Below are 40,877 nucleotides of genomic sequence, written 5' to 3'. Positions count from 1 at the left end.
CAAGGACGGCAATGTGCGTGCAGGCGGCGCCGACGCGCTGGCCCGGTACGCCGGGTCATCACCGGCCCGTCGATACCGGCTCGCCGCTGCCGCGGTCGGTGTGCCAGGCGTGCGGTTCTGCGCCCACCGGGTCTACGCGCTGGTGGCGCGACACAGGCACCGTATTCGCATGGGGACTGCGACGTGCTCCGTAAGGCGCCCCTGACGCACCCCGACGGGCTGCCTCCACCGGGTGCGGGCCCCGGCCAGGAGGGCTCGACCGACGAGCGGATGTGGCAACCTGCGAGCTTGCTGGTCTGACTCCCTGCCCCTTGTTCTCCTCCCACTGCCGAGCCACTCCTGTCGGACGTTCCTCCCCCAGGGGCGGATCCGGCCGTGTGAGGCGCCGGGCTATCAGGGTTCGGGCCATGCGGCGGCACGCATCCGGGCGACATTCGCGCGCCTGTCGGCCTCACCCGGGCCGCTGGTGGGCGTGGCGGCCGATGGCAGGAAATCGGAGCGGAACTCCCCTGCTACGACATTGCCGTCCCCACCGGCCGCGAGCAAAGCACTCGCGGTCCCGGTGCTGGCCGGGTCAGCCGCTTCGGACATCAGGCGAGCGCCGTCGACGGCGTCCGTCGACGGTGGAACGACCAGCAGCTCCAGCTGGAGAGGAGCGTAGGAGAACACCATGATCACGTGCTGGTCCTGCTCCGTGGTGAACCAGCCGACATGGACGGTGTGCCCCGCAACCGGAACCCGCCGGGGGATGGCCGGCCACTGCGCCGGATTCACGGTGATCCGGGTGACCCGGCCCCACCGCTTGTCCAATTCCGCTACCAGGGAGGGAAGTTCGAGGAGGAGATCACGCGACCGGGGCCACCAGGCACCGTCCAGCCGGCCGGCACGTATGCCGCCGGGCGCAAGCGACAGCCGTACAGCGGATTCCGGAGCCCGAGGCGTCGTCGCACGATCGAGGGTGACAGTCATGATCAAGGACCTGTCTCCGGGCCAGACAAGAGAGAGGTCCGGGATAGCCGTTCGCCGGAGGCGACGCCAGTGTCCGGTGCCGGCTACGAGGTGCCTTCGGTAAGATCCAGACTACTCCGGGTTGGCGCCGAACCCGAGTGCTCTGGAGAGCGGAAATCCTCCCGAGGGCGACTGTGCGCCACCGCTCGTGGGCGAACCGGCAGTGGACCAAGAGCTGGTAGCGGAAGTTGAGTAGGAGCCAGTCGCGGTGTGCACCGCACCGTGCGCAGGCGATCACGATGCCGCCGGGACCTTCGGGGATGTCGTCTGCGCTGGCCTCCCCCAGGACGCGATGCGCGGTACCGGATGAGTAACTGGATTGCAGCTGTGGGAAGTTGGGCACGTCGGGCTGTTTTCCCGTTGTGCTGCACGTGGAACGGGACGGTCGTGACGACGGTTTTCGGCAGGGGTCGGAGTGCTCGCCGCAGCCGGGCTGCGAGTCGGCTGCGCAGGAGGCGGTGCCGCCGGTGACGGACGACGATCTCCGGGAGGACGGCGGGCACGGTGAGGTTCGGGTGCTGGTGGTGCTGCGACTCGATCAGCTGACCAGTGGTGCGACGATCGCGAGGTACGGGGAGAGCGCGATCGTCAGTGGTAGGTGATCGCCGCAATACGGTCTGCCGTTGAGCACAGATGCTCGTTGAAGGCCTCGGTGGGAGTCCTCCATCCCAGGATCTTTCGGGGGCGGGTGTTGAGGGCGGCGGCGACAGCGTCGAGATCGCTTCGGCTGTGCCTGGTCAAGTCGGTTCCCTTGGAGAAGTACTGGCGAAGGAGGCCGTTCGAGTTCTCGTTCGTGCCGCGCTGCCAGAGGCTGTGCGGGTCGGCGAAGCAGACACCTGCACAGTTGCCCGGTCAGGGTGGTGATCGTGGTGGCGATGGCGTCGCGTATGGCTTCGGAGCCATGCCCGGCAAGCGCCGGGCCGTTCTTGGCCCGTGGGCCGCCGTGGCCATCCGACGGGGGCAGGTGCAGCAGCATCGTGTTGTGGCTGGTGCGCTCGACCAGCGTGCCGATCGCTGAGCCCGAATCCACCGGCCAATAGCCGGTCCAGGGTCCGGACATGAAAGCGGAGATGCCCTCAGACCAGGGAAGATATGACTTGTCTAGGGTTACATCCACCGGGTCTGGAGGGGCATCTCCGGGATGCAGTCTCTCATGCTGCCGCGAGCGGTTTTTGCCGCGTTCGACGAGCCGAACCTGATCGCGGACGCCGGGCTGGTCCCGCTGGTCCGCCTGGCCGAACGGGTTGGCCTGCCCGGTCTCGTCGCAGAGCGGCTGCGCATCGGCGGCACCGGCAACAGCGGCGGCGCCCACCCGGGCGCGAAAGCGATGATGCTGATCGCGGCGATGTGCGCCGGGGCCGACTCCATCGGCGACACCGACCGGCTGCGGCACGGCGCGACGGGCCTGCTGTTCGGCGGAGTGCGGGCGCCGTCCACCCTGGGTACCTTCCTGCGCGCCTTCACGCACGGGCACAACCGCCAACTCCACTCGGTGCACCGGGACTTCCTCGCCCGCCTGGCCCGGACCACCCCACTGCTGCCCGGTGTCGACCAGGTGGCCTTCGCGGACATCGACCCCACCCACCGCCGCGTCTACGGACGCGCCAAGCAGGGCGCCGAGGTCGGCCGATTCCAGGGCATACGCACCCTGCACCCGATCCTGGCCACCCTCAGCACGCCCCTGGCCCGGCCCGTGATCGCGGCCGTCAGGTTGCGGCGGGGCAAGGCCGCCGACGCCCGCGGCGCCGGACCCTTCACCGCCGAAGCCCGGCCCGCCGCCGGCCAGGCCGGAGCCATTGGGACCGTCATCGTCCGCGCGGACAGCCAGTTCTACAACGCCGACGTCGTGGCCGCCTGCCGCCGCGCGAACGCGCACTTCTCGCTGACTGTGCGGATGAACCCCCACATCGCCGCCGCGATCAGCGCGATCGCCGAGGACGCCTGGACGCCGATCCGGTACCCCGAGGCGTTCGTGGACCCGGACACCGGCGAGCTGGTCTCCGACGCCGAGGTCGCCGAGACCAGCTACACCGCGTTCACCGGCCGCAAGAAGGCCGAGCAGGTCACCGCACGTCTCATCGTCCGCCGGGTCCGCCGTCTGAACGCCGAAGCCGCCGCCGGACAAGGCGAGTTGTTCACCACCTGGCGCTACCACGCCCTCTTCACCGACAGCCCGTTCGCCATGCCGCAGGCCGAGCTGCAGCACCGGCAGCACGCCGTCATCGAGCAGGTCATCGCGGACGGCAAGTCCGGACCACTCGCCCACCTGCCCTCCGGGAACTTCCAGGCCAACAACGCGTGGCCGACCCTGTGGGCGATCGCGTTCAACCTGCTGCGGGCCGCCGGCTGCCTCGCCGGCACGTTCCAATCAAGGGCAACGACGGCTACCCTGCGTGCCCACCTGGTCAACATCCCCGCCCGCATCGCCCGCTCTGGCCGCCGCCTGACGCTCCGTCTGCCCGACCGCTGGCCCTGGCAGCACGCCTTCACCGACCTGTTCGACGCCGCCCACGCACCACCAGCGTGATCACCACCCGACCACCCGACCACCCGGCCCACCAGGGCCCGACCGGAGCACACGTGGAAGAGCTGGGCAGACCAGCGGACACCCCACGCCTTCCGGCCGAGCACCCCAACAAACCCGCTGAAACGATCAGGTCGGAATCAGCCCGGTGGATTCGGGCTGAGCTGTCCAGGCTGGCGGCATCTCGTGGGTGCGGTCCAGCCGCCGCCCCAGCAGTCGCTCGCCGAATCCTTCCGACCTGTCCACCACAGCCTTGTGGTTCTTCCGCGCGGTTTCCGCCATGGGTAATCCGCAGCAGCTTTTTCCTCGGCCGACTTCCCCGCCTTGCTTCGATGCAGATCCGTACACGCCTCGCCGGCGATTTCTCGGTCTCAGCATCGCACCGGCTCTCACCCCCGCGACATCCGAGCCTGGATCGATCTTGTAGGTGCGGGGCGTGGCCCCTGGAGCGGCTCGTGGCCGAAAGTGGGCAAGGTGTTCGGATGGCCCCTGCCGCCGACCAGCGGAACTGCGCAACCCGGAGCAACGGCCCACATCAGGAGCCGCAGGCCCTGTGCCTGTCCCGGGCGGCCCGAACGGGGCGCGAAGCCGCAAGAGCGAGCCCAAGCGGTGGTATTTGTGAACCTGGATGCCCCGCATACGTGTTTTGGGGAGTAGCCTGGAATGTGCCGGAAGAAGTTACCGGAAGTCGATCTCGAGGAGGCGAATATGCAGCTCGGTAAAACAGGAGCCCTGATTCTGCGACTCGTGATCGCGAAATTTCGCCCGGCCTTTCGACTGGGAGATAACGGGGGCACGTAGGGGCGGGGGCGCAGGTGCAAATGCTGTTGTTCAGACTGGTGTTTACGCAGGGCGTAGGCCGTCTCCGCAGAGATGCGGGGGCGGCCTGTCTAGCAGCCGCAGTGAGGTCCCATCCTGCGGCCACCGGTATTCGGGTCGTTTCTCGCCTTCGTTCTCCGGCGGGTGATGCGCCGTCTCCGAGGCAGGGCGCGCCCATGGCCTACGTCTGCCGCTACCGAGGCGTGGTCAAGGCCCGTGGTCGATTCCGGTCGGCCGGGCGAAACTGCTTCCGAAAAAACGACCAGCCAGCCGGTTGAGCCGGGCTCGGTCCCGCTGGGGACGGAGAGGACGGAACTGTCGATGGTGCGTGGTGACCACGGCCGCGCGACTGCGGCGGGCGGCTGCCGGGCCTGGTCACGGGCCGTGTACCTGTACGCATCGCGCGTGTCGGCCTGGGCGCGGGCGCCTGTGCATCGGGGTTTCCAGGGCGTCGATCACCGATGTTCCACCGGTGGGGCTTTGGAGGGGCCAAGCGGTCTGCACTTGACCCTGCCCCCTGCCCGACCGCCGGGACAAGGGGCTCGACGGGGGCTCCGGCCGGGGTGCGCCGGGATAGGGTCGGCGGCATGCGCCTGAGCACAGTGATCCTTCCCACCCGCCGATGGAGCGAAGGGCAGAAGATCTGGCAGCGGGCCGAGGACCTCGGCTTCCACACCGCGTACACCTACGACCACCTGTCCTGGCGGTCCTTCCGGGATGACACCTGGTTCGGCGCGATCCCCGTCCTGACCGCCGCCGCGACGGTGACCGAGCGGATCCGCCTCGGCACTCTGGTCGCGTCGCCGAACTTCCGTCACCCCGTCACCCTGGCCAAGGAGTTGCTGACCCTCGACGACATCTCGGGCGCTCGCCTGACGGCCGGCATAGGCGCTGGCGGGCCGGGCTTCGACACGACGGTGCTGGGCCAGAAGGCGTGGTCCGCGAAGGAACGGGCCGACCGCTTCGCCGAGTTCGTCCCCCTTCTCGACAAGCTCCTCACCCGGGACGCGACGACGGAGCAGGGGCACCGCTACGCGGCCGTCGAGGCCCGCAACATCCCCGGCTGCGTCCAACGCCCGCGCATCCCCTTCTACCTCGCCGCGACCGGCCCCCGGGGGGCTGCGAGTGGCGGCCCGCCACGCCCAGGGCTGGGTCACCTGCGGTGATCCGGCCGACCCGGACGTCCCCGCCGAGCGCGCGCCCGCCGTGATCGCCGCGCAGCTGGCGAAACTCCACACGGCCTGCGAGTCCGAGGGCCGCACCCCCGACTCACTCGCCAAGGTCCTCCTCCAGGGCTTCACCGCCGAACGCCCTCTCAGCTCCCTCGACGCCTTCGTCCACTGGGCCGGCACCTATCGCGAACTGGGCATCACCGACCTCGTCCTGCACTGGCCGGTTCCCGACTCCGTCTTCGCCAACGACCTCACCGTCTTCGAACGCATCGCCACCGAGGGCCTGGCACAGCTGGGTTGAGGAGACCGCCGGAAACCACCGGCGCTTGCCTCGGATCCTTCGCCCACCGGGGGCGCCTGTGGCGGGAAGAGCCGTTCGGGCAAGACGCTCTCAAGGCAAGGCTGCCGGCGGCCTGACCCGGCCAGGCGCCCGATCGGCGGGTGCTCGGGACCGGTGACGCGCTCGCCTGCCAGACCTTGTCGACGACGCTGACCGGCAGGTCGTCGGTGCTGATGCCGGGGGTTTCCACGATGCGTGCCTGCGGGCGAGGCGGACTGCATGCGGGGCGAAGGGCGGCTGGGGCAGTGCTGTTCGGCTCAGCCGATCAGTTGGTGGGCGGCGCCGTGGACGGCCCGGAGGTGGGTCGCAACCTGATGGAGCCTGTAACTCTTCGCGGAGGACGGCGACCTGATGGGGGAGAGGTCGCAGTTCCACGGGATCGTGCCGGGCACGGTGAGGGCTCGCCGCAGTGCACTGGGGACCATCTGGGTCACGGTGGCGGCGAGGTCGGTCGCTGCGCTGGGAGCTGGTGGTGTCGGTGGGCCGGCGGCCACGCCGGCGTGGTGGATATTCGCTGGTCCGGGCGGGTTGGGCGCGGCTACGGTGGGCGGCCGACCAGGCAGAAGAGGGGGTAGTGGTGATGAGCGGGGCGGATACGGGGACGACGACGCCGTGGCGTCCGGCCGGTCCGGTGTTCCTCACCACGGCGCAGGAGACCAGCACTGGTCTACTCCTCGCGGAAGCCGCGCGGCGGCGCGGTCTGGACCACGTCGGGCTGGACCGCCAGGATGTCGTCGACGCCCTGGCCGGGCGCGCCGTGCACTGGTACGGCGGGCCGCTCGCGGCGGACCGGATCGCCGCTCGGCTGGGCCTGGGGCTGCTGGAGCCGGCCGACGACTGGCTCACCGAGCTGCCCGAGGAGTTCACCGGCCGACGGATCACGCTCACCACGCTCTCGCAGGCCTGGACCGCCAACCGCCCACTGTTCGTCAAACCACCGAGCGACAAGCAGTTCCCCGCTGCGGTCTATGCCGACGGCACCAGGCTGCCGCGTGACGGCGAGCGGATCGGCCCCGACACCCCGGTCCTCGTCTCCGACGTGGTGACCTTCGCCTTCGAGTACCGGCTGTTCGTCCTGGACGGACGGATAGCCACGGGCAGCCGGTACGCCCGTTTCGGGCGACTCGATGTCGCGGCGCTGGACGGCGACTCGCACGAGCGGGAGGTCCGTGCGTTCACCGACGCCCTCCTGCGTACCCACCGGGGCTCGCTTCCCAGTGCTGTAGTCGTCGACGTCGGCCTCAGCCAGGACCCCGACACGGGGGGTGAACGGTGGGCGGTGGTCGAGGCGAACATGCCCTGGTTCGCCCACAGTTACGCGGCCGATCCTGACCAGGTCCTGGAGGTCGTGCTCCGGGCTGCCGGACCACGAGAACTGGTCGCCCCCAGGGATGCCGGGTACCTGCGTGCAGGTACCGCCCAGCTCGGGGAGCCGTCGGTGGTCCTGCACCACAGCACGCCGCGGCCAGGGCGGTGATTGCGGCCTGGGGCCCGCGTTGTGCGTGTCCTGGCGCTCTCCTCCCTAACGGCGGCGGTACCGCTGGCACTGACTCCCCTCCCCCCGTACGGTCGGGCATCACCTCTACCGCGCGTTCCCCAAACTCGGCGTCAGCTCCCGCACCGAACTCGCCGCGTTGCCGGCCTCATGAGGCCGGAGCCTGCGTCGCCCCTGGGGCCTCCGGCACCGCGTAGATCATCCGGGTCTGCGCGGTCCGGTAACCGGCCCGGGCGAAGGCGGCGGCCATCGGGGCGTTGTCGGTGTCCGTGGTGGCCGTGATCAGCTCGGCACCCGCCTCCACCTGCACCCGGGTGATCTCGGCGAGCACGTCGTCGACGTACCCCCGCCCGCGCAGTTCGGGGACCACGCCCAGGTAGCCGACGTTGCGGCTGTACGGGGTCGCCGACGGGAGGGCCAGGCCGGCGACCTGCCCGTTCGGCGTGCGGGCCAGGCGCCACCAGGAGCGCTCGCCCGGGCAGCTGAGGTAGAAGTCCACCTCCTCACGGGCGGTGGCCTCGGCGCCGATGGCCGCCAGGTTGCGGCGCGTCTCGCCGTCCAGGCTGTCGACCGCGATCCGCCGGAAGACGTCGAGGAACTCCTCGTCCGACCCCTCGGTGAAGGTGAGGCGCCCGCTGGAGGCCGGGAGCCCGGCGTCGGGGGTCCACTCCAGGCGCAGCCGTTCCACCTCGGCGGTGAGCCCGGCCGCCAGCGCGGCGTCGCGCCGCCAGGCCAGGGCGGCGACCACGGCCGGATCCTGGCGCCAGCCGTTCGGCAGCGTCAGGTTGTACAGCGGGGGTTTGGGCGCGCCCTGCTCGGCGAAGGCCCGCAGGCCCGCGGTGATCAGCCCGGCCGCGACCGCCACGCGGTCGGCGACCGACGGGTCGACGTGCAGGCAGTCCAGTGCGACCGGGTGCTCGCTGGAGGCCTGCCCCCACCACAGGGCACGGGCCACGACCCGGCCGCCGTCCTCGGCGATCCAGGTCCACTCCGGCCGGTACATGCCCTCCTCCAGTTCTTCGAGGTAGCGGTCGGCGGGGATCCACCCGACGGGTTCGTCGACCGTCACGGCGGTGACGCGGTCGAGGTCGGTCTCGGTCGTGGAACGGAACAGCATGTGGGTGCTCACTTCTGGTGCGTTGCGTAGGTGGTCGCGCCCGCCCGGTCCTGCCGCTCGGGGTCGCGGACGAACGCCACCGGGTCTCCGGAGACGGTCTCCACACCGGGGTCGAGCCGGGCGAGGGCGCGGGAGAGGACGTACTGGCAAAGGTGCGGGTAGGGGCTGGTGACGCCGACGGGGTGACGTTCATCGACGGTAGGCCGACCGCCCTCTGACCGGTATCGGTCATCCCGACGTAATGTGACCGGTCACGGCACCGTGCCCGGTCCGATGCCCGCGCATGTGGCGCCCCGGCGAGCAGGCGTCGCACGTCCGCCCGGGACACCCGTTCGCTCACCCAGCAGCAGGCCGTGCTCGACGCTCTCGGTCCGCTGGGCGTCGCGATCATCGCCGACGGGACTGATGAAGATCTCGGTTTTGGCCCCACTGCGTGCACGTCGGGCCGAAACCGAGATCTTCATCGCCCTTCTGCTAGGAGGCCACCGGGGCGTCTGCGAGGCAGGCTGAACGTATGGTGTCGTTCTTCCACCCGCCTTCTCGACCAGGAGCGGGCGGTCAAAGCAGGGGCCTGCTCGCACTGGCGCAGTGCGTGCCGTTTGTCATCGCGCTGGCCGTGCTGATCATCGAGCTCACCCCTGCCCACTTCATCTACACCGGCCCCTTTCTCACTGCGGTGCCGGCGCTGGCGGCGGTAACGATGGACCCCAAGCGCACCGCCCTGGCGGTGGCTCTCGCACTGGCGGTGAGCGTGGCCACGGCCACCTACAACCAGGCATGGGGAACCCTTCAGGTCTATACCAACTTCCTCGCTCTGGCTCTGGTCTCCGTAGCCGGTTTCATCACGAGTAGCGTCGTGCGTGCCTACAGGAGGAGCGAGTTCGACCAAATCCGCCGGATCGCCGTGTGCGCGCAGGAGGTCATTCTGCGACCGGTCCCCGAGCGCCTGGGCCCGGTGCGGGCGGCCAGCCTGTGTCTCGCGGCCGGGACCGGGGCGCAGGTCGGCGGTGATCTGTACGAGGCCGTGCAGACTCGGTACGGCGTGCGGATGATCGTGGGGGACGTCCGCGGCAAGGGGCTCAGTGCCATGCGCGCGGTCGCGGTGGCGCTGGGCGCGTTCCGGGTGGTCGTGCACTATGAGGACGACCTCGTGGGGGTCATGAATCACTGCGCGGCCGCGTTGCGCCGGGAGGCCGCCGTGCCGGGCGCCTTCCCCGAGGAAACTCTGATGGAGGGATTCACCACCGCACTCATCGCCCAGGTGCCGAACGGCGAACCCGTAGTGCAGTTGGTCAACCGCGGCCATCCGCCCCCGCTGGTACTCCACGAGGGCCGAACTCAGGCTTTGATGCCCACCTCGCCGCGTCCGCCACTGGGCTTGGAGGACCTGGTCACCGGTCCTCCCGAGACGCCGGAGGGCTATCCGTTCGTACCGGGCGACCGTCTGCTTCTCTACACCGACGGCGTGATCGAAGCCCGCGACCCTGGCAACGGTTTCTTCCCTCTGCCGGAGGCCATGGAGTCGATCAGCTTCAACACCACCCCTCAGGAGTTCCTTGAGCAACTGCACCAGGCATTGATCCGCCACACCGAAGGTGACTTGGCGGACGACGTGGCGATGATCCTTGTCGACCGTCTCGGCAGCCGGTCCTCTGGCGGCCAAGGCCTTCCTGGAGCCGGCTGACCTGCAGGACGCCCGGCTCATCGGGCTCCCGGAGAACTCGACCTCCCGCCTGCAACCGGGCGCCTGGCTCGCGGAATCCGGGATCCGGCCGGTGTTCGGCGCCAGCGTCGCCGACTGGGACACCGCGATCCTGCTGGCCGAGCTGGGACTCGGCCACGCCGTCGTCCCGGCCCTGCCCGCCTGGACCGGTCCCGGACGCCCGGACCTGAGGTCGATCCCCGTCCCCGCGCTTCCCGCCCTCACCGCAGGCTGGGCGGCGCGTCGCTGGGCCGCCCTCTCCCCGCCGGCCCGCGCCTTCGCCGAGACCGTCGCGCACCACTGCGGCAGGCAGACCGTCCCCGGATGAGGACGGGCTGGGGGACGGGGCCGGTTCCCGCGTGGTGATCAGCTGCCCCGTTGCACGCACCGCCGACCGCAGCACCGACCGCGTGTGTCGGTCCAGGCTGGTGCGCAGGTCGGCGACGAGTTCGGCGGCGCCGCGTCCGGCGCCCTCGCGCAGCGCGTGGTCCAGCGCGGCGGCGTCGGCCCGTGGGCCGGGCTCGGTGCCGGCCCGGGCGAGGGCCAGCAGCCAGCGGTAGACGTCGGCGCTGCGGGCGAGGTGGGTGACGACGTGGCCGCGGCTCCAGCCGGGCAGCGCCGACGGCTCACGGGACCGGAGGTCGGTCAGCGCGTCGAGGGAGGTGACGAGGCGTGCGGCGGAACTGCGGACGCCGGTGAGGGCGAGTTCGGCCTCGGTCGGGGAGATGGCGATGGTGTCGGACACGGGCCCGTACTCTACGACCCGTCTGTGCGCAGGTCACCGACGGCTGCGATGCCGTCGGCGATGGCGCAACTCGCCCACGTTGCCGAAGCCGGGGGCGAGTTGCGCGGGCTCTGCGGCACGCGGGGCGCGGCACGCGCTCGTGCCGTTCGGGCCGGTCCGCTGAAGGCGCCAGTGTTGCTGCCTTCGAATCGCACGGCCGTGCGGCCTCAGGGCACGGCGTCGTAGGTGTAGGCCGCGGACATGTCCAGGACGGACCTCGGCGTCGCGGGAGTGCCCGCCGTGCCGGTGCTGAGCGGGGAGACGATCGGGTCGTCGATGCGCTCGCCCAGGTAGGTGGTGGCGGGGGCGCTCATGTCGGGGGCGTAGAGGCGGCCGTAGCGGTTCATCCAGCCCTGCCAGATCCGGTCCACGTTGCAGTGGTGCAGGAAGAACACCGGATCGTTGGGTGAGGTGGCGGGCGCCATGTCCCCGCCGATCCACACGTGGACCTGGTTGTGCATGTGCACCGGCCGGCTCGGATCCTTCGGCAGCCAGCCTTCGAGCCGGTCGCGGAAACCCTCCGAGGAGGAGTTGAAGGCGGGGACGTCGTAGCGGTCCACCGGGTTGCCGCCGGCCGGTGTGAAGGCGAGGGTGTCCTTGACCTCGGCGCCGGTCGGCAGCGTCCGCCATCCGAACGGCGGCGGCTGCGCGAAGGACCGGCGCAGGCCCCGGTGGGTCTGGAGGAGCTTCATGCCGCTCTGGTCGCTCTGGATCCGGACCGTGAAGGTGGCCGGATCGGCCGGGCTGAAGGCGAACGGCCCGGTCGTGACCGGATCGCCGTCGCCGCCGAGGTAGGAGGGAGTGAAGATCTGGGCGTTCGTCGGCGAGCCGAGGTCGCCGTCGGCCGACCAGTCCCAGTACGGCAGGGCGAAACCGGGCTTCTGCAGCACCCGTTGGATGTTCGCCTCCAGGAGACCGAGCATGGGCAGGTGTGGCTCCGGCGGCGCCGGAGTTCGGCCGTCCCCTGCCTCCTACCATCCCGCCGGAACCCGGATCCCGCAGCTCGGTGGTGGACCGGTGGAGGCGGGAGGGCGCTCGCGGCAGCGGGTGCGGGGTGCGCTGCACCGTGGTCACCGGGTCCGTGAGGTCGGGGCAGAGGTCCGGGGCGGGGTCAGCGCCGGCGGGTGGTGAGCGAGCTGGGGGCGGCGGGGGAACTCCGGTAGCCGTGCGCCGAGAGGGGGACCGCGGCGAGGGCGGGCGCGGCCGGTCCGGCGGGCGGCGGGGGGAACTGGACGCAGGCGGTCTGTGGTTGGCCGGTGCTCTGGCCGAACCGGCAGGCGACAGCGCTGAGTCTGATGGTGATGAAGTCGGCGATCTGCGCGCCGTACTGGATGGGCGTGCCGTTGATGGTGATGTCCCCCACCGTGAAGTTCCTGTCCGCGGGGACTTCGTAGACGGCTCGCACCGGGTGGGTGGCGTCGCCGCGCCGGTAGGTCCAGTAGCTCTTCGGGTCGGAGCCGTCCGGGGCGGCCCAGCCATCGGTCTTGAGGTCGTCGAAGTAGAGCCCGACGGGGTTGGTGAGGGCGATGTCGGCCTTCTGCCGGGCGATCGCGTTCACGGCTCCGCCGATGTGCGGGTCGCTGTTGCGTTCCGGCTCACCGTATTTGCCGCACTGGATGAGTTCCTGGTCGGTGGTGAGTTCCTGGCCGTTGACGACCCGCACGATGCTCGCTGCGGCGGCGAGTTCGATCTCGGCGCCGAGGGTGTTGGCCGCCTGGATGAGGTGCATGGCACCGTGGGTCGTGGAGTCGTTCCAGCGGTTGCGTCGCTGGTAGCTGCCGTCGATCCCGAAGAGGTCGTTCTGCTGGACGTTCGGGCTGATGTGGGTCCGGTAGAGCTGGAGGACGGTGGCCGGGCTCGACTGCGCGAGGAGGTCCCAGTACTCCGGCCCCTCGCAGGTGAACATGACCTGTGTGATCTTCCCTGAGGAGGGGTCGCGGGTGACGCTCCACTCGCAGTACTCATCCTGTACGTCGCGGCTGGCGTCCGCGCGCTGCCAGCGCTGGTTGTCGCCGATCGAGTGGACCTTGATACGGCGGGGGAAGGCTGTCCAGGTGACGGGGGCCTCGGTGGCGTCCGCCGCGGTGTCGGTTCTGGTGAGGTCGTAGAACTGGCTGCGCGGGCTGTCGTTGAGGGCCTGGCCGGCGTCGGGTCCCTTGATGGCCTGGTCGATGCTGTTGGTGATGAAGACGTTCCAGGCTTTCAGCCCGGTCTCGTCCAGGTCGGTGAGACGGCCGGGAGGGTCGTAGGCGTTGATCGTGCTCACGCTGTGCTCCTTTGGGTGTGCTCAGGGGGTGACGGTGGCGTCCTCGAGCATCGTCAGCCGAGGGGCGTCGGCGGGGATGTCGGTGACCGGCAGGGTGAGCTCGAATTCGTTCAGTCTCATCGCTCTGAACTCGCGGCGGCGGGACTCGGCCAGCCTGACGTAGTCGTCGAAACCGGACGGTGTGCGGATCCGGGCGGTGACGTGCCCGAGGTAGGTGTCGATGCGTTGGGCGAAGGTCGTGGCCCAGCTGTTGTCGGTCAGGTTCCAGGCGGCCGCGAAGCGGGCCTCCGGACTGGTGGCGGGCAGTTTCGCGGCGGCGGCGAGGATCGCCTGGACGATCCGGTCGCTCAGCGCCGCCACGGCGGTCGGGGCGGTGGGGACGTAGGCCATCAGCCGGGCGCGGTCCGTGCTGAACACCGGATTGGTGAAGTCGACCATCAGGGCGCACGCGGCGAACTTCGCAGGGATGATCGCCTGTTGCACCATCTGGCGTACGACGTCGTTGTCCTCGTACGCGGCCTCGGGCGTCACGAAGGCGAAGAAGCTGTCGCCGGTCCGGGAGAAGCCGCCGGCCTTCTCCTCCAGGCGGAAGCCGAAGGTGGTCAGGCTGTCGACGTACCGGGACGCGGGTGCGAGGGGAAGCGACGCGGTCGCGGGCAGCGCCAGGTCGTCGAGCAGGGCGTCGTTGTTCAGCCAGAGTCCTGCGGGCAGTGGGAGGTCGTCGCCGGTCGGTGTGATGGTCGCGCTCTGGGTCGCGCTGCTGGTCAGGTTGACCGAGGTGGTGGTGAACAGGTGGCGCAGCAGGTGGTCGGGGTGCTCGATGGTGCCGTCCGCCGTGACGGCGGCCAGGCGGGCCGCCGTCCAGCGGCTGACCAGCGAGCGGACGGTCAGCTCCAGGTTCTGGGCGCCGGAGACCTGCTGGTAGAGCGGGTCGCCACGCAGCGGGTCGTCCGGGGCGAGCTGGATGGTGGCCGCCTGGGACTGCCAGTTGAGCCAGGGCTGTCTCAGTTCCTTCATGACGACGCTGCCGTTGATGTGGCTGTCGAAGCAGCCGTTCCCTCGGGAGCCGGGCGCGAGCGCGGACCACGAGTTCCCCGCCCACACCCAGGTCGGGGTGATCCGCATGTAGTAGTTGAAGACCTTCGCGATCGGGTCCCACGCGGCGACCTGCAGGAACGTGGTGGCCGGGTCCGCGTTGGCGCCGGTGCTGACCAGCAGGTCGACGTCCCGGCCCTGAACGCAGCGGGTGATCGCGAACCGGATGTCGCGATGCAGCCCGGGCGCGGTGTCCGGCGGGATCTGCCCTGCCTCGCTGATCAGGTACACGGCCTGCTGGGAGGGAGTGGTGGGCTGCGGCAGAGCGGCCAGCAGCTCTTGCACGGTCATGGGAAAGATGTTCCGGCGGAAGAGGACCGTGGCCATCGGGTCGCCGAGTTCCGCAAGCTCCTGCGGGGTCATCAAACGAGCCTCGTGGTCGATGCCGGTCACATGGCGGTACAGCCGTCCGGTCTCCAGCGCATCGATCCGCAGGCGGTCACCGGCCGAGATGCGGAATTCGGTGGCGTCGGCCGCGCCTGCGGTGTCGCGGGGCGAATCGGCGACCGCTCCGAGGGACTTCCGCGCCCAGGCCGTCGCCCTTCGGTGTTCGTGGAACTCCTGCACTGCTCATGCCCTTCCGCTGGACCCGGGCCTTCTCGGACCGGGGGATGTCCCGCGCGCTGTGACGTGATGATGTGCGTGGACGATCCATTGGCTCACGCGCGGCGCCGGGGCGCGCGCCCGATCAGGCCGAAGGGAGGATCCCGTCACGCCTCACTTGTCGCTCGTCACCGGACAGCAGGTCGGTGCCTGTGCCGGTGTGCACCTCTCCGGGCGCGCTGTCGCCGTCGCGGGCGAGGCTGGGGCCGAGCGCGGCGGCTTGCGCGTACACCGCGCCGAGCCGTTCGTCGCGCTGCCGGATCGACAGTTTCCCGCAGTCTGTGAACAGTCCACAGCAGTCGCCAGAAACCGAGCGGCACGACCGGCCCGAACCGCCCGATCCCACGCGATCAGGTGACCCGGAAGCCGTCGTGCCGGCTCGGAATGTCCTCTCAGGTCAGGACAGGATGCTCCAACTCTGGCCGTTAGCAGCAGGGTTGGCCGGGTTGGTCAGTGCGGTGGAGCCGGTGGTGGTGCCGGCGATGTCCAGAGTCAGGCCGTTGCCGACGTTGGTGATGGTGAGTGCGCCGGCGCTGTTCTGGGTGACCTTCCACTTCTGCCAGGGGTTGTCGGGCGTGGCGTTGATCAGGTAGGCGCTGCCGGTCCCGTTGCCGCCCGCCAGCACGGTGTGCACCTGGGTTCCGGTGTTGCAGTTGTCGCTGATCTGCACGGTGCCGTCGGCGTTGGGCGTGAACAGCCACTGCTCGGAGGTGTGGTCGCTCCAGTAGGTGTTGATGTCGGCGTTGGCGCCTGCGCTGGCGCTGCAGGTGCCCTGGACTTCGAGCGCCAGACCGCCGGTGCCGCCGGCTGCGACGGCGTGGTACCTGCCGTCGCCGACGATGCTCGCGTGGGTGCTGCCGGTGCCGCCGGTGCCGCTGCTGATCCGGTAGAGCGCGACGCCGTGCGCGGGGATCCAGTTGCCGCCGATGGTGCCGGTGGTGGTGCCGGTCGCGCCGCTCCAGATCTCCTTGTAGCCGTAGCTGGAGCCGGTCAGGCCGAGCGCGCCGAGCGTGGTGCTGGGCATGGCCCAGTTGCCGGGGTCCTGGTTGACCAGCGCGACGGCGATGTCGCCGCCCGCCAGCCGGCGCTTCAGGATCACCGGCGCGGTCGGGGAGTTGGGGGCGCTGCCGACCAGGGTGGCGGGCTTGGCCAGGGGGTCCTGGTCGATGGCGATCAGGTCGGCGTTCTTGTAGATCGCCAGGCTGGAGGAGTTGATGCCGGTGGAGAAGGTGGTGCCGTTGACCGTGGTCTGCGAGTCGGTGGCGGTGCGGAAGTCGGCGCCGGAGATCAGCGGGGCGGCCATCATGGACAGGACCGACAGCTCGGTGCGCGACTCGTCGTCGGTGAACGACTTGGCGCAGGTGCAGTTGGTGGTGCCCCCGTAGACGCCCCAGGGGTAGTTCCACCCCGTGAACGTCATGTCCATGTCGTTCCAGCTGCCCGGGCGGACGTTGCCCGGGTACTGGAGCGCGGTTCCCAGCTGCTGCCCGTAGAGCACGCCGTTCAGGTCGCTGCCGCGGTCGCCGCCGATCCGGCAGAGGTTGGCGACCTGGCCGCACCAGACGCCGGTGGGGGCGTAGCCGGGGGACTGGTACTGCGGGGTGCCGGCGGCCCGGATGACCGGGTCGGTGCGGGCCGGGTCGTTGGCGTCGAGCAGGTAGGGGACGCCGGTGTGCACGGGCTGGGCGGAGACGCTGAGGGTGACCTTCGGCCTGCCCTGGGCGGCGGAGGCGGCGTCGAGGGCCTTCTGGAAGGTCTGCACGCGGGCGTACATGGACCGGGTGAGTTCCCTGCCCTCGCCCTGGGTGTAGTAGTTGTGCCCGTCGGGTCCGACGATCTGCGGACCGTAGGGGCAGTCGTCGTACTTGACGTAGTCCACGCCCCAGGAGACGAAGTCGGTGGCGTCCGCGGTCTCGTGGCCCAGGCTTCCCGGGTGCCCCTGGCAGGTGGTATAGGTGTCCGTGCTGTAGATGCCGAACTTCATGTTCTTGCTGTGGGCGTACCAGGTCAGGTACTGGATGCCGTTGACGGTCCGTCCGTTGACGCTCTGCGGGGGGAAGTCGGAGTTCGGCACCAGGTGTCCCGAGGTCGGGTCGTTGCCGGTCCCGTCGGTGCCCTGGACCGGGTACCCGTTGTCGTCGTACAGCTGCATCGCGCCGTAGGAGTTCTTGACCAGGTCGGTGGACTGGTCACTGCGGTGCGAGAGGGACCAGCCGTCGTCGATGGTGACGGTGTTGTAGCCGGCCTGGACCAGGCCGTTGGCGGCCATGAAGTCGATGGTCTGCTTGACCTGCTGCTCGGTCACCCCGGTGCCGAGCGAATTCCAGGAGTTCCACCCCATCGGCGGGGTCAGGGCGACCCCGTTGTCGAGGGCGGCGGCCGGGGAGGCGGCGCCGACGGTCAGGGCGCCGAGGCTGGCGGCGGCCATGGCCAGGGTGGCCACGGCGCAGGCGAGGCGCTTCGGTGAAACGCGCATGTGGGGGCTCCAGAGTGGAGGTTGGGGGATGGCCGGGCACGCCGAAGGGCACGCCCGGTGGGGGTGATGGTGTGCCGGCCCTCGCGCACCGGGGCGAAGGCGTCGCGAACGGGCTTGCGGGTGGAGGGTGTTGACTCCAGGGCGGCCTGCGGGCGGTGCGCCGCCGATGGTTGGGCTGCTGAATCCGCCGACTCGGGCTGGTGCACCGGCGGACGGAGGGTGGAGCGCCGCCGGGCCCGGCGGTAGTGCCATACGATATTGCACCGCACGGGGTGCGACAAGACTCAACGCAATCGATCACAACTTACGGGTGATTCTGTTTGTTTATGGGTGTTCTGGTCTGTGGCGGGCTGGTGGCTGAGGAGGCCGCAGCGAGCATGTCGCACACGTGGCAGCTACGGGGGCTGGACTGGTCAGGGCCGCCGCAGTGCCCAGGGCAGGACGAACCACAGGCCCGCGAACACCAGCGTGGTGGCCGTGGTGATGGCGATGGCTGCGGTGCGGCCGAGTACGACGTCCATGAGGAGCAGCACGGCGCCGTTGAGGGCCAGGGCGAGGAAGACGAGTCCGGTCTGGGTGAGCCGGGTGGACAGGGCCACGATCCGGCGCTTGGCGCCGCGGTGGAACAGGCCGCGGTGCAGGGCCACGGGGGTGGCGAGGACGGCCGAGGAGATGATCGTGAGCAGCAGGGTCGCGACGTAGATGTCCTGCTGGGTGTCGTCGAGCTGGGTGAAGCGGGGTGTGAAGGCCACGCCGAGGAGGAAGGCGAAGACGATCTGCACGCCGGTCTGCAGGACTCGCAGCTCCTGGAGGAGCTCGACCAGGTTCCGGTCGGCTCGCTCGTCGGGTGTTTCGTGGCGCTCCGGCTGTGGGGTGCGTTCGGGCTGTACGGCCATGGATCTCACTGTCACCCGGCGGCCGACGGTACGCGAGCCGCGTCGGCGGACTCCCGCGCTGCGCGGAGCGGCGGTGCTCAGGTCGGCGGCTGTGCCGGTGGGGCGGTGGGGTGGGGCTGGACGCGGGCGATGAGGAGGGCGACGTCGTCGTGGTCGCCCGGTTGACGGAGGGAGCCGAGGAGGCGGTCGCAGGTGTCGTCCAGGGAACCCCGGGGGCCTTAGAGGAGGTGCAGGAGCGTGTCGAGGCGGGGCGCCGATGGGCTGGTCGCGGGTTTCGACGAGACCGTCGGTGTAGAGGACGAGCAGGTCACCGATGCCGAGGTCGACGTCTCTGGCCTGGAACGGGACGCCGCCGACGCCGAGCGGTGCCCCGGTCGGCAGGTCGATCAGACGGGGGCTGCCGAGACGGGGTACGAGGACCGGAGGAAGGTGGCCGACGGTGGCCAGGCGGCAGCGGGTGCGGGTCGTGGACCGCGTAGATGCAGGTGGCCATGGCTTCGTCCAGACCGGTGGTGATGTGGTCGAGGTGCTGCATCACCTGGGCCGGGTCGAGGTCGAGTTCGGCCAGGGTGCGGGTGGCGGTGCGCAGTTGGCCCATGGTGGCGGCGGCATTGATGCCGCTGCCCATGACGTCACCAGATCCCCGGCGCCACGGCAGCGGCCCACACGGCCGGGACCAGCATGCTGACGACCGCTACCACGCATGCCCGCATGAACCCCACGCAGGCACCAGTCACCCACGACGCCACCTGCCGCATGAGCCTTCCTTCTGTCTCACAACTCCGACCGTGGCGACCGCGGTTACCGCGATGCGCCGGTCCGGCCGGTACGGCTTGGTGCTCTCACTGTGCACCGTGCGGAGCCCGATACCCCCATGATCGGCTCCGGAGCGGGTCTGGCCCCACCACCCCGTACGTCCAAGCCCATGCCGCACCACCCATGCGCTCCCTGACGTCGACACCACGCCGGACAACGCGAGGAAGAGAGAGACATGGAAACCACCAGTCACACCACGGCCGAAGTCGCCCACCTCCACCATCCGCTCACCCGACGGGCTTTCGGCAAGGTGGAGGTCCTCATCGCGGCCTGCGGAGCGCTCAGCGCCGTAGTTCTCGGCACGGTCGTCGTCCTCGCGAGCACCGGACACGAGGTGACGTCGTTCATGTGGGGCCGGGCATCCGGAGTGCTCGCGAGCGCTGTGGTGACGTACTGGCTGACCGTCCTCGCCGCACGGGGAGCACGACGGGCCTAGCTACGCGTGCGCATCATCTCGATCATCATGCCGATCGCGATCGTCGCCATCGACATGATCCCCGGTGTCCTCCCGCCGTGGTTCGTCGCGATGCAGGCCACCTGCGCTCTCGCCATCGCCGCAGCCGCTTTCATCATCAACGGATCCGGACTGCGCGCGGCCTTCCCCAAGTCACGCTGACCCCTTGGTTCCTGTGGGGTGGCTTGGCCGGCCGGCCGGTGCGTACTCGCTCCTGGCGGAGCTCCTCGCCGCTACCAACACGGCCACCCGTGCCCCTTGTTCGGGGCGCGGGCGACCGTTCGTTCGCTCGGATCAGCTCGGATCAGCTCGGGAGGGGCGAGGAGGTCACGGCTGCTGCCGTGCGGCGGCCGGCCAGTCGGCCGGAGAGGCGGTAGCCACCGGCCATGAGGACGACCACGGCGACCGTCTCGGCCGTGCCCCAGACCCAGGTGTCCGTGCCGACCTGCTTCGCTGCGAGCTTCGGCAGCTTCTTCGCCGGGACGGCGGTGGCGGACTGCTCGGCCACCTGCGCCTGGTAGGCCTGGTTGCGGGCGGAGCCGTGCAGGAAGGGAGCCACGAACAGAAGCGTCATGCCGAGCAGGACCTCGACGGCCACCACGAGCGGGAACCTGCGGAGCAGCACGGTGACCAGCGGGCGCTGATCGCCTTCGTCGCGCGCCGCGTCGATCCGGGGGTGCAGCCAGAACTGGTTGAACATGCCGAGCAGCAGCAGGCCGCCGAAGATGAGGATCTTCACGCCGAGCACGCGCCCGTACATGGTGGTGACCAGCTGGGACAGTCCGTCCACGTGCTCCCAGTACAGGAACAGGCCGGACAGGGTGATGGCCGCGACGCAGCTCGTGGCGCTGACGGAGAAGCGCCGGATGGCCATCGACCAGAAAGCGCGCCGTTCGACCGCGGGTATCGCGCCGGGGGCGGCGAGCAGCAGCAGACCTGCCAGGCCGCCGAGCCAGATGCCGCCGCCCAGCAGGTGCAGCATCCAGATCAGGGTCTCGAAGCTGGTGCGGCCCCAGTCGGCGGGCGTCTTGGTGGGGAACTTGGTGGTACCGAGCGCGACGGAGCTCGCCACCAGGCCGGCGCCCAGCAGCCAGCTGCGGGCTCGGCCGGCCGCGACCGAGCGGACCGCGAGCGGAGCCACCAGAGCGGCGGCGACCAGGGAGAGCGTGACCTCGAGCCCGGACAGCCGGCCGGCGTTGCTGCCGTCGTAGAGGGAGTCCCACGCCGCCGAGTAGTCGTAACCGCCGCCGTGCGAAGCACCGTGGGCCAGGTCGGTGAGCACGGCCGGGACGGCGAGGACGCCGACGACGGCGGCGGCCCGGGCGAGCCGGGCGGTGACTGCGGCAAGCGCGCTCGGTGCCGTGCGAGCGGCGGCCGGGCCTGCGGACAGCACCGCGAGGGCGATCAGGCCGACCAGGCCCATCAGGGTGACCCAGGTGGTCCAGGCCACGGCACTGTCGACGAAGGGACCGAGGGGGGTCGAGGGTGCGGCCGCCGCCAACGACGTCAGGGCAGGGGGCATCAAAGGCGAGGGCACGGTGGCCTTCCTCACTCATGGGGGAGACAAGGAAACTTAGGTTAGCCATGCCTAATTGACGGCGCAACCGTGCGGGGGAGTGCGCTCGGCGCCTGCCGTGGCGGTCGTGGGCGGACTCGGCCGCGGCGTCGGAGGTGTGCCCAGTGCAGAAGGTGCTCGTTCGTGCCCGTCCGCGTTGGCAGCGTGGGCCAGCACGGCGAGGGGTGGTCGCTGACCGAGGCTTCCCCGGGGCATGGACGGTACGTCGAATCCACCCAGGGGGGGCGGTCAGTTGAGCGGCAGCCACTCCGGGCGGCCGGAGCCGCGGGGGACGAGGATGTGCCGGTAGGAGCCGGGGGTGTCCGACATCCTGACCTGGTCGGTGATGCCCTGGTAGTGGCCGAGGGGGGTCTCGGCGGTGAAGAGCTCGGGGTCGGGGTCAGGGTAGGCGTGCAGTTCGCCGGTGCCGGCGGTCTCGGTGGCGTAGAGACCTTCGCCGCCGTGCTGGCCGCTGATCGGCCGGGCCCTGTACGCCGACACGCTGACCCTCCCGCAGGCCCTGGCCGCCGTTGGCCCCGCGCCCGGTAGCGAGAGGCCGGGCTCGCCCCCGGTGCGGCAGCGTCAGGTGCCGGCCCGGGGTGCGCCGGCCGGTGTCCATGGGCCTGGACGCGATGCGGACTCGGCGGGGGAGCGCCCGGCAGGCGGACCGCAAGCCGCCGTGCCGGCGCGTCCTGCATCGCGTCACAACAGGCTGTGGAGCAGCCCGGTGGAGGGCAGCGCCGGATGCAGGTAGACGTGCTCGCGGCGCTGGTCGACGGCTGCGAGCAGCGTGCGCAGGGTGGCCCTCGCCTCCTCCGGGCGCCCGGCGTGGTGCTGGGCCTGGGCGAGCAGGCCCAGGTGGAGCGGGTGGCGCAGGCGGGCCCGGGAGCCGCGCAGTTCGGCGAAGGAGGCGTGCATCAGGGCGAGGCCGTCGTCCTTCTGTCCGGAGTGCGTCAGACCCCACCCTTCGAGCAGGCCGAGCATCGCCTTCCAGTAGCGCAGTCCGTGTTCGCCGGCCAGCCGGACGCCCTCGGCGCCGGAGGAGCGCGCGGTGCTGACGTCACCCTCCCAGGCCGCCACGACCGCGTCCACGTAGAGGGCGAACGACCGGTCGGAGGGCCTGCTTTCGTACTCGGTCAGGCGTAGCAGCTCGCGGCGCCGCGTCCTGGCGGTCCGCTCGTCGCCGAGCAGCCAGTGGGTGAAGGTGTCGTAGGAGCGGCAGGAGACGCGCGGATCGTGCTGGAAGGTGCGGGCCAGCGAGTGGCCCTCGCGGGCGAAGCGGTCCGCCAGCTCGACGCCGCGCTCCAACTCGGCGAGCGCCTGCGGCAGTAGACCGCGCACGTGCAGCACGATCCCCTCGCCGTAGGTCGCGCCGAGCACCGCCACCGGCTCGCCGTTGTGGTCCGCGATGTCCCGCAGCAGGCCGGAGAACTGCCGGGAGGCGTCGTAGCGGCCGGTGACCAGGTACGCCGCGCACAGCGCCCAGAGCACCGAGGGGTCCTCGGGAGTGTGGGTGGCCGCGCTGAGCGCCCGGCCGTGCGCGAGTGCCGTCTCGGCCTCCAGATGACCGTAGCCGTGGGTGGTTGCCAGCACCTGGCCCAGCTGGATGTGCAGTTGCTGTTCCAGGCGCGCGGTGGCCGGGGCGTCGGGCGGCAGGAAGCCGACCAGGTGCACCGCGCGGCGCAGCCAGGTCTCCACCTGCTCGTACGCCAGCTGCTGTTCGGCGTGTTCGGCGGCGTGCAGCAGCCGGGGGAGTGCCTCCTCGGCGGGCAGCGCCCGCTCGGCGTGCCAGGTGTGGTGGGCCACCCGCTCGATCTCCTGGTCCCCCACCTGTCCGCGCCTGCGCGCGCAGAGCGCTTCGGCGACCCTGGCGTGCAGCCGGTGCCGCTCCGTGTACGCGAGCTCGCCGATGAGCGTCTCCTGCACCAGGGCGTGGGCGAAGTGGAGCCGTCCGGGGTGGTGCGGGTCCTCGCCGAGCAGCCCGGCGTGGATCGCCGACTCCAGTGCCGCGGTGACCGGTTCGTCCTCGGTGGCGGTCCGGTGCAGCAGGTCGGTGTCGACCTCGGTGCCGATGACGGCGCACAGCCGCAGCACCCGCAGGACCGGCTCGGGCAGGGTGGCGAACCGCTGGTTCAGCGCCTCGCGCACACCGGTGGGGACGCGGGCCAGGAGCATCTCCACCGCGTCCGGGCGGTGCAGGCTGCGAGCGTCTTCGAGGAGGGACAGCAGCTGCATGACGAAGTAGGGGTTGCCTTCGCTGCGCCGGTGCAGGACCTCGACGACCTTCGGGTCCACGCCAGCACCGGCCTGTGCCCGGACCAGCGCTGCGACCGCCTGCCGGGAGAGTCCGCCGAGTCGCAGGTGCTCGGTCCGGGGCCCGCGCAGGATCTCGGAGAGCATCCGGCGCAGCGTGGCGTCGGACTCGACCTCGAACTCGCGGGCGGTCAGCACGATGCCGAACGGCTGGCCCTGGCGGCGGGTGCTCAGCAGCCTGAGCAGGTCCAGCGAGGGGGTGTCGGCCCAGTGCAGGTCTTCCAGGAACAGCACGAACGGCCGCTGCGCGGCCAGCGTGAGCAGGGTTTCGCAGACCGCGTCGTGGGTGAGGAACCGGGCCTGGGCCCAGTCGGATTCGGAGCCGGGGCCACTGCCGGGCCCGGCCGCCCGCTCGGGCATCAGCGGGGCGAGCAGCGCGCCGAAGGGTTCCGTCGCGCTGCGGAAGGCCTCCGGGCGAGTGGCGGACAGCCGCCGCAGGACCTGGGTCCACAGCCAGTACGGCGGGACGCCCTCGCCGGGGAAGCAGTGGCTCCAGACCACCTCCGGGCCGGAGTTGTCCGGGCCCGGGCCGGCGGCCTCCAGCCGTGGGGCGAGTTCGAGGAGCAGGCGGGTCTTGCCGACGCCGGCCGGGCCGAGGACGCCGGCCAGGTGTCCGTGGCCGACGAGCGCGCCGGTGGCCGCGGCCGTCAGACGGTTGAGCTCCTGGTCGCGGCCGGCGAACGGGGCGGCGGCGGCCGGTCGGGCCGCCTCCAAGGTCGCCTCCAGGGCCGCCTCCCGGGGCGCGTCGGTGCGGGCGGGCGCCTCGGCGGGCTCGTCGGCCGCCGGCTCCTGACGCAGGATCGCGGTCCTGATCCGGCGGAGTTCGACGGCGGTGTCCACGCCGAACTCCTCGATCAGGTGGCTGCGCGTGCGTTCGTACGCATCCAGCGCTTCGGCCTGCCGCCCGAGCCGGGACAGAGCGGTCATCAGGTGGCCGACGAGGCGTTCCCGGGTGGGATGGCTGCGTGCCTCCCGGTCCAGTTCCGCCGCCACCTCCTCGGCTGCGCCGAGCGCCAACCGGGCCTCCGCACGGGCTTCCACGGCGGCGAGCCGGACCTGTTTCAGCCGTGCGGTCTCGTCGCCGAGCGGCGGGTGGGCGTCGAACTCCGCATAGGGCGAGCCGTGCCACCGGCCCAGGGCCTCGGTGAGCAGGTCGCGCGCGGCGAGCGGATCGCCTCGCTCCAGCAGCCGCCGCCCGTCGCCGACCAGGCGCTCGAAGCGGCAGGCGTCGACCTGGTCCGGATCGAGTTCCAGCACGTAGCCGGGTGCCCGGTGGCGCAGTACCGAGGAGCCGTCCGGCCCGGTGGCCGGCGCCAGGGCGCGGCGCAGATGGGAGATGTGGCTCTGGAGCGTTGCGACGGCCTGCCGGGGCGGGTCGCCGCCCCACAGTTCCGCGACGAGGGTTTCCGTGGGCACCACGCGGCCGATGCGTATCAGCAGCAGGGCGAGCAGCGCCCGCCGCCGTGGCGGCCCGAGCGGGAGCTCGCGTCCGTCGTGGCGGGCCGACATCGGTCCCAGGACGCTCAGCAGGGGTTCGGTCGGGTCGTTCGCCGTCCGGGTTGCGGACATGTCGATCCCAATCTCGCACACGCACACCTGTACTGACGGTCGGCCGGCGCTGTGCGGTCCGCGCCGTCCGAACCGTGATGGTGGCACAGCAACCGGCATAATCCAAGATCACCTTTCGGCCACCGGCAGGCCGACGGCAGGCCATCGGCAAGGAGTCCGCAGGGAGTTCGGCAAGGGCGGCGGACCCGAGCGGTCCTGATGGTCCGGGGACGGACGGATACGTCTTCGAAGATCGGCTGAGTCCCGGCGTCGGATCGACTGCGCGGCTAGGGTGATGCTCAGGTTCGTACACGAGCACGGATGCCGGTCGGCAGCGCGTGCGAGGAGGGGGGATGAGGGCCTTGGCAACCATACGTCCGGTGGTCTCGCGGGTCCTGGGGGTGAGGGAACTGGACCCGGCGGTGTGGCGGCGGCTGACGGCGAGCGGCTCGGACTTCTACGCGAGCCTGCCGTGGCTGGCCGCGCAGGAGGACTTCAGCGGGCAGTCCCAGCAACTGCTCGTCGCCACGCTGGGCGACGAGGTGTCGGCCGTGCTCCCGTACGCGGTTCCGGAGCGGGAGTTCAACCAGTTCTACGAACCCCGGGCGCTGTGGGGCGAGTCGGCCCCGGAGGCGAACAGCCTGCTGCACCTCGGCGTCGGCCGGGGCTACTACAACCCCGTCCTGCTGACGGCCGCCCGGGGCGCGGAGCGCGCCGCCCTGACGGCCGCCCTGGCCGGTGAGGTCGCCCGGCTGACGGCGGAGACGGGCCGGCCGGCCGTGGCGCAGTACGTCCGCGCCCAGCAGGCGGACGAGGTCGCCGCGCTGCTCGGCGGTGGCCGAACGACAGTACTGCCGGTCGCGTTGAACGCGGCGATCCGCCTGACCGGCGCCGACTTCGATGACTACCTGCGCGGTTTCGCGGGCCCCCGCAAGCCGCGGCGCGTGAAGATCAGGCACGAGCGGCGCAGCTTCGACGCGGCCGGCTACCAGCTCGGTTGCGAGGAACTCCGCGACTGCCGGGACGAGTTGGCGCCGCTGCTGGTGCAGCTGCAGCACAAGCACGGGCAGAGCGCCACGACGGAGTCCACCGAGCGGGTGATCCGCACCCAGGCGGAGCATCTGGACGGCACCGTGTTCACCTGCCGGCTGGAGGGCGAGCTGGTCGCCTTCGCACTGGTCTACCGCTGGCACGACGCCCTGTACGTGCGGATGGCCGGGTTCGACTACGAGCGGCTGGTGGATGCGTTCGAGTACTTCAACCTCACCGCCTACCTGCCGATCGACCACGCCTACCGGCACGGGGTGCGCGAGGTGCATCTCGGCATGGAGAGCTACCGGGCCAAGCTGTTGCGCGGTGCCGAACTGGAACCGCTGCTGACCGTGCTCGGGCCGGGCGCCGTCGCCGACCCCGACGGGCTGCGCGCCGGGGCCTGGGAGCGGGTCGCCGGCTGGGCAGACGAAGTACCCGATCCGGTGCGGCTGTTCCGCACCCAAGGAGGCTGAACCATGTCCGAACGGCCGAAGTTGCTGGTGCTGGGGGCAGGCAACCAGCGTGAGCGGGCCTTCCACCGCTGGGCCGCCGACGGGCTGGAGGTCACGCTGGTGGACGGGTTCTCCTACGCGCGCTACGACCACCTGGTGGAGCGGTCGTTCCCCGGGGACGTCCGTGACGGCGCGGCGCCCGACCTGGCGGCGCTGGCCGCGCTGGCCGCCGGGCACCAGGGGGTGACCACGCTCTCCGACGAGTGCCAGATCACCACCGCCCTGCTCGCCGAGCGGCTGGGGCTGCCCTCCGCCGGGGTGGGTGCCGCGCGGCTGGCCCGCGACAAGCGGCGCCAGCGCGAGGTGGCGGCCGCGCACGGCCTGCCGACCGTGGCGCACCACGCGGGCGAGGATCCGCACGCGGTGGCCGAGTTCGTCGCCGGGCGGCCGGGCCCGTGTGTGGTCAAGCCCGTGGGTGCGGGCGGATCCGCCTCGGTGACCCTGGTGACGGGCGCCGACGAGGCGCTGGCGGCGTGCGAGGCGATGCGGGAGCGCGGCCACCGGAGCTTCCTGGCCGAGGAGTTCCTCACCGGGCCGGAGATCAGCTACGAGGCCGTGGTGCGCGGCGGGCGGGTGGTCCTGGCCTCGGTCACCGAGAAGGAGGTGGTCGGGGACGGCTGCTTCCTGGAGCGCCGGCACCTGGTCACCGCGCCGGGGCAGGCCGCGCCGGGGTCGGTGGACGAGCGGGCGGCGCGCGACGGCGTCCCCGCGCTGGCGGATGGTCTGGTCCGGGCCTTCGGGGTGGCGGACGCGATCGTCCACCTGGAGGTCAAGCTCACCGACCGGGGCCCGGTGCCGGTGGAGATGGCGGTGCGGCCGGCCGGGGACTGCATCCCCGAGCTCGTCGAGCGGACCCACGGCCGCGACCTCTACCGCCACTCGGCGGCGCTGGCCATGGGCCGGGAGGCGCCGGCGGACGAGCGGACCGGGGACGGTGCGACGGTGGCCGGGGTGCGGTTCTCGCTGGGGACCGGCCGGGTCACCGGGTACGCGCGGCCCGCCGATGTCCTCCAGGGGCTGGCGACGGTCCGCGCCGCCGTACAGATCGGCCAGGTGGGGCGGACCTACGGCGAGCCCGTGGGCAACTGGGACCGGGCCGGCTACGTGCTCGGCTGGGGCGCGGACCGTGCCGTCCTGGAGCGGGAGTTGGCGATCGGCTGCGATCGTCAGCTCTCCCTCGCGGGCCTCAAGGGCAGGTGACGAAGGGGGCGGGCCACCTGGGCCCGCCCCCTTCTGTTCCCACCGGTCGTACCGGCCCGGCTAGGCCGGCCGGCGCAGCACCATGCAGGTGCTGACGTGCACCAGCTCGACCTCCGTGCGGGCACCGCCGAGCGCCTCGGTCAGCACCCGGACCGCCTCGTGCGCCTCGGGCCGGTCCGCCGACCAGGGGCCGCCGCTGGCCACCCACCAGGTCGCGTACGCGGGGGCGGGCAGGGTGCGGCGGCGCTCGACGACGAAGACGTCGTCCACGGCCAGGCCGGCGGCGTCCGCCAGGTCGACCACGTCCGCCGCCGTCAGGCGGCGCCGGTTGAAGGAGGAGCCGTCGCCGTTCGGCAGGACGCCACGGGTGGCCTCCTCGATCCGGTGGTCGAACGCGTCGGCCGCGGCCGTCCGCCCGGCCGCGGCGGCGCAGAGCAGGCCGCCGGGGGCGAGCAGGCGGCGGATCCGCGCGAAGCCCTCGGTGTAGTGCGGATGCAGCCAGTGCAGGGCGGCGTTGCTGAACACGGCGTCGTAGCCGCCGTCCTCGGCCGCGCTGACGTTCCGGCCGTCGGTGGTGTGGTCGTCCTCCAGGAACGACCCGAGCCGGAACTCGACCCGGTCCGGCGCCAGTCCCCGGTTCCGCGCCAGCCGCAGCATGTCGTCCGACACGTCCAGTGCGGTGATCCGGGCCTTCGGCAGGACGTGCGCCAGCTCCTCGGTCAGCGCGCCGGTACCGCAGCCCACCTCGTAGGCGCGCCGCACCGAGTCCGGGTCGGGGTGGAGCCGTGCGACCAGGGCGGCGTTGCGCTGCTGGAGCCGTCCGGTGGCCTCGTCGTACTCCTCCGGGGTGTGCCAGCGGTGGTCGGTGACGGTCTCGGTCCGAACGTTCTCGCTCACGTGCGGTCCACCGGCTTCAGACCGATGATCTGGCGGGCCTCTTCGGGCGTGGCCGGCTCGCGGCCCAGCTCCCGGCCGATCCGCACGGCGCGCTCCACCAGGCGGGCGTTGGTGGCGTCGGTCCGGTCGCGCCAGTCGTAGTACGGGTTGTCCTCCAGGCCCACCCGGACGTGGCCGCCCAGCGTGGTGGCGAGGGTGTTGGCCCGGGACTGGAAGCGTCCGATTCCGGCCAGCGCCCAGGTGGTTCCGTTCGGCAGGCCGGCCAGCACCGCGGCCACGTTGGCCGCGTTCAGGTCGGCGGTGCCGCGGGAGCCGAGCAGGATGTTGGCGTAGAACGGGCCCTGCAGCACGCCCTTCTCGGCGAGCGAGCGGGCGTAGTTGGCCATGCCGACGTCGAACACCTCCAGCTCGGGGACGATGTCCCGCTCCTGCATCGCCCGGGCCAGGCCCTCGATGGTCTGCGGCGAGTTGACGGAGGGTCCGGTGGGGAAGTTCATCGAGCCGAGGGTGAGCGAGGCCATCTCGGGCTTGGAGACGCCGGTGACGGTCAGTGAGGCGGACCGTTTCTCCAGCTCCGACCAGTCCCGGCCGCTCGTGGTGACCACCAGCACCATGTCCGGGGTCTCGGCGGCCACCGCCTCGCAGATCTCCTGGTACCGCTCCGGACGCCAGGTGGGCTCCTCGTCCTCCCCTCGGGCGTGCAGGTGCACCATGGATGCCCCCGCGTCGCGGCACCGGCGGACGTCGGCGGCGATCTCCTCGGGGGTGACGGGCACGGACGGCACCTTGGCGCGCCGCGGGATCATGCCGGTCGGGCAGAGGTTGACGATGAGTTTGTCGGCCAGGCTCACAGCAGACACCTGCTTTCTGACGTGCGGGTCTTCGGACGGAGCCCGAGGCGGGCTGGTGGTGCGCACCGGGTGGTCGGTGGTACGGCGCGGCCGGGCGTCACAGGGCGGTCCACCGGTCGGCCGCCCCGTCGAGGCCGTCCGTGCCGGTGGTCACCGCCCAGCGGTAACGCCGTTCGCCGCCCTGTTCGGTGAGGAGACGGCCGGGACCTCCGCCCGCCGACAGGACGACGGTGTCGCCCCGTTCGCAGGCGTGGCTCGGCGGCGGGCCGTCCCAGGTGTAGGCGCCGATGTCGGGTGGGTGCGCCCACAGTTCGGGGGCGCTGTCGGTGAAGCTGCGCAGCGGCGGCGTGGGGTCGGCGAACAGCTGCTCGCGCCAGGACCAGTCGCGCCACAGCCAGTACGCGCAGAACCGCTGCGGTGTGTCGCGGCTGCGCAGAACCCGGTAGTCCAGCAGTCCGGGCGGCGCCTCGGCGGCGCAGAACCGGTCGGCCAGCAGGCGGTTGAGCCCGGCCAGCCGGTCGGCGGCCGCCTGGTCGCGGGCCGTCTGGAACCCCAGGACCGCGACGGTCGCGCTCAACGGCTCTGGTGGGCGGCGTCGGTGAGCGGCCCGAGGCTCCCGAGGTGCCCGAGGATCTCGTCCTTGGTCCTGAGGTAGTCGACGTTGCTCGCGCTGACGAAGCCGCCGTGCGGCACCCGCTCCACCGTGAACCCCGCCTCTTCCAACGCGGCTATCTTCAACGGGTTGTTGGTGGCCAGACGGAGTCGGGAGACGCCGAGCGCGCGCAGCGCCTCGGCCGCGGCGGTGTAGTCGCGGCTGTCGACCGGAAGCCCGAGGACCACGTTCGCCTGGACGGTGTCGAGGCCCTGTTCCTGGAGGGCGTACGCGCGAATCTTGTTGGCCAGTCCGATACCCCGGCCCTCGTGGCCGAGCAGATAGAGCAGGATTCCGTGGCTACTGGTCAACACGGCGTCGAGCGCGGCCGACAACTGCGGTCCGCAGTCGCAGCGGAGTGATCCGAGAATGTCGCCGGTCGCGCACGCGCTATGTAGACGTACCAACGGATCAACGGTTTCGGCATCTTCGGTGCGGTGCACGGCTGCCATGACCAGTTCCGGTCCTGACTCGCCCTCACCGAACACGTACAGCCCCATGTCACCACCTGCGACGGGCAGGGTGCAATGGGCCTGGAGCGTGATCTGCGGCACGGGTCCCCCCTCTGTGCAAATTCTGTGCAAAAAAATCAAGGTCGACCTGGTCTGTTCGCTCACGTCCACTTGCGGTCGTTCGGACCCGACCGGAGCCTTCGTCCACAAGCTACAGAACGGCGACGGACAAAAGAACGGGCACCGGGAGCATGACCTGAATGCGCCGACGGTGAATAGGTAACTATCCGAACAGATCCGGCAAAATGCAGGCGGATTCGGGACGTTCGGACCATGCCGGAGGAGTAGCTTCGGCCATTCCTCGCGGGGTTCGGGCGGAGAAGTTTGGCCGTCGTGCGGCGGGCGTCCCCGGAGTCGTGGCAAGGTCGTGCCCAGCGAAATCCCTTACGAGGAGGCTGTGGTGACCGAGGTACTCCTGCTGCGCAGCGGCAATCCGCGCCGGCTGACCGAGCCCGCGTGGCGCGGCACCGTCGACCTGTGTGCCGAGGCGGGCGTGCCGATCCTCAGCACTCCGCCCAGCCCGTCCGGCGGCCCCGAGGACGCCCTGCCGCCCGGCCAGTTCACCCTGGTGCCGGAGGAGGCGAGTGCCGAGGAGGTCGCCGCGCTGCTCGCGGAGCACGACCCCGCCCGCATCGTGCACTGCGCCGACCCGGACGCGCTGGTCCGCCGGGACGCCGCCGCCGCCCGCAGCTACCGGCAGGCGCGCGGGCGCGTCGAGGAGGCGGAGCGGGCCGCCGCCGCGTTCGACACCCTGCTGCACAAGGGCCTCACCCGGGACCTCTGTGCGGGCCTGGGCATCGGCACCGCCGAGGGCGTCTGGGGCCCGGCGTCCGACCGGGCGCTGCGGCACCGCGCGGCCGAACTGCTAACGGAGCACGGCCGGGTGGTCGTCAAGGACCCGGAGGGCTGGGCGGGCCGCGGCCAGCACACCGCCGTCCGTCCGGACGAGCTGACCGCCGCCCTGGACGCCGCGGGCGACCTCCCGGTCGTGGTCGAGGCGTTCGTCCGCGGCGAGGAGGTCAGCGTGGAGGTGCTGCTGCACAACGGCCAGGGCCTGGTGCTGGGTTGGGCGGTCAAGGGTGGCACGGACGAGGGTGGACACCCGCTGCACCGGCTGCGCCTGACGCCGGCCGGGCCGGTGCCCGCCGTACTGGCCGACCACGCGCTGCGGCTGTGCCTGGCGGCCGGTCACGAGGGCATCGGCGAACTGGACTTCGTGGTCGGCGAGGACGGGCGGGCCCGGGTGCTGGAGTGCAATCCCCGGGTGAGCGCCACCTCGCGGGCGATCGCCGCGGCCAACGGCCAGTCCTCCACTGAGCTGGCGGTTCGCGCCGCACTCGGCGGGCTCGCGGCCCTGCCCGACCTGGCCCGCCTGGAGAGCGCGGACCGGGTGCTGCCGGCCGACCTGTCCCCGGAGACCTTCGCCGCGCTCGCCGCCGCTCCCGGGATCGCCTGGGTGCACCCGGTCACCGACGGCTTCCAGCCGCGCGCCCTGCTGGGCGGCCTGGCCGGTGAGGGCCGGGTGGACGAGGCCGTGCAGCAGATCGCCAAGCTCGCCGGTGTCGATCTGGCGGAGCCGCTGGAGGAGCGGCGGGCCACCGCCCGGCGGATCGCCGCCGTGCTCGACGCTCCCCAGGAGACCCTTGCGACCTCAAAGGGCCTCGCATACGCTCCTGGTGATCATGGGTCGGCAGGGCGGATCGGCATGGGGGCACTGTGAGCGACCACTCGACCTCTCGAACGCCGCTGGTGAAGGACGGCCCGCTGTGCGCGTGATTCTGAGAGACCGTCAGCAGTGGGGCCACCGGGCGCTGGCCTCCACCGGATCCTCGCTCGCCACCGTCGCCGCGCTCACCGTCCTGGAGGAGGGCGGCAACGCCTTCGACGCGGCAATCACCGCCTCGGCGCTGCTGACGGTGTGCATGCCGATGGCCTCGGGTCCCGGGGGCGACGCCGCCGCTGTCCTGCACGTGCACGGCGAGGCCGAGCCGCTGGCCTTGACCAGTCTGGGCCGGGCGCCCGGCGCAGCCGACCCGGCCGCGTTCCGCGACCGCGGACTCGGCACCGTGCCGCAGACCGGGATCCTCTCGACCACCACGCCGGCCCTGATGGACGCTTGGTACGCGCTCCACGAGCGTTTCGGCAGCAGGCCGTTGGCGGAGCTGCTGCGTCCCGCGGTGCGCACCGCCGCGGACGGCGCCCCGGTCACCAGCCAGTTCCAGCGCTGGACGCGGGAGAACCTCCAGGTACTGGAGCAGCCCGGGTTCCGGGAGGTCTACGCGGCCGCGGCCCGGCCCGAGGCGGTCGGGACGCGCCTGCGCCAGAGCGGCCTGGAGCGGCTCTACACGATGGCCGGACAGCTCGACGCCAGCGGCCTGCGCCAGGAACTGGCCGACCGGGTGGGCCGGTTGAGCACCGAACTGGACGGGCTGCTCGCCCCCGAGGACCTGCTCGCCTCCCACGCCCGGCTCGGCCCGGCGACCACGCTGGAGCTCGCCGGGCACCGGATCGCGGTACCGCCCGCGCCCACCCAGGGCCCGCTGATGCTGCAGAACCTCGCGCTCTACGCCTCGTTCGCCCCCGAGGAGGGCAGCGGATCCGCGGCGGGCATGCACGTACTCTCCGAGATCTTCAACCAGACCTTCAACTGGCGGCTGGAGCACCTGCGCGACCCGGAGGCCGTGGACACGCCGATGCCCGACCCGCTCGACCCGGGCGTGCTCGCCGAGTTGGGCCGCGGCGTCGACGTGGACCGGCGCAGCGCGTGCCGCTACGCCGGCCACTACTCGCACGGCGACACCACCCATTTCGTCGTCGCCGACCGCTTCGGCAACGCCGTCACCTGGGTGCAGAGCCTGGGCCTCGGGTTCGGCGCGGGCGTCGGCGTCCCCGAGCTGGGGCTGCTGCTGTGCAACCGCCTCGGCCGCAGCAGCACGCTCTCGCCGAACCACGCCAACCGGGTGCGCCCCGGTGCCCGCCCGGTCAACACGATCTTCCCGTGGACGATCACCGACCAGCAGGGTGGCCACCGGCTCGGCGGGACACCGGGCGGGGACGGGCAGTGCCAGTGGAACACCCAGGTCACCGCCGCCCTGCTGGTCGACGGTGCCACACCGTTGCGTGCCCTGACCCTGCCGCGCTGGACCTACTTCCCCGGCAGCGACAAGACCGAGGCCGACCGGCCCGAGCAGCTCCAGGTCGACGAGACGCTGGACCAGGCGGTGTTCGAGGGCCTGGCGCACCGGGGGCACGAGCTGGTCCGCAAGGCGAGCGTCGGCGGCGTCAGCCGGCTGCTGGAGACGGGCTCCGGCGGTCTGTACGGCCTGGACGACGGACGGCAGGAGGGCCTGACGGCCGCCTGCTGACCCGGTCCTGACACGGCATCAACGAAAGCGCGGGATCGCTGTCGGCTCAGGCACGGCACCGCCAGAGGGGGGAAACGCCGGATGGCGGACGAATCGTCTTCCGATCCTTCAGTTCGACACACCGAGGTACCGGAGCAGTCCGACGCACCCGCGGCCGCGCCGGGGCTGCCCCAGCCGGATCCGGCCGAGCCGGCTCCGGAGCCCGGCCCGACCGGCACGGTCGGATATCCGGCCCTGCTCGTCTCCTTCGCGATCTCCAGTTTCGGCAGCGGCATGGTGCTGCCGCTCACCGCGGTCTACATCGCGTCGCAGCTGGGGCTGGGGGCCGGGGTCGCCGGACGGTACTTCGTACTGATCGCCGTCACCAGCTTCCTCGGCACGCTGGTGGGCGGCAGGCTGGCGGACCGGCGGCGGCCGGGAGCCGTGGCCGCGGTCGGGCTGGTCCTGCTGGGCGCGGGGTACGCGCTGCTGGCACTGGCCGGATCCGCGCTCTCGGTGATGCTCTGCGCGGTGGTCGTGGGGGCGGGGAACTCCCTGCTCTTCCCGGCGCTGGCACCGGCGCTGGGCGCCGTGGTGCCCGAGGCGCAGCGGCGGCGCGCGTTCTCGCAGCGCTACACGGCGATGAACGTCGGCATCGGCCTGGGCGCCGCGGCCGGCAGCGCGATCGTCGGCCGGCTGCACGGCGACACCGGGTACCACCTGCTCTACCTGGCGGACGCCGCCACCTTCCTCCCGCTCGCCGTCACCCTGCTGCGGGTGGGCCCGGTGGGCCGGGACGCCGAGCCGGCCGAGCTGCGCGACGAGCCGCCGCAGGAGCGGAAGCGGCGCACCGGCGCCGGCTACCTCACCCTGCTGCGCTCCAGGCCGATCCTGCTGCTGGCCCTGGTCCAGTGCTTCAGTCTGCTGTTCGGGTACGCGCAGTTCGAGACTGCGGCTCCGCTGCTGATCCACCGTGCGCTGGCCGGGGACGTGTGGCTGCTGGGGACGGTGGTGGCGGTCAACACCGCGGTCGTCGTGCTGCTCCAGGCCCCGCTGCGCCGCTGGTTCAGCCGCCGTACGGAGAGTTCGGCGCTGATCGTCGGTGCGCTGTTCTGGGCCGGCGCCTACGGGTGCGGTGCGCTGGCCGCCGGTCTGCGGTCACCGGTCGGCCCCTCGGCGATGATGGCGTTCGCGGTGCTGTTCGCCGTCGGAGAGAGCGCGTATGCCTGCTCCTTCTACCCGTTGATGATGCGGCTCGCCCCGGACGGGCTGCTCGGCCGGGTGAGCGCCCTGACCTCGCTCGGGTCCAACGTGGGCTCGACCGTGGGGCCCGCGCTCGGGGTGGCGGTGGCCGCCTCGCTGGACGTGCGGGTCGGCTGGGCGCTGCTGGCGGTCGGCGCGTTCGTGCTCGTCGGGACCTGTGTGCTGCTGCACCGCACCGTGGGATCCACCACTGCTGTCGCAAAGGAAGAGCATGTCTGACGAACTGCTGTTGATCGGTGCCGGTTTCCTGGGCGTCCCCTACATCGAGGCCGCCCGCCGGCTCGGTGTCCGGGTCAGGCTGATCGAGACCGCCCAGCACGCGAAGCTGCTGGGCGACCGGGTGGACGAGGTGGTGGTGACACCCGGCGGACCTGACGAGGTGTGGGCGCAGGCCGCGTGCGCCGCGGCCGAGGACCGGCGCCCGGACGGTGTGCTGGGTTTCTCCGAACCCCAGGTGCTGGCCGCCGCCCTGGTGCAGGAGCGGTTCGGACTTCCGGGACCGTCCATGTACGCGGCCTCCCTCTCGCGCAACAAGGCGCTGCAACGGGCCGCCTTCGGTGCCCTCGGCCTGCCGCAGCCGCTCCATGTGGTCACCGACGACCTCGCCTCGGCCGAGGAGTGGGCGTCCGCCCAGCTGCCCGTGGTGGTCAAGCCGCTCACCGGGGCGGGCAGCGCGGGGGTGGAGCTGGTGGCGGACCGGGCCGCCTTCGCGGACGCCGTCCGGCGCCGGGCGGGCAGCGGCCGGCTGCTGGTCGAATCCCTCGCCACCGGCCCCGAGTACAGCTGGGAGGGGCTGCTGCGGGACGGCGAGGTGCTGTTCGGCAACCTCACCGCGAAGGAGACCACCGGCGCGCCGCAGTTCGTGGAACGCGCGCACCGCCCGGCACAGCAGCTGACCGGCCCAGCGGGAGAGGCCGTGGACCGGCTGATCCCCCGGGTGGTGAGCGCCCTGGGCATGCGGACCGGCATCGTGCACCTGGAGTTCAGGCTGACCGAGAGCGGTCCCTGCATCATGGAGGTCGCGGTCCGCACGCCCGGCGACTACATCCTGGACGTCATCTCGGCGGCGCACGGCTTCGACCTCTACGAGGCGGTGCTCAGGCTCGCCATGGGGCGCCCCCTGCAGGACGTTCCCACCGCCGGAGCGGGCCGCCGGGCCGCCAGCTGGTTCCCGATCGCCGAGGCCGGCACCGTGCTCGCGGTCGAGGGCTTGGCCGAGGTCCAGGCGCACCCCGCGGTCCGGCGGGCCTCGGTCTGGCTGAAGCCCGGGGACGTGGTCAGGCCGCTGTCCTCCTCCGCCGACCGGGTCGGCTGCGTCCTGCTCGACGGCGAGGGCGAGCGGGAGTTGGAAGAGGCGTTCCGGTTCGTCCGGGACCGCCTGCACATCGTCACTCAGCAGAAGTGAGTCAGCCATGGTCGACGGGAGCGCGATGACAGGGCAACAACCGGCCGGACGCGAGCAGGGCCGGCTGCTCGCGCAGCCGGACCAGGACCGGATGACGCAGGAGAGCGAGGTGCTGCTCGCCCAGCTGAGGCGCAGGCGCCGCAGCGACTGGCTGGAGGGCACCGTCCTGGTCGACAGCTCGGTGCGCCGCAACGGCCGGTACGCGGACGGCCGGCTCGCGGAGACCACGCTGGTGGTCGACGCGGGCATGGCCGTGCGCCTGCTCACCCCCGACGGGTTCCGCTACCGGGCGGCCTCCGCGCCGGCCGACTCGCTGGTGGACGAGCTGCTCGGCGGCAAGTCCCCGGCGAGCGGCCGCCGCTGGGACGGTGCGGCCGGGCAGCGGGCCTCGTGGGACGCCGCCGGCGCGGCCCGGGAGGCGGACACCGCGGAGCTGATGGCGCTGCTCGACGGGATCGACGCCGCGGCGCGGGCCCAGGACCCCCGGATCGTCCAGGTGCTGATCTTCTTCGACGTGGTCCGGCGCGGTGTGCGGATCGGCTCGCTGGACCAGGGCGTGGTGGAGGACCGCCGGGACCTCGTCTACCTCACCGTCAGGACCGTGGCGAAGACCGGTGACCGGATCGCGGCCGGCTTCTACACACCCGGGATCGCCGGCGCGCCGGGTCTGCTGGACGCGGCCGCCATCGGCCGGGAGTCGGCCGTCCGCGCGGTCCACTCGCTGGAGGGCCGCCCGGCTCCGGTCGGCGAGTTCCCGGTGGTGGTAGCCGGCGGGCGCGGCATCGTGCTGCTCCACGAGGCGTGCTGCCACCCCCTGGAGGGGGACGAGGTGTTGAAGGGATCGATCTACAGCGGGCGGGTCGGGGAGCGGATCGCCGCACCCGGCGTCACCATCGTCGACGACGCCGCGCTGCCCGACGCGGTCGGCTCCCACCGGTACGACGACGAGCGGGTGCCGGCTTCGGCCACCACCCTCGTCGAGGACGGCGTGCTCCGCTCGTTCCTCACCGACCGGGAGAGCGCCCTGCGGCTGGGCACCTCGCTCACCAGTAACGGCCGGTGCCACTCCTACCAGCAGCCGCCGATCCCCCGGATGACCAACACCTGCCTGGGCGCCGGCGCGCTGACGCCCGAGGAGATCATCGCCGACACTCCGCGCGGCATCTACGCCGAGCACGTGGCGGGCGGCGAAGTGGTCGAGGCCACCGGGGAGTTCGTCTTCCGGGTCACCAACGGCTACTACATCGAGAACGGCCGGCTGACCGACCCGATCGCGGAGACCACCATCGCCGGCAACGGCGCCAAGGTGCTCACCGACATCGACGCCATCGGCAACGACGTCCAGCTCGGCGCCGCCAAGTGCGGGAAGTTCGGCCAACTGATCCCGGTGGGAGTCAGCGGACCGACGCTCAGGGTCGCTTCGATGCTGGTGGGAGGAACGAGCTGATGTCCGAGGACACCTATCTGACGCAGGTACTGGAGTGCGCCGAGCACCGGGGTGCGGTCGCCGAGGCCAGCCTGTCGATCGCGCACAGCAGCGAACTCGTCGCGGTCAACGGCCGGGTGGACCGGTCCGGTGGCGGCCACAGTGCCACGGTCGCGCTGTGGACCTGGCGGGACGGCCACGAGGGATACCTGGTGTGCACCCCGGACACCCCGCCGAGCCTCGCCGTCGACCAGGCGCTGGAACTGGGCGAACGCCTCGCCCCCCGGGGGCCGTTGCCCGCCACGCCGGTGACCGCAGGCAACCTCGCCGCTGCTCCGGGCCTGGACCCGACCCCGGCCGAGGAGATGGCCGAGGCACTGCGGAAGCTGTCCGCCGAGCCGCACGAGCGCAGCGGCCTGCGGGCCGAGCTGCGGGTGCAGACACAGCACCGCGAGGTCCACCTGCGGCACAGCCGGGGCTTCGCCGGTTCCTACCAGGACAGCACCGCGGCGCTCCAGGTCCGGGTCGGAGTCCAGGGCAGCGGCGTCGGCTTCGGAGTGGACGAGCGCTTCGGCCGGTCCGTGCCCCGCCTGCTGGACGGACCGGCCGCCGAGGCGATGCGGGAGGCCGAGGAGGAGGCGCTGGCCCACTCCGGCGCCGGCCTGCTGGACGGCGCGCCGGCCACCGTCGTGCTGCACGGCCGGGTGGCGGCGGCGCTGCTGGGCCTGCTGGCCCCGACGCTGATGCTGGACTCCGTGCGCCAGCAGCGCTCCCGCTGGGCCGGGCGCACCGGTGAGCGGGTGGCCGCGCGCGGGCTCTCGATCACCGAGGACGTCACACTCGACGACGCCCCGCTCTGGGCGCCGTTCGACGACGAGGGCACCTCGACCCGCACGGTGCGGCTGGTCGAGGACGGCGTCCTGGAAGGGTTCCTGAGCGACCGGCGCACGGCGATGGAGGTGGGCACCGCCAGCACAGGGTCCGGCTGGCGCGGGCCGCGCGGGGAGATGCCCTCGGTCCGCGCGGGGTGCCTCGTCCTCTCCGGCGGGGATGCGCTGGCCACCCAGGTCGACCGGGGCGAGGACACCGACGCGCTGTGGGTGACCCAGGCGCAGGGCATGCATATGGCGAACGAGGTGACCGGTGACTTCTCCTTCGGGGCCAGCGGCCTGCTGGTGGGGTCGGCCGCCCGGAGCCGCCCGGTCCGCGGGTTCACCGTGGCGGGCAACGTGCACCAGCTGATGGACCAGGTCGAGGCCACCGGCCGGCTGCTGCGGTTCAGCCGCGGCTGGGGCGGCTTCCTGGCCGCGCCCGACCTGCGGGTCCGGGGCCTGAGCCTCGGTGCCTGACCGCCTGACCGCCTGACGGCTTGACTTGACGGAGGCCGGGCCCTGGCGTTGGACCGCCGGGGCCCGGCCTCCGCGCGTCCCGTGGCGGTTGCCGCCCAGGCTGGTTCAGCTGTCCTTCAACGGGGGCGGAAGACCCCGATTCAGTTCCGGCGAGCGGGAGATGAGTCCGTGTCGCAGCGGAGGAGCGGGCCCCGGAACGAGGCCCGCCTCCGCTGCCGCCCGGTTCGACCGGGCGGTGGTGTCCGGGTCAGCGGGCGCTGCCGAGGTTCCGGTCCGACTCGGTGCCGTCGAGCATCAGGGTGGTCTCCTCGATGCGGCTGAAGCGTCCGTCGGGCGCGAACTCGCCGAAGAGGTAGACCTCCATGCGCACGGCGGAGCCGTCGGTCTTGGTGACGTTGACGGTGTGCCGGTCGGCGTACCGGTCGCCGACGCTGAGCTCGTCGTGGACCTCGATCGAACCGTCGGCCACGACCGTGCGCAGGTGGGCGATGTGGGTCAGGAACTCCTGGCGGTCGTCCCAGCGGCCGTCCGTGCGCTGGCGGTAGTCGGGGGCGAAGTGCCGGTCGGCGGCCTCGTGCAGGTCCAGCCCCGGGGTGAAGAGGAGGTCGTTGAGAGCGGTGGCGACGTCGGTGCGGGCCATGGCGGGTCCCTTTCGTCAGGACGTCTTCGACAGAACGTCCGGAAAATGCGTGCGCTGCGCACGTATTACGAACGGTACCGCAATCGCGTGCGCAATGCACGCTAATCTGGAGCCATGCAGAACGACGTGGGACAAGAGATCGCCGACGCACTGGGGTTCCTGCTCAAGCGCAGCACGCGCGCGCATCTCTACCAGGGCCTGACCGACGGACTCGGCGAGGCGGTGGACGACCTGACCTACCCGGTGCTGAGCGGCCTGGCCAGGACCGGGCCGTGCAGTGCGGCCGAGTTGGCGCCCGAGGTCGGGCTGGACCGGTCCGGTGTGACTCGGCGGGCGTCCCGGCTGGAAGCGGCCGGGCTGGTCCGGCGGGAACCCGACCCGGCCGACCGGCGAGCGGCCCTGCTGATCCTCACGGCCGACGGCGAGCGGGTGGTGGAGGCGAGCCGACGGCGTCTGGCCGCGCACATCGAAGCGTCCCTGAGCTCCTGGCCGCCCGCCGAGGCACGGGCCTTCGCCGACCAGCTGCGCCGGTTCGTCACCGACGGGCCCTTCACCCCGCAGCGCGACCCCGGGACGCCGCCGGGCCACTGAGAGTGCCCGAGCCCGGGATCAGCCCCCTGCTCTCCCGCCCGGGACCGGGCCGCGGTGCGACACCACGACGTCACCCATGCCGTCTCCGGCCAGCCGTCTCGTGTGTGGGCGGCCTGTTCGGGGGTTACTGGGGGTGGTTGTTCGGGGGTGGGGGGAGGAGTTGTTCGGCCCAGATGATTTTGCCGTCGGGGGTGTAGCGGGTGCCCCAGTGTTCGGCGAG

At 71.9% G+C, this 40,877-nt stretch carries 36 protein-coding genes and 3 pseudogenes; 18 read left to right on the top strand and 21 right to left on the bottom strand.

The genetic code is table 11. The features are described 5' to 3' along the window. Positions 1–393 precede the first annotated feature (393 nt). Positions 394–969, bottom strand: coding sequence for a DUF5994 family protein (locus tag UK12_RS36745; protein ID WP_156178821.1), 576 nt, complete (start codon positions 967–969; stop codon positions 394–396). 506 nt (positions 970–1,475) lie between these two features. On the opposite strand from UK12_RS36745, the gene UK12_RS44485 reads away from it, so the two are divergent. Further along, entirely contained in the window at positions 1,476–1,610 is a 135-nt protein-coding gene (locus tag UK12_RS44485; RefSeq protein ID WP_269432034.1) for a hypothetical protein, read from the top strand. Here the strand turns inward: UK12_RS44485 and UK12_RS38210 are convergent. Next, positions 1,597–2,050: pseudogene (locus UK12_RS38210) on the bottom strand (transposase); the annotation flags it as partial. The gene UK12_RS44485 and the pseudogene UK12_RS38210 overlap by 14 nt on opposite strands. Before the next feature lie 99 nt (positions 2,051–2,149). Here UK12_RS38210 and UK12_RS19990 point away from each other — a divergent pair. Further along, positions 2,150–3,535, top strand: a complete 1,386-nt coding sequence (locus UK12_RS19990) for an IS1380 family transposase (protein ID WP_045304411.1) — start codon at positions 2,150–2,152, stop codon at positions 3,533–3,535. A 126-nt stretch (positions 3,536–3,661) separates the two neighbouring features. Here the strand turns inward: UK12_RS19990 and UK12_RS39850 are convergent, their stop codons facing one another. After that, positions 3,662–3,814 carry a hypothetical protein gene (locus tag UK12_RS39850; RefSeq protein ID WP_156178820.1) on the bottom strand — a complete coding sequence of 51 codons (153 nt, stop codon included), beginning with the start codon at positions 3,812–3,814 and terminating at the stop codon, positions 3,662–3,664. Positions 3,815–4,938: 1,124 nt separating this feature from the next. On the opposite strand from UK12_RS39850, the gene UK12_RS19985 reads away from it, so the two are divergent. Further along, on the top strand, positions 4,939–5,517 hold the full coding sequence (locus UK12_RS19985; protein ID WP_231591298.1) for an LLM class flavin-dependent oxidoreductase: 579 nt from the start codon (positions 4,939–4,941) through the stop codon (positions 5,515–5,517). After that, complete coding sequence (locus UK12_RS43410) at positions 5,477–5,824, top strand: hypothetical protein (RefSeq protein ID WP_231591297.1); 348 nt, start codon at positions 5,477–5,479, stop codon at positions 5,822–5,824. Before UK12_RS19985 ends, UK12_RS43410 begins: the two co-directional genes overlap by 41 nt. 296 nt (positions 5,825–6,120) lie before the next feature. On the opposite strand, the gene UK12_RS39845 is transcribed toward UK12_RS43410, so the two are convergent. Continuing rightward, positions 6,121–6,288: a hypothetical protein gene (locus UK12_RS39845; RefSeq protein WP_156178819.1), complete on the bottom strand. Its 168-nt coding sequence runs from the start codon at positions 6,286–6,288 to the stop codon at positions 6,121–6,123. A gap of 155 nt (positions 6,289–6,443) precedes the next feature. Here UK12_RS39845 and UK12_RS19980 point away from each other — a divergent pair, with 155 nt between their 5' ends. Beyond that, the gene (locus tag UK12_RS19980) at positions 6,444–7,340 is read left to right on the top strand and encodes an ATP-grasp domain-containing protein (RefSeq protein ID WP_045304420.1); all 897 of its coding nucleotides are present in this window, start codon (positions 6,444–6,446) and stop codon (positions 7,338–7,340) included. 166 nt (positions 7,341–7,506) lie between these two features. On the opposite strand, the gene UK12_RS19975 is transcribed toward UK12_RS19980, so the two are convergent. Next, on the bottom strand, positions 7,507–8,475 hold the full coding sequence (locus tag UK12_RS19975) for a hypothetical protein (protein WP_045304410.1): 969 nt from the start codon (positions 8,473–8,475) through the stop codon (positions 7,507–7,509). A 251-nt stretch (positions 8,476–8,726) separates the two neighbouring features. Further along, positions 8,727–8,939 carry a hypothetical protein gene (locus UK12_RS39835; protein ID WP_156178818.1) on the bottom strand — a complete coding sequence of 71 codons (213 nt, stop codon included), beginning with the start codon at positions 8,937–8,939 and terminating at the stop codon, positions 8,727–8,729. A gap of 50 nt (positions 8,940–8,989) precedes the next feature. Between UK12_RS39835 and UK12_RS19970 the strand changes: the two genes are divergently transcribed. After that, positions 8,990–10,159: a PP2C family protein-serine/threonine phosphatase gene (locus tag UK12_RS19970; protein WP_045304409.1), complete on the top strand. Its 1,170-nt coding sequence runs from the start codon at positions 8,990–8,992 to the stop codon at positions 10,157–10,159. After that, complete coding sequence (locus UK12_RS19965) at positions 10,101–10,505, top strand: substrate-binding domain-containing protein (protein ID WP_052682014.1); 405 nt, start codon at positions 10,101–10,103, stop codon at positions 10,503–10,505. The genes UK12_RS19970 and UK12_RS19965 overlap by 59 nt, the downstream gene beginning before the upstream one ends. 48 nt (positions 10,506–10,553) lie before the next feature. On the opposite strand, the pseudogene UK12_RS43405 reads toward UK12_RS19965, so the two are convergent. From UK12_RS43405 to UK12_RS41465, 7 genes and pseudogenes are all read right to left on the bottom strand, one after another. After that, positions 10,554–10,922, bottom strand: a pseudogene (locus UK12_RS43405) (maleylpyruvate isomerase N-terminal domain-containing protein); the annotation flags it as partial. A 206-nt stretch (positions 10,923–11,128) separates the two neighbouring features. Next, positions 11,129–11,884: a tyrosinase family protein gene (locus tag UK12_RS19955; RefSeq protein ID WP_045304407.1), complete on the bottom strand. Its 756-nt coding sequence runs from the start codon at positions 11,882–11,884 to the stop codon at positions 11,129–11,131. Positions 11,885–12,072: 188 nt separating this feature from the next. Further along, a complete protein-coding gene (locus UK12_RS19950; RefSeq protein WP_045304406.1) occupies positions 12,073–13,227 on the bottom strand; it encodes a hypothetical protein in 1,155 nt (384 codons plus the stop codon). A 21-nt stretch (positions 13,228–13,248) separates the two neighbouring features. Next, entirely contained in the window at positions 13,249–14,889 is a 1,641-nt protein-coding gene (locus UK12_RS19945) for a hypothetical protein (RefSeq protein ID WP_052682013.1), read from the bottom strand. 433 nt (positions 14,890–15,322) lie between these two features. Beyond that, complete coding sequence (locus UK12_RS19940) at positions 15,323–17,401, bottom strand: alpha-galactosidase (protein WP_045304405.1); 2,079 nt, start codon at positions 17,399–17,401, stop codon at positions 15,323–15,325. Between the two features lie 413 nt (positions 17,402–17,814). Beyond that, the gene (locus tag UK12_RS19935; protein ID WP_045304404.1) at positions 17,815–18,297 is read right to left on the bottom strand and encodes a DUF6328 family protein; all 483 of its coding nucleotides are present in this window, start codon (positions 18,295–18,297) and stop codon (positions 17,815–17,817) included. A gap of 321 nt (positions 18,298–18,618) precedes the next feature. After that, positions 18,619–18,895, bottom strand: a pseudogene (locus tag UK12_RS41465) (SpoIIE family protein phosphatase); the annotation flags it as partial. A 393-nt stretch (positions 18,896–19,288) separates the two neighbouring features. On the opposite strand from UK12_RS41465, the gene UK12_RS41460 reads away from it, so the two are divergent. Further along, a complete protein-coding gene (locus UK12_RS41460; RefSeq protein ID WP_197085010.1) occupies positions 19,289–19,549 on the top strand; it encodes a hypothetical protein in 261 nt (86 codons plus the stop codon). Positions 19,550–19,576: 27 nt separating this feature from the next. Next, on the top strand, positions 19,577–19,729 hold the full coding sequence (locus UK12_RS41455; RefSeq protein WP_197085009.1) for a hypothetical protein: 153 nt from the start codon (positions 19,577–19,579) through the stop codon (positions 19,727–19,729). Positions 19,730–19,871: 142 nt separating this feature from the next. Here UK12_RS41455 and UK12_RS19920 read toward each other — a convergent pair whose 3' ends face one another. The 3 genes from UK12_RS19920 to UK12_RS19910 form a co-directional block, all read right to left on the bottom strand. Next, positions 19,872–21,089 carry a CopD family protein gene (locus UK12_RS19920; protein ID WP_045304402.1) on the bottom strand — a complete coding sequence of 406 codons (1,218 nt, stop codon included), beginning with the start codon at positions 21,087–21,089 and terminating at the stop codon, positions 19,872–19,874. Between the two features lie 282 nt (positions 21,090–21,371). Then, the gene (locus tag UK12_RS19915; protein ID WP_045304401.1) at positions 21,372–21,623 is read right to left on the bottom strand and encodes a hypothetical protein; all 252 of its coding nucleotides are present in this window, start codon (positions 21,621–21,623) and stop codon (positions 21,372–21,374) included. Between the two features lie 201 nt (positions 21,624–21,824). Next, entirely contained in the window at positions 21,825–25,004 is a 3,180-nt protein-coding gene (locus UK12_RS19910) for an AfsR/SARP family transcriptional regulator (RefSeq protein ID WP_045304400.1), read from the bottom strand. A 341-nt stretch (positions 25,005–25,345) separates the two neighbouring features. On the opposite strand from UK12_RS19910, the gene UK12_RS19905 reads away from it, so the two are divergent. Continuing rightward, entirely contained in the window at positions 25,346–26,488 is a 1,143-nt protein-coding gene (locus UK12_RS19905) for a GNAT family N-acetyltransferase (RefSeq protein ID WP_197085008.1), read from the top strand. 3 nt (positions 26,489–26,491) lie between these two features. Next, on the top strand, positions 26,492–27,727 hold the full coding sequence (locus UK12_RS36740) for an ATP-grasp domain-containing protein (protein ID WP_052682011.1): 1,236 nt from the start codon (positions 26,492–26,494) through the stop codon (positions 27,725–27,727). Between the two features lie 60 nt (positions 27,728–27,787). Here UK12_RS36740 and UK12_RS36735 read toward each other — a convergent pair whose 3' ends face one another. The 4 genes from UK12_RS36735 to ribA form a co-directional block, all read right to left on the bottom strand. Continuing rightward, positions 27,788–28,624 carry a class I SAM-dependent methyltransferase gene (locus UK12_RS36735; protein ID WP_052682010.1) on the bottom strand — a complete coding sequence of 279 codons (837 nt, stop codon included), beginning with the start codon at positions 28,622–28,624 and terminating at the stop codon, positions 27,788–27,790. After that, positions 28,621–29,475: a 3-keto-5-aminohexanoate cleavage protein gene (locus tag UK12_RS19890; RefSeq protein ID WP_045304399.1), complete on the bottom strand. Its 855-nt coding sequence runs from the start codon at positions 29,473–29,475 to the stop codon at positions 28,621–28,623. Before UK12_RS19890 ends, UK12_RS36735 begins: the two co-directional genes overlap by 4 nt. A gap of 97 nt (positions 29,476–29,572) precedes the next feature. Next, positions 29,573–30,052, bottom strand: coding sequence for a hypothetical protein (locus UK12_RS19885; protein ID WP_045304398.1), 480 nt, complete (start codon positions 30,050–30,052; stop codon positions 29,573–29,575). Beyond that, complete coding sequence (ribA, locus tag UK12_RS19880) at positions 30,049–30,681, bottom strand: GTP cyclohydrolase II RibA (protein ID WP_082119773.1); 633 nt, start codon at positions 30,679–30,681, stop codon at positions 30,049–30,051. The genes UK12_RS19885 and ribA overlap by 4 nt, the downstream gene beginning before the upstream one ends. Positions 30,682–31,039: 358 nt before the next feature. Here ribA and UK12_RS19875 point away from each other — a divergent pair, with 358 nt between their 5' ends. The 6 genes from UK12_RS19875 (at position 31,040) to UK12_RS19850 (ending at position 39,426) form a co-directional block, all read left to right on the top strand. Continuing rightward, positions 31,040–32,359 carry a hypothetical protein gene (locus UK12_RS19875; protein ID WP_045304397.1) on the top strand — a complete coding sequence of 440 codons (1,320 nt, stop codon included), beginning with the start codon at positions 31,040–31,042 and terminating at the stop codon, positions 32,357–32,359. A gap of 46 nt (positions 32,360–32,405) precedes the next feature. Next, on the top strand, positions 32,406–34,004 hold the full coding sequence (locus UK12_RS19870; RefSeq protein WP_045304396.1) for a gamma-glutamyltransferase family protein: 1,599 nt from the start codon (positions 32,406–32,408) through the stop codon (positions 34,002–34,004). A gap of 81 nt (positions 34,005–34,085) precedes the next feature. Then, positions 34,086–35,465: an MFS transporter gene (locus tag UK12_RS19865; RefSeq protein WP_045304395.1), complete on the top strand. Its 1,380-nt coding sequence runs from the start codon at positions 34,086–34,088 to the stop codon at positions 35,463–35,465. After that, entirely contained in the window at positions 35,458–36,651 is a 1,194-nt protein-coding gene (locus UK12_RS19860; protein ID WP_045304394.1) for an ATP-grasp domain-containing protein, read from the top strand. The genes UK12_RS19865 and UK12_RS19860 overlap by 8 nt, the downstream gene beginning before the upstream one ends. Positions 36,652–36,676: 25 nt before the next feature. Continuing rightward, entirely contained in the window at positions 36,677–38,098 is a 1,422-nt protein-coding gene (locus UK12_RS19855) for a TldD/PmbA family protein (RefSeq protein WP_197085007.1), read from the top strand. Beyond that, complete coding sequence (locus UK12_RS19850; protein WP_045304393.1) at positions 38,098–39,426, top strand: metallopeptidase TldD-related protein; 1,329 nt, start codon at positions 38,098–38,100, stop codon at positions 39,424–39,426. Before UK12_RS19855 ends, UK12_RS19850 begins: the two co-directional genes overlap by 1 nt. A 247-nt stretch (positions 39,427–39,673) precedes the next feature. Here UK12_RS19850 and UK12_RS19845 read toward each other — a convergent pair whose 3' ends face one another. Beyond that, a complete protein-coding gene (locus tag UK12_RS19845) occupies positions 39,674–40,066 on the bottom strand; it encodes a nuclear transport factor 2 family protein (protein ID WP_045304392.1) in 393 nt (130 codons plus the stop codon). Positions 40,067–40,180: 114 nt separating this feature from the next. On the opposite strand from UK12_RS19845, the gene UK12_RS19840 reads away from it, so the two are divergent. After that, complete coding sequence (locus UK12_RS19840) at positions 40,181–40,657, top strand: MarR family winged helix-turn-helix transcriptional regulator (protein WP_045304391.1); 477 nt, start codon at positions 40,181–40,183, stop codon at positions 40,655–40,657. Positions 40,658–40,877 lie beyond the last annotated feature (220 nt).

Origin of the sequence: Saccharothrix sp. ST-888, from assembly GCF_000955975.1 — a bacterium.
GTDB lineage: Bacteria > Actinomycetota > Actinomycetes > Streptomycetales > Streptomycetaceae > Kitasatospora.
Note: the sequence above shows the minus strand (reverse complement) of the source record. Positions and strands in the feature narration are given on the sequence as shown.

What these genes read in the sequence shown, in the direction of transcription:
- UK12_RS19980 (WP_045304420.1), top strand. Translation starts at nt 6,444, where the DNA reads ATGAGCGGGGCGGATACGGGGACGACGACGCCGTGGCGTCCGGCCGGT.
- UK12_RS41455 (WP_197085009.1), top strand. Translation starts at nt 19,577, where the DNA reads ATGCCGATCGCGATCGTCGCCATCGACATGATCCCCGGTGTCCTCCCG.
- UK12_RS19990 (WP_045304411.1), top strand. Translation starts at nt 2,150, where the DNA reads ATGCAGTCTCTCATGCTGCCGCGAGCGGTTTTTGCCGCGTTCGACGAG.
- UK12_RS19845 (WP_045304392.1), bottom strand. Translation starts at nt 40,066, where the DNA reads ATGGCCCGCACCGACGTCGCCACCGCTCTCAACGACCTCCTCTTCACC.
- UK12_RS19985 (WP_231591298.1), top strand. Translation starts at nt 4,939, where the DNA reads ATGCGCCTGAGCACAGTGATCCTTCCCACCCGCCGATGGAGCGAAGGG.
- UK12_RS19865 (WP_045304395.1), top strand. Translation starts at nt 34,086, where the DNA reads ATGGCGGACGAATCGTCTTCCGATCCTTCAGTTCGACACACCGAGGTA.
- UK12_RS36740 (WP_052682011.1), top strand. Translation starts at nt 26,492, where the DNA reads ATGTCCGAACGGCCGAAGTTGCTGGTGCTGGGGGCAGGCAACCAGCGT.
- UK12_RS19940 (WP_045304405.1), bottom strand. Translation starts at nt 17,401, where the DNA reads ATGCGCGTTTCACCGAAGCGCCTCGCCTGCGCCGTGGCCACCCTGGCC.
- UK12_RS41460 (WP_197085010.1), top strand. Translation starts at nt 19,289, where the DNA reads ATGGAAACCACCAGTCACACCACGGCCGAAGTCGCCCACCTCCACCAT.
- UK12_RS19850 (WP_045304393.1), top strand. Translation starts at nt 38,098, where the DNA reads ATGTCCGAGGACACCTATCTGACGCAGGTACTGGAGTGCGCCGAGCAC.
- UK12_RS19855 (WP_197085007.1), top strand. Translation starts at nt 36,677, where the DNA reads ATGACAGGGCAACAACCGGCCGGACGCGAGCAGGGCCGGCTGCTCGCG.
- UK12_RS19910 (WP_045304400.1), bottom strand. Translation starts at nt 25,004, where the DNA reads ATGTCCGCAACCCGGACGGCGAACGACCCGACCGAACCCCTGCTGAGC.
- UK12_RS19920 (WP_045304402.1), bottom strand. Translation starts at nt 21,089, where the DNA reads ATGCCCCCTGCCCTGACGTCGTTGGCGGCGGCCGCACCCTCGACCCCC.
- UK12_RS39835 (WP_156178818.1), bottom strand. Translation starts at nt 8,939, where the DNA reads ATGAAGATCTCGGTTTCGGCCCGACGTGCACGCAGTGGGGCCAAAACC.
- UK12_RS19970 (WP_045304409.1), top strand. Translation starts at nt 8,990, where the DNA reads ATGGTGTCGTTCTTCCACCCGCCTTCTCGACCAGGAGCGGGCGGTCAA.
- UK12_RS39845 (WP_156178819.1), bottom strand. Translation starts at nt 6,288, where the DNA reads ATGGTCCCCAGTGCACTGCGGCGAGCCCTCACCGTGCCCGGCACGATC.
- UK12_RS19840 (WP_045304391.1), top strand. Translation starts at nt 40,181, where the DNA reads ATGCAGAACGACGTGGGACAAGAGATCGCCGACGCACTGGGGTTCCTG.
- UK12_RS19860 (WP_045304394.1), top strand. Translation starts at nt 35,458, where the DNA reads ATGTCTGACGAACTGCTGTTGATCGGTGCCGGTTTCCTGGGCGTCCCC.
- UK12_RS36745 (WP_156178821.1), bottom strand. Translation starts at nt 969, where the DNA reads ATGACTGTCACCCTCGATCGTGCGACGACGCCTCGGGCTCCGGAATCC.
- UK12_RS19975 (WP_045304410.1), bottom strand. Translation starts at nt 8,475, where the DNA reads ATGCTGTTCCGTTCCACGACCGAGACCGACCTCGACCGCGTCACCGCC.
- UK12_RS39850 (WP_156178820.1), bottom strand. Translation starts at nt 3,814, where the DNA reads ATGGCGGAAACCGCGCGGAAGAACCACAAGGCTGTGGTGGACAGGTCG.
- UK12_RS19935 (WP_045304404.1), bottom strand. Translation starts at nt 18,297, where the DNA reads ATGGCCGTACAGCCCGAACGCACCCCACAGCCGGAGCGCCACGAAACA.
- UK12_RS19955 (WP_045304407.1), bottom strand. Translation starts at nt 11,884, where the DNA reads ATGCTCGGTCTCCTGGAGGCGAACATCCAACGGGTGCTGCAGAAGCCC.